Annotated in this window: 68 protein-coding genes and 1 riboswitch (2 of these 69 running past the window's edge); of the genes, 58 read left to right on the forward strand and 10 right to left on the reverse strand. The window is 67.5% G+C overall.

Annotation, left to right across the window (positions count from 1 at the left end; all coding sequences use genetic code 11):
- The 34 genes from rpoC to bfr all read left to right on the forward strand — a co-directional run.
- Positions 1-2,740, forward strand: the 3' portion of a protein-coding gene (gene rpoC, locus BLU22_RS06455) for a DNA-directed RNA polymerase subunit beta' (protein WP_090213016.1). It extends 1,463 nt beyond the left edge of the window; the window shows 2,740 of its 4,203 coding nt (coding positions 1,464-4,203); its start codon lies beyond the left edge, outside the window; the stop codon is at positions 2,738-2,740.
- A gap of 146 nt (positions 2,741-2,886) precedes the next feature.
- Positions 2,887-3,258, forward strand: a complete 372-nt coding sequence (gene rpsL / locus BLU22_RS06460) for a 30S ribosomal protein S12 (protein ID WP_090213017.1) — start codon at positions 2,887-2,889, stop codon at positions 3,256-3,258.
- A gap of 84 nt (positions 3,259-3,342) precedes the next feature.
- Complete coding sequence (gene rpsG / locus BLU22_RS06465; RefSeq protein ID WP_090213018.1) at positions 3,343-3,813, forward strand: 30S ribosomal protein S7; 471 nt, start codon at positions 3,343-3,345, stop codon at positions 3,811-3,813.
- A gap of 33 nt (positions 3,814-3,846) precedes the next feature.
- On the forward strand, positions 3,847-5,949 hold the full coding sequence (fusA, locus tag BLU22_RS06470; RefSeq protein ID WP_090213020.1) for an elongation factor G: 2,103 nt from the start codon (positions 3,847-3,849) through the stop codon (positions 5,947-5,949).
- A 31-nt stretch (positions 5,950-5,980) separates the two neighbouring features.
- Positions 5,981-7,180, forward strand: a complete 1,200-nt coding sequence (gene tuf / locus BLU22_RS06475) for an elongation factor Tu (RefSeq protein ID WP_090213021.1) — start codon at positions 5,981-5,983, stop codon at positions 7,178-7,180.
- Positions 7,181-7,339: 159 nt separating this feature from the next.
- On the forward strand, positions 7,340-7,651 hold the full coding sequence (rpsJ, locus tag BLU22_RS06480) for a 30S ribosomal protein S10 (RefSeq protein ID WP_003186070.1): 312 nt from the start codon (positions 7,340-7,342) through the stop codon (positions 7,649-7,651).
- 87 nt (positions 7,652-7,738) lie between these two features.
- Positions 7,739-8,368 (forward strand): 50S ribosomal protein L3, encoded by a 630-nt coding sequence (gene rplC, locus BLU22_RS06485; RefSeq protein ID WP_090213023.1) that lies wholly within the window; start codon positions 7,739-7,741, stop codon positions 8,366-8,368.
- Between the two features lie 14 nt (positions 8,369-8,382).
- The gene (gene rplD, locus BLU22_RS06490; RefSeq protein ID WP_090213025.1) at positions 8,383-8,985 is read left to right on the forward strand and encodes a 50S ribosomal protein L4; all 603 of its coding nucleotides are present in this window, start codon (positions 8,383-8,385) and stop codon (positions 8,983-8,985) included.
- Entirely contained in the window at positions 8,982-9,281 is a 300-nt protein-coding gene (gene rplW / locus BLU22_RS06495; RefSeq protein ID WP_090213027.1) for a 50S ribosomal protein L23, read from the forward strand. The genes rplD and rplW overlap by 4 nt, the downstream gene beginning before the upstream one ends.
- Positions 9,282-9,295: 14 nt before the next feature.
- Positions 9,296-10,120, forward strand: a complete 825-nt coding sequence (gene rplB, locus BLU22_RS06500) for a 50S ribosomal protein L2 (protein ID WP_090213028.1) — start codon at positions 9,296-9,298, stop codon at positions 10,118-10,120.
- Positions 10,121-10,136: 16 nt separating this feature from the next.
- Positions 10,137-10,412 carry a 30S ribosomal protein S19 gene (rpsS, locus tag BLU22_RS06505; RefSeq protein ID WP_090213031.1) on the forward strand — a complete coding sequence of 92 codons (276 nt, stop codon included), beginning with the start codon at positions 10,137-10,139 and terminating at the stop codon, positions 10,410-10,412.
- Positions 10,413-10,423: 11 nt separating this feature from the next.
- The gene (rplV, locus tag BLU22_RS06510; RefSeq protein ID WP_090213032.1) at positions 10,424-10,756 is read left to right on the forward strand and encodes a 50S ribosomal protein L22; all 333 of its coding nucleotides are present in this window, start codon (positions 10,424-10,426) and stop codon (positions 10,754-10,756) included.
- A 13-nt stretch (positions 10,757-10,769) separates the two neighbouring features.
- A complete protein-coding gene (gene rpsC, locus BLU22_RS06515) occupies positions 10,770-11,456 on the forward strand; it encodes a 30S ribosomal protein S3 (protein ID WP_090213034.1) in 687 nt (228 codons plus the stop codon).
- A gap of 14 nt (positions 11,457-11,470) precedes the next feature.
- Entirely contained in the window at positions 11,471-11,884 is a 414-nt protein-coding gene (gene rplP, locus BLU22_RS06520) for a 50S ribosomal protein L16 (protein WP_090213036.1), read from the forward strand.
- Positions 11,884-12,075 (forward strand): 50S ribosomal protein L29, encoded by a 192-nt coding sequence (gene rpmC / locus BLU22_RS06525; protein ID WP_003093720.1) that lies wholly within the window; start codon positions 11,884-11,886, stop codon positions 12,073-12,075. Before rplP ends, rpmC begins: the two co-directional genes overlap by 1 nt.
- Positions 12,076-12,077: 2 nt before the next feature.
- Positions 12,078-12,344 carry a 30S ribosomal protein S17 gene (gene rpsQ, locus BLU22_RS06530; protein ID WP_090213037.1) on the forward strand — a complete coding sequence of 89 codons (267 nt, stop codon included), beginning with the start codon at positions 12,078-12,080 and terminating at the stop codon, positions 12,342-12,344.
- Positions 12,345-12,367: 23 nt separating this feature from the next.
- Positions 12,368-12,736 (forward strand): 50S ribosomal protein L14, encoded by a 369-nt coding sequence (rplN, locus tag BLU22_RS06535; protein ID WP_090213039.1) that lies wholly within the window; start codon positions 12,368-12,370, stop codon positions 12,734-12,736.
- 12 nt (positions 12,737-12,748) lie between these two features.
- Positions 12,749-13,063 (forward strand): 50S ribosomal protein L24, encoded by a 315-nt coding sequence (rplX, locus tag BLU22_RS06540; RefSeq protein ID WP_090213040.1) that lies wholly within the window; start codon positions 12,749-12,751, stop codon positions 13,061-13,063.
- 19 nt (positions 13,064-13,082) lie between these two features.
- Positions 13,083-13,622 (forward strand): 50S ribosomal protein L5, encoded by a 540-nt coding sequence (rplE, locus tag BLU22_RS06545; RefSeq protein WP_090213042.1) that lies wholly within the window; start codon positions 13,083-13,085, stop codon positions 13,620-13,622.
- A gap of 13 nt (positions 13,623-13,635) precedes the next feature.
- On the forward strand, positions 13,636-13,941 hold the full coding sequence (rpsN, locus tag BLU22_RS06550) for a 30S ribosomal protein S14 (protein ID WP_090213043.1): 306 nt from the start codon (positions 13,636-13,638) through the stop codon (positions 13,939-13,941).
- A 178-nt stretch (positions 13,942-14,119) separates the two neighbouring features.
- On the forward strand, positions 14,120-14,512 hold the full coding sequence (rpsH, locus tag BLU22_RS06555) for a 30S ribosomal protein S8 (protein WP_090213045.1): 393 nt from the start codon (positions 14,120-14,122) through the stop codon (positions 14,510-14,512).
- Between the two features lie 12 nt (positions 14,513-14,524).
- Positions 14,525-15,058 carry a 50S ribosomal protein L6 gene (gene rplF / locus BLU22_RS06560; protein ID WP_090213046.1) on the forward strand — a complete coding sequence of 178 codons (534 nt, stop codon included), beginning with the start codon at positions 14,525-14,527 and terminating at the stop codon, positions 15,056-15,058.
- A 10-nt stretch (positions 15,059-15,068) separates the two neighbouring features.
- Positions 15,069-15,419: a 50S ribosomal protein L18 gene (gene rplR / locus BLU22_RS06565; protein ID WP_090213047.1), complete on the forward strand. Its 351-nt coding sequence runs from the start codon at positions 15,069-15,071 to the stop codon at positions 15,417-15,419.
- A 3-nt stretch (positions 15,420-15,422) separates the two neighbouring features.
- Positions 15,423-15,923 carry a 30S ribosomal protein S5 gene (gene rpsE, locus BLU22_RS06570; RefSeq protein WP_090213049.1) on the forward strand — a complete coding sequence of 167 codons (501 nt, stop codon included), beginning with the start codon at positions 15,423-15,425 and terminating at the stop codon, positions 15,921-15,923.
- Positions 15,924-15,925: 2 nt separating this feature from the next.
- The gene (gene rpmD / locus BLU22_RS06575; RefSeq protein WP_090213051.1) at positions 15,926-16,108 is read left to right on the forward strand and encodes a 50S ribosomal protein L30; all 183 of its coding nucleotides are present in this window, start codon (positions 15,926-15,928) and stop codon (positions 16,106-16,108) included.
- 3 nt (positions 16,109-16,111) lie between these two features.
- Positions 16,112-16,546: a 50S ribosomal protein L15 gene (gene rplO, locus BLU22_RS06580; protein WP_090213053.1), complete on the forward strand. Its 435-nt coding sequence runs from the start codon at positions 16,112-16,114 to the stop codon at positions 16,544-16,546.
- On the forward strand, positions 16,547-17,875 hold the full coding sequence (gene secY / locus BLU22_RS06585) for a preprotein translocase subunit SecY (protein ID WP_090213054.1): 1,329 nt from the start codon (positions 16,547-16,549) through the stop codon (positions 17,873-17,875).
- Positions 17,876-17,903: 28 nt separating this feature from the next.
- Positions 17,904-18,020, forward strand: coding sequence for a 50S ribosomal protein L36 (gene rpmJ / locus BLU22_RS06590; protein WP_003281814.1), 117 nt, complete (start codon positions 17,904-17,906; stop codon positions 18,018-18,020).
- A 128-nt stretch (positions 18,021-18,148) separates the two neighbouring features.
- Positions 18,149-18,505: a 30S ribosomal protein S13 gene (rpsM, locus tag BLU22_RS06595; RefSeq protein ID WP_090213056.1), complete on the forward strand. Its 357-nt coding sequence runs from the start codon at positions 18,149-18,151 to the stop codon at positions 18,503-18,505.
- 30 nt (positions 18,506-18,535) lie between these two features.
- Positions 18,536-18,925, forward strand: coding sequence for a 30S ribosomal protein S11 (rpsK, locus tag BLU22_RS06600; RefSeq protein ID WP_003093689.1), 390 nt, complete (start codon positions 18,536-18,538; stop codon positions 18,923-18,925).
- A gap of 16 nt (positions 18,926-18,941) precedes the next feature.
- Positions 18,942-19,562: a 30S ribosomal protein S4 gene (gene rpsD, locus BLU22_RS06605; RefSeq protein ID WP_090213057.1), complete on the forward strand. Its 621-nt coding sequence runs from the start codon at positions 18,942-18,944 to the stop codon at positions 19,560-19,562.
- A gap of 22 nt (positions 19,563-19,584) precedes the next feature.
- On the forward strand, positions 19,585-20,586 hold the full coding sequence (locus BLU22_RS06610) for a DNA-directed RNA polymerase subunit alpha (protein ID WP_090213059.1): 1,002 nt from the start codon (positions 19,585-19,587) through the stop codon (positions 20,584-20,586).
- A 45-nt stretch (positions 20,587-20,631) separates the two neighbouring features.
- Complete coding sequence (gene rplQ / locus BLU22_RS06615) at positions 20,632-21,021, forward strand: 50S ribosomal protein L17 (protein ID WP_090213061.1); 390 nt, start codon at positions 20,632-20,634, stop codon at positions 21,019-21,021.
- 129 nt (positions 21,022-21,150) lie between these two features.
- Positions 21,151-21,615, forward strand: a complete 465-nt coding sequence (gene bfr / locus BLU22_RS06620) for a bacterioferritin (protein ID WP_090213062.1) — start codon at positions 21,151-21,153, stop codon at positions 21,613-21,615.
- A 55-nt stretch (positions 21,616-21,670) separates the two neighbouring features.
- On the opposite strand, the gene uvrA is transcribed toward bfr, so the two are convergent.
- Entirely contained in the window at positions 21,671-24,505 is a 2,835-nt protein-coding gene (gene uvrA, locus BLU22_RS06625; protein WP_090213064.1) for an excinuclease ABC subunit UvrA, read from the reverse strand.
- 129 nt (positions 24,506-24,634) lie between these two features.
- Here uvrA and BLU22_RS06630 point away from each other — a divergent pair, with 129 nt between their 5' ends.
- From BLU22_RS06630 to BLU22_RS06645, 4 genes are read left to right on the forward strand one after another with little or no spacing between them, the layout of a single operon-like run.
- Positions 24,635-26,020 carry an MFS transporter gene (locus BLU22_RS06630; protein WP_090213066.1) on the forward strand — a complete coding sequence of 462 codons (1,386 nt, stop codon included), beginning with the start codon at positions 24,635-24,637 and terminating at the stop codon, positions 26,018-26,020.
- 17 nt (positions 26,021-26,037) lie between these two features.
- A complete protein-coding gene (locus BLU22_RS06635) occupies positions 26,038-26,538 on the forward strand; it encodes a single-stranded DNA-binding protein (RefSeq protein WP_090213068.1) in 501 nt (166 codons plus the stop codon).
- Between the two features lie 16 nt (positions 26,539-26,554).
- Positions 26,555-27,439 (forward strand): sugar nucleotide-binding protein, encoded by an 885-nt coding sequence (locus tag BLU22_RS06640; RefSeq protein WP_090213069.1) that lies wholly within the window; start codon positions 26,555-26,557, stop codon positions 27,437-27,439.
- On the forward strand, positions 27,432-28,361 hold the full coding sequence (locus BLU22_RS06645) for an NAD-dependent epimerase/dehydratase family protein (RefSeq protein ID WP_090213071.1): 930 nt from the start codon (positions 27,432-27,434) through the stop codon (positions 28,359-28,361). Before BLU22_RS06640 ends, BLU22_RS06645 begins: the two co-directional genes overlap by 8 nt.
- Before the next feature lie 7 nt (positions 28,362-28,368).
- Here BLU22_RS06645 and BLU22_RS06650 read toward each other — a convergent pair whose 3' ends face one another.
- Positions 28,369-28,725: a SirB2 family protein gene (locus tag BLU22_RS06650; RefSeq protein ID WP_090213073.1), complete on the reverse strand. Its 357-nt coding sequence runs from the start codon at positions 28,723-28,725 to the stop codon at positions 28,369-28,371.
- An 82-nt stretch (positions 28,726-28,807) separates the two neighbouring features.
- Complete coding sequence (locus BLU22_RS06655; RefSeq protein WP_090216309.1) at positions 28,808-29,488, reverse strand: OmpW/AlkL family protein; 681 nt, start codon at positions 29,486-29,488, stop codon at positions 28,808-28,810.
- Positions 29,489-29,671: 183 nt separating this feature from the next.
- Between BLU22_RS06655 and BLU22_RS06660 the strand changes: the two genes are divergently transcribed.
- The 6 genes from BLU22_RS06660 to BLU22_RS06685 are packed head-to-tail and all read left to right on the forward strand — an operon-like array spanning position 29,672 to position 34,523.
- Complete coding sequence (locus BLU22_RS06660) at positions 29,672-30,445, forward strand: DUF3450 domain-containing protein (RefSeq protein ID WP_090213074.1); 774 nt, start codon at positions 29,672-29,674, stop codon at positions 30,443-30,445.
- The gene (locus tag BLU22_RS06665) at positions 30,442-31,782 is read left to right on the forward strand and encodes a MotA/TolQ/ExbB proton channel family protein (RefSeq protein WP_090213076.1); all 1,341 of its coding nucleotides are present in this window, start codon (positions 30,442-30,444) and stop codon (positions 31,780-31,782) included. Before BLU22_RS06660 ends, BLU22_RS06665 begins: the two co-directional genes overlap by 4 nt.
- Positions 31,783-31,828: 46 nt before the next feature.
- Complete coding sequence (locus tag BLU22_RS06670; protein ID WP_090216311.1) at positions 31,829-32,311, forward strand: MotA/TolQ/ExbB proton channel family protein; 483 nt, start codon at positions 31,829-31,831, stop codon at positions 32,309-32,311.
- A gap of 13 nt (positions 32,312-32,324) precedes the next feature.
- Positions 32,325-32,735, forward strand: coding sequence for an ExbD/TolR family protein (locus tag BLU22_RS06675; protein WP_090213078.1), 411 nt, complete (start codon positions 32,325-32,327; stop codon positions 32,733-32,735).
- Positions 32,735-33,436, forward strand: coding sequence for an energy transducer TonB (locus tag BLU22_RS06680; RefSeq protein ID WP_090213080.1), 702 nt, complete (start codon positions 32,735-32,737; stop codon positions 33,434-33,436). The genes BLU22_RS06675 and BLU22_RS06680 overlap by 1 nt, the downstream gene beginning before the upstream one ends.
- A gap of 1 nt (position 33,437) precedes the next feature.
- Positions 33,438-34,523 (forward strand): tetratricopeptide repeat protein, encoded by a 1,086-nt coding sequence (locus BLU22_RS06685; protein WP_090213082.1) that lies wholly within the window; start codon positions 33,438-33,440, stop codon positions 34,521-34,523.
- A gap of 147 nt (positions 34,524-34,670) precedes the next feature.
- On the opposite strand, the gene BLU22_RS06690 is transcribed toward BLU22_RS06685, so the two are convergent.
- The 4 genes from BLU22_RS06690 to BLU22_RS06705 form a co-directional block, all read right to left on the reverse strand.
- Positions 34,671-35,195, reverse strand: a complete 525-nt coding sequence (locus BLU22_RS06690) for a DUF3299 domain-containing protein (RefSeq protein WP_090213083.1) — start codon at positions 35,193-35,195, stop codon at positions 34,671-34,673.
- A 17-nt stretch (positions 35,196-35,212) separates the two neighbouring features.
- Positions 35,213-36,475, reverse strand: a complete 1,263-nt coding sequence (locus BLU22_RS06695; RefSeq protein WP_090213085.1) for an ABC transporter permease — start codon at positions 36,473-36,475, stop codon at positions 35,213-35,215.
- Between the two features lie 2 nt (positions 36,476-36,477).
- A complete protein-coding gene (locus tag BLU22_RS06700) occupies positions 36,478-37,194 on the reverse strand; it encodes an ABC transporter ATP-binding protein (protein WP_090213087.1) in 717 nt (238 codons plus the stop codon).
- Between the two features lie 144 nt (positions 37,195-37,338).
- Positions 37,339-37,962, reverse strand: coding sequence for a DUF2796 domain-containing protein (locus BLU22_RS06705; protein WP_090213088.1), 624 nt, complete (start codon positions 37,960-37,962; stop codon positions 37,339-37,341).
- Positions 37,963-38,176: 214 nt separating this feature from the next.
- On the opposite strand from BLU22_RS06705, the gene BLU22_RS06710 reads away from it, so the two are divergent.
- A complete protein-coding gene (locus tag BLU22_RS06710) occupies positions 38,177-38,554 on the forward strand; it encodes a hypothetical protein (RefSeq protein WP_090213090.1) in 378 nt (125 codons plus the stop codon).
- Positions 38,555-38,570: 16 nt separating this feature from the next.
- Here the strand turns inward: BLU22_RS06710 and trxA are convergent, their stop codons facing one another.
- The 3 genes from trxA to BLU22_RS06725 all read right to left on the reverse strand — a co-directional run bounded on the left by trxA (position 38,571) and on the right by BLU22_RS06725 (position 40,820).
- Positions 38,571-39,440 carry a thioredoxin gene (gene trxA / locus BLU22_RS06715; RefSeq protein ID WP_090213092.1) on the reverse strand — a complete coding sequence of 290 codons (870 nt, stop codon included), beginning with the start codon at positions 39,438-39,440 and terminating at the stop codon, positions 38,571-38,573.
- 98 nt (positions 39,441-39,538) lie between these two features.
- Positions 39,539-40,090 (reverse strand): RNA 2',3'-cyclic phosphodiesterase, encoded by a 552-nt coding sequence (gene thpR, locus BLU22_RS06720; RefSeq protein WP_090213093.1) that lies wholly within the window; start codon positions 40,088-40,090, stop codon positions 39,539-39,541.
- A 70-nt stretch (positions 40,091-40,160) separates the two neighbouring features.
- The gene (locus BLU22_RS06725; RefSeq protein WP_090213095.1) at positions 40,161-40,820 is read right to left on the reverse strand and encodes a class I SAM-dependent methyltransferase; all 660 of its coding nucleotides are present in this window, start codon (positions 40,818-40,820) and stop codon (positions 40,161-40,163) included.
- A gap of 194 nt (positions 40,821-41,014) precedes the next feature.
- On the opposite strand from BLU22_RS06725, the gene nrdR reads away from it, so the two are divergent.
- The 13 genes from nrdR to ribA form a co-directional block, all read left to right on the forward strand.
- Positions 41,015-41,479: a transcriptional regulator NrdR gene (gene nrdR / locus BLU22_RS06730; protein ID WP_090213096.1), complete on the forward strand. Its 465-nt coding sequence runs from the start codon at positions 41,015-41,017 to the stop codon at positions 41,477-41,479.
- 4 nt (positions 41,480-41,483) lie between these two features.
- Complete coding sequence (gene ribD, locus BLU22_RS06735; RefSeq protein WP_090213098.1) at positions 41,484-42,608, forward strand: bifunctional diaminohydroxyphosphoribosylaminopyrimidine deaminase/5-amino-6-(5-phosphoribosylamino)uracil reductase RibD; 1,125 nt, start codon at positions 41,484-41,486, stop codon at positions 42,606-42,608.
- Positions 42,609-42,852: 244 nt separating this feature from the next.
- A riboswitch (FMN riboswitch) is annotated at positions 42,853-43,004 on the forward strand.
- A 122-nt stretch (positions 43,005-43,126) separates the two neighbouring features.
- On the forward strand, positions 43,127-43,789 hold the full coding sequence (locus BLU22_RS06740) for a riboflavin synthase (protein WP_090213099.1): 663 nt from the start codon (positions 43,127-43,129) through the stop codon (positions 43,787-43,789).
- A gap of 8 nt (positions 43,790-43,797) precedes the next feature.
- Positions 43,798-44,889 carry a bifunctional 3,4-dihydroxy-2-butanone-4-phosphate synthase/GTP cyclohydrolase II gene (gene ribBA, locus BLU22_RS06745; protein WP_090213101.1) on the forward strand — a complete coding sequence of 364 codons (1,092 nt, stop codon included), beginning with the start codon at positions 43,798-43,800 and terminating at the stop codon, positions 44,887-44,889.
- A 64-nt stretch (positions 44,890-44,953) separates the two neighbouring features.
- Positions 44,954-45,430, forward strand: a complete 477-nt coding sequence (ribH, locus tag BLU22_RS06750; RefSeq protein ID WP_090213103.1) for a 6,7-dimethyl-8-ribityllumazine synthase — start codon at positions 44,954-44,956, stop codon at positions 45,428-45,430.
- A gap of 50 nt (positions 45,431-45,480) precedes the next feature.
- Positions 45,481-45,903, forward strand: a complete 423-nt coding sequence (gene nusB / locus BLU22_RS06755; RefSeq protein WP_394327550.1) for a transcription antitermination factor NusB — start codon at positions 45,481-45,483, stop codon at positions 45,901-45,903.
- A 10-nt stretch (positions 45,904-45,913) separates the two neighbouring features.
- Entirely contained in the window at positions 45,914-46,894 is a 981-nt protein-coding gene (thiL, locus tag BLU22_RS06760) for a thiamine-phosphate kinase (RefSeq protein WP_090213106.1), read from the forward strand.
- A complete protein-coding gene (locus tag BLU22_RS06765) occupies positions 46,881-47,375 on the forward strand; it encodes a phosphatidylglycerophosphatase A family protein (RefSeq protein ID WP_090213108.1) in 495 nt (164 codons plus the stop codon). Before thiL ends, BLU22_RS06765 begins: the two co-directional genes overlap by 14 nt.
- A 93-nt stretch (positions 47,376-47,468) precedes the next feature.
- A complete protein-coding gene (locus BLU22_RS06770) occupies positions 47,469-47,663 on the forward strand; it encodes a putative motility protein (RefSeq protein WP_090213110.1) in 195 nt (64 codons plus the stop codon).
- Positions 47,664-47,803: 140 nt separating this feature from the next.
- Complete coding sequence (locus BLU22_RS06775) at positions 47,804-49,375, forward strand: thymidine phosphorylase family protein (RefSeq protein WP_090213112.1); 1,572 nt, start codon at positions 47,804-47,806, stop codon at positions 49,373-49,375.
- A 2-nt stretch (positions 49,376-49,377) separates the two neighbouring features.
- On the forward strand, positions 49,378-50,280 hold the full coding sequence (locus tag BLU22_RS06780) for a ribose-phosphate diphosphokinase (RefSeq protein ID WP_090213113.1): 903 nt from the start codon (positions 49,378-49,380) through the stop codon (positions 50,278-50,280).
- A gap of 295 nt (positions 50,281-50,575) precedes the next feature.
- Positions 50,576-51,919, forward strand: coding sequence for a DEAD/DEAH box helicase (locus BLU22_RS06785; RefSeq protein WP_090213114.1), 1,344 nt, complete (start codon positions 50,576-50,578; stop codon positions 51,917-51,919).
- 163 nt (positions 51,920-52,082) lie between these two features.
- Positions 52,083-52,588, forward strand: partial view of a GTP cyclohydrolase II gene (gene ribA / locus BLU22_RS06790; RefSeq protein ID WP_090213116.1) — the 5' portion only. 106 nt of this gene lie beyond the right edge of the window; the window shows 506 of its 612 coding nt (coding positions 1-506); its start codon is at positions 52,083-52,085; the stop codon falls past the right edge of the window.

Below are 52,588 nucleotides of genomic sequence, written 5' to 3' on the forward strand. Positions count from 1 at the left end.
CAACGTGCTGTCGCCCGCCAACGGCGAGCCGATCATCGTGCCGTCCCAGGACGTGGTTCTGGGTCTGTACTACATGACCCGCGAGGCGGTGAACGCCAAGGGCGAGGGTCGCGTGTTCGCCGACCTGCAGGAAGTCGACCGGGTGTTCCGCGCCGGCGAAGTGTCCCTGCACGCCCGCGTCAAGGTGCGTATCAACGAGGTGATCAAGGATCGCGACAGCGGCGAGATCACCCGCAACACCCGCATCGTCGACACCACCGTCGGCCGCGCGCTGCTGTTCCAGGTTGTTCCGGCCGGCCTGCCGTTCGACGTGGTCAACCAGTCGATGAAGAAGAAGGCGATCTCCAAGCTGATCAACCACGCCTATCGCGTGGTGGGTCTGAAGGACACCGTGATCTTCGCCGATCAGCTGATGTACACCGGTTTCGCCTATTCGACCATTTCCGGTGTGTCGATCGGCGTCAACGACTTCGTCATCCCCGACGAGAAGGCGCGCATCATCGATGCGGCCACTGCCGAGGTGAAGGAAATCGAAACCCAGTACGCCTCCGGCCTGGTGACCCAGGGCGAGAAGTACAACAAGGTCATCGACCTCTGGTCGAAGGCCAACGACGAAGTCTCCCGCGCGATGATGGCCAACCTCTCCAAGGAGCGGGTGGTCAACGCCAAGGGCGAGGAGGAGGAGCAGGACTCCTTCAACTCGATGTTCATGATGGCCGACTCCGGTGCGCGGGGCTCCGCGGCGCAGATCCGTCAGCTGGCCGGCATGCGCGGCCTGATGGCCAAGCCGGACGGCTCGATCATCGAAACGCCGATCACCGCGAACTTCCGTGAAGGCCTGAACGTACTGCAGTACTTCATCTCCACCCACGGTGCCCGTAAGGGTCTGGCGGATACCGCGCTGAAGACCGCGAACTCCGGTTACCTGACCCGTCGTCTGGTCGACGTGGCCCAGGATCTGGTGGTCACCGAGATCGACTGCGGCACCGAGCACGGTCTGCTGATGACCCCGCACATCGAAGGCGGCGACATCGTCGAGCCGCTCGGCGAGCGCGTGCTTGGCCGTGTGGTGGCCCGCGACGTGTGCAAGCCCGGTACCGAAGAGGTGATCGTTCCGACCGGCACCCTGATCGACGAGTCGTGGGTCGAGTTCCTCGAGCTGAACAGCGTCGACGAAGTGATCGTGCGTTCGCCGATCACCTGCGAGACTCGCTACGGCATCTGCGCCAAGTGCTATGGCCGCGATCTGGCCCGTGGCCACCGGGTCAACATCGGCGAAGCGGTCGGCGTCATCGCCGCCCAGTCGATCGGCGAGCCGGGTACCCAGCTGACCATGCGTACCTTCCACATCGGTGGTGCGGCGAGCCGGAGTGCGGCTCAGGACAGCATCCAGGTGAAGAACGGCGGTGCGATCCGTCTGCACAACCTGAAGCACGTCGAGCGTACCGACGGCGCGTTGGTGGCTGTGTCCCGCTCCGGCGAGCTGGCGGTAGCCGACGAGTTCGGGCGCGAGCGCGAGCGCTACAAGCTGCCCTACGGTGCGGTCATTTCCGTGAAGGAAGGCGACAAGGTCGAAGCTGGCGCCATCGTCGCCAAGTGGGATCCGCACACCCACCCGATCATCACCGAGATGGCCGGTACCGTGACCTTCGTCGGCATGGAGGAGGGCATCACCGTCCGCCGTCAGACCGACGAGCTGACCGGCCTGACCAACATCGAGGTGATGGACCCCAACGAGCGTCCGGCGGCCGGTCGCGAGATCCGTCCGGCGGTCAAGCTGGTCGACGCCAATGGCAAGGAGCTGCTGCTGCCGGGTACCGACGTGCCGGCCCAGTACTTCCTGCCGGCCAAGACCCTGGTCAACCTGTCCGACGGCGCCAAGGTGAGCGTGGGTGACGTGGTCGCACGTATCCCGCAGGAAACCTCGAAGACCCGCGACATCACCGGTGGTCTGCCGCGCGTCGCCGACCTGTTCGAGGCGCGCCGTCCGAAGGAGGCGTCGATCCTCGCCGAGATCAGCGGCACCATCAGCTTCGGCAAGGAAACCAAGGGCAAGCGTCGCCTGGTGATCACTCCCACCGACGGCAGCGAGCCCTACGAGGCGCTGATTCCGAAGTGGCGTCACCTCAACGTCTTCGAAGGCGAACAGGTGAACCGCGGCGAAGTGATCTCCGACGGTCCGAGCGATCCGCACGACATCCTGCGCCTGCTGGGCGTCAGTGCGCTGGCCAAGTACATCGTCAACGAGATCCAGGACGTGTACCGCCTGCAGGGTGTGAAGATCAACGACAAGCACATCGAAACCATCCTGCGCCAGATGCTGCGCAAGGTCGAGATTGCCGAGTCGGGCGACTCCAGCTTCATCAAGGGCGACCAGATGGAGCTGACCCAGGTGCTTGAAGAGAACGAGCGTCTGGCGGCGGACGACAAGTTCATCGCCAAGTACGAGCGCGTCCTGCTGGGCATCACCAAGGCCTCGCTGTCCACCGAGTCGTTCATCTCCGCGGCCTCCTTCCAGGAGACTACCCGCGTCCTCACCGAGGCGGCGGTCACCGGCAAGCGCGACTACCTGCGCGGCCTGAAGGAGAACGTGGTGGTGGGGCGTCTGATCCCGGCCGGTACCGGCCTGGCCTACCACAGCGAGCGCAAGCGCAAGCGCGAAGCCGACAAGCCGCAGCGCGTCAGCGCCAGCGAAGTCGAGGCCGCGCTGAGCGAAGCGCTGAACTTCGGCGAGAAGTGAGGGTTGCCCCGGGGCGTCCGACGGGTGCCCCGGGGGTTGCCTTGACTGTACCTGTCAAGGCCTTTAGACTCTTGTACCCCTTAATCTCGCGGGGCGTCTTGCTTCGCGAAATTTTTGTGTCGAAAGACGATCAGTGGAGCTAGTAGATGGCAACTATCAACCAGCTGGTGCGCCAGCCGCGCAAGCGCGTCACCGAAAAGAGTGACGTGCCGGCGCTGCAGAACTGCCCCCAGCGCCGCGGCGTTTGCACCCGTGTTTACACCACCACCCCGAAGAAGCCGAACTCGGCGCTGCGTAAGGTCTGCCGTGTGCGCCTGACCAACGGCTACGAAGTCGCTTCCTACATCGGCGGTGAAGGCCACAACCTGCAGGAACACAGCGTCGTGCTGATCCGCGGCGGCCGTGTAAAAGACCTTCCGGGTGTGCGTTATCACACCGTGCGCGGTTCGCTGGATACCTCCGGCGTGAAGGACCGTAAGCAGGGTCGTTCGAAGTACGGCGCCAAGCGTCCGAAGTAATCTTCCATCCATTTTTTGTCGAGTCGATAAGAGTAAGGTCGGGCAAGTCCCGGGCTAACCTGAAGACCGTTTGAGGGCTTATCAATGCCAAGACGTCGTGTAGCGGCCAAGCGTGAAATCCTGGCCGATCCGAAGTACGGAAGCCAGATTCTGGCCAAGTTCATGAACCACGTGATGGAAAGCGGCAAGAAGGCCGTGGCCGAGCGCATCGTTTACGGCGCGCTGGACACCGTCAAGCAGCGCAAGAACGTCGACCCCCTGGAAACCTTCGAGAAAGCACTCGACGCCATCGCTCCGCTGGTCGAAGTGAAGTCCCGTCGTGTCGGCGGTGCTACCTACCAGGTTCCGGTCGAAGTTCGTCCGTCCCGTCGCAACGCTCTGGCCATGCGCTGGCTGGTAGATTACGCGCGCAAGCGTGGTGAGAAGTCCATGGCCCTGCGCCTGGCTGGTGAGCTGATTGATGCCGCCGAGGGCAAGGGTGCTGCGGTGAAGAAGCGTGAAGACGTGCACCGTATGGCCGAAGCCAACAAGGCCTTCTCGCACTACCGTTTCTAAGACTTGCGCGTCTAACCCAGCGAGGACCCAACAGTGGCCCGTACGACTCCTATCAATCTCTACCGTAACATCGGTATCTGCGCCCACGTGGACGCAGGCAAGACCACCACCACCGAGCGGGTGCTGTTCTATACCGGTGTTAACCACAAAATGGGTGAAACCCACGACGGCGCCTCGACCACCGACTGGATGGTTCAGGAGCAGGAGCGTGGTATCACCATCACCTCCGCTGCGGTCACTGCCTTCTGGCAGGGTTCCCAGAAGCAGTTCAAGAACCACCGCGTCAACGTGATCGATACCCCCGGCCACGTGGACTTCACCATCGAAGTGGAGCGCTCCCTGCGCGTGCTCGACGGTGCTGTCGTGGTGTTCTGCGGCACCTCCGGCGTTGAGCCGCAGTCGGAAACCGTATGGCGTCAGGCCAACAAGTACGGCGTGCCGCGTATCGTCTACGTCAACAAGATGGACCGCCAGGGCGCCAACTTCCTGCGCGTGGTCGAGCAGATCAAGAAGCGCCTGGGTCACACCCCGGTACCGCTGCAGCTGCCGATCGGTGCCGAGGAAAACTTCGAGGGTCAGATCGACCTGATGAAGATGAAGGCGATCTACTGGAACGAAGAAGACAAGGGCACCACCTACCGCGAGGAAGAGATTCCCGCCGAGCTGGCTGACCTGGCCGCCGAATACCGCTCCAACATGGTCGAGGCGGCTGCCGAAGCCAACGAAGAGCTGATGAACAAGTATCTCGAAGAGGGCGACCTGTCCGTCGAAGAGATCAAGGCTGGTCTGCGTCAGCGCACCATCGCCTGCGAAATCGTTCCGGCCGTCTGCGGCTCGTCGTTCAAGAACAAGGGCGTGCCCCTGGTTCTCGACGCGGTGGTCGAATTCCTGCCGGCGCCGACCGACATCCCGGCCATCAAGGGTGTTCACCCGGATGACGAGGAGAAGGTCGACGAGCGTGTGGCTTCCGATGACGCCCCGTTCGCTGCCCTGGCGTTCAAGATCGCTACCGACCCGTTCGTTGGCACCCTGACCTTCACCCGCGTCTACTCGGGCTTCCTCAGCTCCGGCGACTCGGTGCTGAACTCGGTCAAGGGCAAGAAGGAACGCGTTGGCCGGATGGTGCAGATGCACGCCAACCAGCGCGACGAGATCAAGGAAGTGCGCGCCGGCGACATCGCCGCACTGATCGGCATGAAGGACGTCACCACCGGTGACACCCTGTGCTCGATCGAAAATCCGATCATCCTCGAGCGTATGGACTTCCCGGAGCCGGTGATCTCGGTTGCCGTCGAGCCGAAGACCAAGGCTGACCAGGAGAAGATGGGTATCGCTCTGGGTCGCCTTGCTCAGGAAGACCCCTCGTTCCGCGTCAAGACCGACGAAGAAACCGGCCAGACCATCATCTCCGGCATGGGTGAGCTGCACCTGGACATCCTTGTCGACCGTATGCGTCGCGAGTTCAACGTCGAGGCCAACATCGGCAAGCCGCAGGTGGCTTACCGTGAAGCGATCCGCAACAAGTGCGAGATCGAAGGCAAGTTCGTTCGTCAGTCCGGCGGTCGTGGCCAGTTCGGTCACTGCTGGATCCGCTTCGAGCCGTCCGACGAAGGTCAGGAAGGTCTCGAGTTCAAGAACGAAGTCGTGGGCGGTGTGGTTCCGAAGGAATACATCCCGGCGATCCAGAAGGGTATCGAAGAGCAGATGAAGAACGGCGTCGTCGCCGGCTATCCGCTCATCGGCCTGAAGGCAACCGTGTTCGACGGTTCCTACCATGACGTTGACTCCAACGAAATGGCGTTCAAGATCGCGGCCTCCATGGCGACCAAGCAGCTGGCCCAGAAGGGTGGTGCCGTCCTGCTCGAGCCGATCATGAAGGTCGAGGTGGTGACTCCGGAAGACTACATGGGCGACGTGATGGGCGACCTGAACCGTCGTCGCGGCCTGATCCAGGGTATGGACGACAGCGTCTCCGGCAAGGTGATCCGCGCCGAGGTGCCGCTGGGCGAGATGTTCGGTTACGCTACCGACGTCCGCTCGATGTCCCAGGGTCGTGCGAGCTACTCCATGGAGTTCTCGAAGTACTCCGAGGCTCCGGCGAACATCGCCGAAGCCATCGTCAAGAAACAAGGCTGATTCAGTCCTTTAAGCTAAGAGGTTCACTGTCGTGGCTAAAGAGAAATTCGAACGTAACAAACCGCACGTCAACGTCGGCACCATCGGTCACGTTGACCATGGCAAGACCACTCTGACCGCAGCCCTGACCCGCGTTTGCGCCGAAGTCTTCGGCTCGGGCGGCGTCTCCAAGGGTTACGACCAGATCGACAACGCGCCGGAAGAAAAGGCTCGTGGTATCACCATCAACACCTCCCACGTTGAGTACGATTCCCCGGTTCGCCACTACGCGCACGTCGACTGCCCGGGTCACGCCGACTACGTGAAGAACATGATCACCGGTGCCGCCCAGATGGACGGCGCTATCCTGGTCTGCTCCGCTGCTGACGGCCCCATGCCGCAGACCCGCGAGCACATCCTGCTGTCCCGTCAGGTTGGCGTTCCCTACATCGTCGTGTTCCTGAACAAGGCTGACATGGTCGACGACGCCGAGCTGCTGGAACTGGTCGAGATGGAAGTTCGCGACCTGCTGTCCACCTACGACTTCCCGGGCGACGACACCCCGATCATCGTCGGTTCCGCGCTGATGGCGCTGAACGGCGAAGACGACAACGGCATGGGCACCACCGCCGTCAAGACCCTGGTCGAGACCCTGGACTCCTACATTCCGGAGCCGGTGCGTGCCATCGACCAGCCGTTCCTGATGCCGATCGAAGACGTGTTCTCGATCTCCGGTCGCGGTACTGTGGTGACCGGTCGTGTCGAGCGCGGCATCGTCAAGGTTCAGGAAGAAGTCGAGATCGTCGGTATCCGTCCGACCACCAAGACTACCTGCACCGGCGTGGAAATGTTCCGCAAGCTGCTCGACGAAGGTCGTGCTGGCGAGAACGTCGGCGTGCTGCTGCGCGGCATCAAGCGTGAAGACGTCGAGCGTGGTCAGGTTCTGGCCAAGCCGGGCACCATCAAGCCGCACACCAAGTTCGAAGCCGAAGTGTACGTGCTGTCCAAGGAAGAAGGCGGTCGTCACACTCCGTTCTTCAAGGGCTACCGTCCGCAGTTCTACTTCCGTACCACCGACGTGACCGGTAACTGCGAACTGCCGGAAGGCGTCGAGATGGTCATGCCGGGCGACAACGTCAAGATGGTTGTCACCCTGATCGCTCCGATCGCCATGGAAGACGGCCTGCGCTTCGCGATCCGCGAAGGCGGTCGTACCGTTGGCGCCGGCGTGGTTGCCAAGGTCATCGAGTAATCGACGATCTGCTGTAAGTGGTAGAGAGGGCCCCCGCACCGCGGGGGTTTTCTCGTTTACTGCCCATTGGTTGACACCCTCCGGGGGCGTCCGTACAATTGCGCCTCCTTTTACCGGGCGCAGTCCGTCTGGTGGGAATAGCTAGAGTCTGAGGTCAAAATGCAAAACCAACAAATCCGTATTCGGTTGAAGGCTTTTGACCACCGCCTGATCGATCAATCCACCCAGGAAATCGTGGAAACCGCGAAACGTACTGGTGCTCAGGTCCGTGGTCCGATCCCCCTGCCGACCCGCAAGGAGCGGTTCACCGTGCTGGTTTCCCCGCACGTCAACAAGGATGCGCGTGATCAGTACGAAATTCGTACTCACAAGCGCGTACTCGACATCGTTCAGCCGACCGACAAGACCGTCGACGCGCTGATGAAGCTCGACCTTGCTGCCGGTGTCGAAGTGCAAATCAGCCTCGGCTGAGATCCGCCTGCGGATTTCGGTCGTGTAACGCTCTGAAATGGGCGGCCATAGCGGGTGAAAGCCCCGTACACTCAAGAGGTTAAAGACATGACTATTGGTGTAGTCGGTCGCAAGTGCGGCATGACCCGCATTTTCACCGAAGATGGTGTCTCTATTCCGGTTACGGTCATTGAAGTCGAGCCGAATCGCGTCACCCAGTTCAAGAACGAAGAAAGCGATGGCTATCGCGCCGTACAGGTGACTGTCGGCGAGCGTCGCGCCTCCCGTGTGACCAAGGCCCAGGCCGGTCACTTTGCCAAGGCCAGCGTTGCTGCAGGTCGCACCGTCATGGAGTTCCGTCTCGAAGACGGCGAGTTCCAGGCTGGCGATCAGCTCACCGTTGAGCAGTTCCAGGCGGGCCAGCTGGTCGACGTGACCGGTCAGTCCAAGGGTAAGGGTTTTGCCGGTACCATCAAGCGCTGGAACTTCCGCGGCCAAGATAATACCCACGGCAACTCCGTTTCCCACCGTGTCCCGGGTTCCATCGGCCAGTGCCAGACTCCTGGTCGAGTGTTCAAGGGCAAGAAGATGTCCGGCCACATGGGCGCCGAGCGCGTGACCGTGCAGTCCCTGGAAGTTGTTCGTGTCGATGCCGAGCGTAACCTGCTGCTGGTCAAGGGCGCTGTCCCGGGTGCCACTGGTGGTGACGTGATCGTGCGTCCGGCTGCCAAGGCTTAAGGGGGATTCGAAAGATGCAACTGAATGTGAACGGTGCGCAGGCGATCGAAGTCTCCGAGCGTACCTTTGGTGGCGAATTCAACGAGACCCTGGTTCACCAGGCCGTTGTTGCCTACATGGCTGGTGGCCGTCAGGGCACCCGTGCGCAGCTGACCCGCTCCGAAGTGCGTGGTGGTGGCAAGAAGCCGTGGCGTCAGAAGGGTTCGGGCCGCGCCCGTGCCGGCTCCATCCGCAGCCCCATCTGGCGCTCGGGTGGCGTGACCTTCGCCGCCAAGCCGCAGGACCACTCGCAGAAGCTCAACAAGAAGATGTACCGTGCCGCCCTGCGCTCGATCCTGAGCGAGCTGGTGCGTCAGGAGCGTCTGGTCGTGGTTGAAGATTTCGCCGTGGAAGCGCCGAAGACCAAGGCCCTGGTGAGCAAGCTGGGCGGTCTGGGTCTGAACGACGTGCTGATCGTGACCGACTCGCTGGACGAGAACCTGTACCTGGCAGCCCGCAATCTGCCGCACGTCGACGTGCGCGACGTACAGGGCTCCGACCCGGTCAGCCTGATCGCCTACGACAAGGTGCTGGTCACCGTGTCCGCCGTGAAGAAATTCGAGGAGCTGCTGGGATGAACCAGGAACGCGTATTCAAAGTGCTGCTTGGCCCGCACATCTCCGAGAAGGCCACCACCCTTGCCGATGGCAAGAGCCAGTTCGTTTTCAAGGTTGCCACCGATGCAACCAAGCTGGAAATCAAGAAGGCCGTCGAGTCCCTGTTCAGCGTCAAGGTGGAGCGCGTCAGCACCCTGAACGTCAAGGGCAAGACCAAGCGCACCGCCCGTGGTTTCGGCAAGCGCAGCGACTGGAAAAAAGCGTACATCGCTCTCCAGGCCGGTCAGGACCTCGATTTCGCCAGCAGCGCTGAGTAAGGTAGGAGTGCATCATGGCAATCGTTAAATGCAAGCCGACTTCCGCTGGCCGTCGTTTCGTGGTCAAGGTGGTCAATGCCGACCTGCACAAGGGCGCTCCGTACGCTCCGCTGGTCGAGAAGAAGAGCAAGACCGGTGGTCGTAACAACAACGGCCGCATCACCACCCGTCACATAGGTGGCGGTCACAAGCAGCACTATCGTCTGGTCGATTTCCGTCGCAACGACAAGGATGGCATCCCCGCCACCGTCGAGCGTATCGAATACGATCCGAACCGTACTGCGCACATCGCTCTGCTGAAGTACGCCGACGGCGAGCGTCGTTACATCATCGCCCCGAAGGGCGTGAGTGCCGGCGATCAGCTGGTGGCAGGTGCCCATGCGCCGATCAAGGCCGGCAACAGCCTGCCGCTGCGCAACATCCCGGTCGGTTCCACCGTTCACGGTATCGAGCTGAAGCCGGGTAAGGGCGCACAGATCGCCCGCTCCGCCGGTGCTTCCGTGCAGCTGGTGGCCCGCGAAGGCGCCTACGTGACCCTGCGTCTGCGCTCCGGCGAGATGCGCAAGGTCCTGGCCGAGTGCCGTGCGACCCTGGGCGAAGTCTCGAACTCCGAGCACAGCCTGCGTTCCCTGGGCAAAGCCGGTGCCAAGCGCTGGAAAGGTATCCGTCCGACCGTCCGTGGCGCCGCCATGAACCCGGTCGACCACCCGCATGGCGGTGGTGAAGGTCGTACCTCCGGTGGTCGTCATCCGGTGTCGCCGTGGGGCTTCCCGACCAAGGGCGCGAAGACCCGCACCAACAAGCGCACCGACAACATGATTGTCCGTCGTCGCAAGTAATTAGAGGGATACGACAGTGCCGCGTTCTCTGAAAAAAGGTCCGTTTATCGATCTTCACCTGATCAAGAAGATCGAAGTTGCGGTGGAAAAGAACGACCGTAAGCCGATCAAGACCTGGTCGCGTCGTTCGATGATTCTGCCGCAGATGGTCGGTCTGACCATCGCCGTGCATAACGGTCGCCAGCATGTCCCGGTTCTCGTGAACGAAGACATGGTCGGCCACAAACTGGGCGAGTTCGCCGCTACCCGCACCTATCGCGGGCACGTGGCCGACAAGAAAGCCAAGCGTTAAGGGGTGAGGAAATGGAAGTAGCCGCTAAGTTGTCGGGCGCTCGCATCTCCGCCCAGAAAGCCCGCTTGGTCGCCGACCAGATCCGCGGGAAGAAGGTGGGCGAGGCGCTCAACCTGCTGGCATTCAGCAGCAAGAAAGCCGCCGCAATCATCAAGAAAGTGCTGGAGTCGGCCGTGGCCAACGCCGAGCACAACGAAGGCGCAGACGTTGACGACCTGAAGGTCTCCACCGTCTTCGTCAACGAAGGGCGCTCGCTGAAGCGCATCATGCCGCGCGCCAAGGGCCGTGCTGATCGCATCGTCAAGCGGTCTTGCCATATCACTGTCAAGGTTGCGGACAAGTAACGGAGTCGATCAGATGGGTCAGAAAGTACATCCCACTGGCATTCGCCTGGGCATCGTCAAGGAGCACACCTCGGTCTGGTATGCAGATAAGCGCACTTACGCCGACTATCTGTTCACCGACCTGAAGGTTCGTGAATACCTCCAAGACAAACTAAAAAGCGCGTCCGTGAGCCGCATCGACATCGCTCGTCCGGCTCAGACTGCACGCATCACCATCCACACCGCTCGTCCCGGCATCGTGATCGGCAAGAAGGGTGAGGATGTTGAGAAGCTGCGTCAGGAACTGACCAAGCAAATGGGTGTGCCCGTGCACATCAACATCGAAGAGATCCGCAAGCCGGAACTCGACGCCATGTTGGTTGCACAAAGTGTTGCTCAGCAGCTGGAGCGTCGCGTGATGTTCCGTCGCGCCATGAAGCGCGCCGTACAGAACGCCATGCGCATTGGTGCCAAGGGCATCAAGATCCAGGTGAGTGGTCGTCTGGGTGGCGCCGAAATCGCCCGTACCGAATGGTACCGCGAAGGTCGCGTCCCGCTGCACACCCTGCGTGCAGACATCGACTACAACACCTACGAAGCGCACACCACCTACGGTGTGATCGGTGTGAAGGTTTGGATCTTCAAGGGCGAGGTCATCGGTGGCCAGCACGAAGAGCTCAAGCCGGCAGCACCCGCTCCGCGTAAAAAAGCTGCTAAGTAAGAGGAGTACGCAACATGCTGCAACCTAAGCGTACGAAATTCCGCAAGCAGATGACCGGCCACAACCGTGGCCTGGCTCAGCGCGGCAGCAAGGTCAGCTTCGGCGAGTTCGCCCTGAAAGCTGTCAGCCGCGGTCGTCTGACTGCACGTCAAATCGAAGCCGCACGTCGTGCCCTGACTCGTCACGTCAAGCGTGGTGGCAAGATCTGGATCCGCGTGTTCCCCGACAAGCCCGTTACCAAGAAGCCCCTGGAAGTGCGTATGGGTAAAGGTAAGGGTGGGGTCGAGTACTGGGTAGCCCTGATTCAGCCGGGCAAGGTTCTGTACGAGATCGAGGGTGTTTCCGAAGAGCTGGCTCGCGAGGCGTTCGCGCTGGCCGCTGCAAAGCTGCCGCTCGAGACCACCTTTGTTAAGCGGACGGTGATGTGATGAAAGCGAACGAACTTCGTGAAAAATCCGTTGAGCAGCTGAACGAGCAACTGCTCGGCCTGCTGCGCGACCAGTTCAATCTGCGCATGCAGAAAGCAACTGGCCAGTTGGGGCAGTCTCACCTGCTCTCGCAAGTGAAGCGCGATATCGCTCGCGTGAAAACTGTGCTCAACCAGCAAGCAGGTAAGTAATCATGGCTGAAGCTCAGAACACCGTCCGTACGCTGACCGGCAAAGTCGTCAGCAACAAAATGGACAAGACCATCACCGTTCTGATCGAGCGTCGCGTCAAGCACCCGATCTACGGTAAATACGTGAAGCGTTCGACCAAGCTGCACGCTCACGACGAGACCAACCAGTGCCGCATGGGTGACCTGGTCACCATTCGCGAGACTCGTCCGCTTGCCAAGACCAAGGCCTGGACCCTGGTTGAGATTGTTGAGCACGCGGTGGAAGTCTAAGAGACTAAGGGTCGGAGAAAGTTATGATTCAGACTCAATCCATGCTTGACGTCGCCGACAACAGCGGTGCACGTCGCGTCATGTGCATCAAGGTGCTCGGCGGCTCGCACCGTCGCTACGCCGGCATCGGTGACATCATCAAGGTAACCGTGAAGGAAGCGATTCCGCGCGGCAAGGTGAAAAAAGGCCAGGTGATGAGCGCTGTGGTAGTGCGTACTCGTCACGGCGTGCGTCGTCCGGATGGTTCGATCATCCGTTTCGACGGTAACGCTGCGGTCCTGCTGAACAACAAGCAGGAGCCCATCGGCACCCGTATCTTTGGCCCGGTGACTCGTGAACTTCGCGGTGATAAGTTCATGAAGATTGTCTCCCTGGCCCCCGAAGTGCTCTAAGGAGTAGCCGTCATGCAAAAGATTCGTCGTGACGACGAAGTCATCGTCATCGCCGGCAAGGACAAGGGCAAGCGTGGCAAGGTGCTGAAGGTGCTGGCCGACGACCGTCTGGTCGTGGGTGGCATTAACCTGATCAAGCGCCACACCAAGCCGAACCCCATGCTGGGCGTTCAAGGCGGTATCGTCGAGAAAGAAGCGCCGCTGCACGTTTCCAACGTTGCGATCTTCAACGGCGAAACCAACAAGGCTGACCGCGTTGGTTTCAAGGTCGAAGACGGCAAGAAAATTCGTGTCTTCAAGTCCACCCAGAAGCCGGTTGGCGCTTGAGAATCATAGGTAAATCACCATGGCACGATTGAAAGACATTTATCGGAACGAAATCGCTCCCAAGCTGAAAGAAGAGCTTCAGCTGGGCAACGTGATGGAAACTCCGCGCATCACCAAAATCACCCTGAACATGGGTCTCGGCGAAGCGATCGGTGACAAGAAGATCATCGAAAACGCTCTCGGCGACATGGAAAAGATCGCCGGCCAAAAGCCGGTGGTCACCTATGCCCGCAAGTCGATCGCTGGCTTCAAGGTTCGCGAAGGCTGGCCGATCGGCATCAAGGTGACCCTGCGTGGCGATCGCATGTACGAGTTCCTGGATCGCCTGCTCTCCATCTCCCTGCCGCGCGTGCGTGACTTCCGCGGCCTGAGTGCCAAGTCCTTCGACGGCCGTGGCAACTACAGCATGGGCGTGAAAGAGCAGATCATCTTCCCGGAAATCGATTACGACAAGATCGACGCGCTGCGTGGGATGGACATCACCCTGACCACCACCGCCCGCAACGATGATGAAGGTCGTGCGCTGCTGCGCGCCTTCAAATTCCCGTTCCGTAACTGAGTGGAGTAGGAACATGGCCAAAACTAGCATGAAGAACCGTGAGCTGAAGCGTCAGCTGACGGTTGCGAAGTACGCCAAGAAGCGTGCTGAGCTGAAAGCTGTCATTGCCAGCCCCAACTCCACTCCGGAGCAGCGCTGGGAAGCCCTGGTAGCCCTGCAGAAGCAGCCGCGTAACGCGTCGGCCAGCCGTCTGCGCAACCGCTGCCGTATCACCGGTCGTCCGCACGGCTACTACCGCAAGTTCGGCCTCAGCCGTATCAAGCTGCGCGAAGCTGCCATGCGCGGTGATGTGCCGGGTCTGGTCAAGGCCAGCTGGTAAGAAGTCCTTGGGCGCGGTGTCCTCCGCGTCTTGGGCAAAACGAATCAAGCCCCTCATGGGGCTTGATTCGTTTTTGATCAATCTCTAGAATGTCTGGCTCGCCTGAGTCTGGCTTTCTTGCCCGGCTGCGGGCACACATGGCCGCAAGGCTTTTTTTTGTTTCAGGAGCATCAAGCCCATGAGTATGCAGGACCCGTTAGCGGACATGCTAACTCGTATCCGTAATGCCCAGATGGCTGAGAAGACCGTGGTAAGCATGCCGTCTTCCAAGCTGAAGGCAGCTGTCGCCAAGGTTCTGAAGGACGAAGGCTACATCGCGGATTTCCAGGTCAGCGGCGACGTCAAGCAGCAGCTGTCCATCGAACTCAAGTACTTCGAAGGCAAGCCGGTCATCGAAGAGCTGAAGCGCGTGAGCCGTCCGGGCCTGCGCCACTACAAAGGTGTCGAGCAGCTGCCGAAAGTTCGCGGCGGTCTCGGCGTTTCCATCGTCTCCACCAACAAGGGTGTGATGACGGATCGTGCTGCTCGCGCTGCCGGTGTCGGCGGCGAAGTGCTCTGCACCGTATTCTAAGGGGGGATCGGCATGTCTCGCGTTGCTAAGAACCCCGTCAAGCTGCCTGCCGGCGTTGAAGTCAAGCTGGCCGGCCAGCAGCTTTCGGTGAAGGGTGCCAAGGGCGCTCTGGAGCTGAAGGTGCATCCTTCGGTGGAAGTGATTCAGGAAGAAGGCGAGCTGCGCTTCGCTGCCCGTAACGGCGATCAGCAGACTCGCGCCATGGCCGGTACCACCCGCGCCCTGGTGAACAACATGGTGGTGGGTGTCAGCCAAGGCTTCGAGCGCAAGCTGCAGCTGGTTGGCGTCGGCTACCGTGCCCAGGCCAAAGGCAGCGTGCTGTCGCTGGCCCTCGGCTTCTCGCATCCGGTCGAGTACGAGCTGCCGGAAGGCGTTACCGCCGAAACTCCGAGCCAGACCGATATCCTGATCAAGGGTATCGACAAGCAGGTGGTCGGTCAGGTGGCTGCTGAGATCCGCGATTTCCGCCGTCCGGAGCCTTACAAAGGCAAGGGCGTCCGTTACGCTGACGAAGTGGTCCGTCGTAAAGAAGCCAAGAAGAAGTAGGGCATAGCAAATGAGCGACAAGAAAGTAATCCGTCTGCGTCGCGCTCGCCAGGCACGCCTGAAGATGCGCGAGCTGGAGGCCGTACGCCTTTGCGTGTACCGCTCTTCCCAGCACATGTACGCCCAGGTCATCTCGGCCGACGGCGGCAAGGTCCTGGCCAGTGCATCGACTCTGGACAAAGAGCTGCGTGGCGAAGCCACCGGCAACGTCGAAGCAGCCAAGAAGGTCGGCCTGCTGGTAGCCGAGCGTGCGAAAGCCGCTGGCGTGACCAAGGTGGCTTTCGACCGTTCTGGCTTCAAGTACCACGGTCGTGTCAAGGCACTGGCCGATGCTGCTCGTGAAGGCGGGCTGGAGTTCTAAGTTATGGCGAACAACGAGCAGAAGCGCGACGAAGGCTACATCGAGAAGCTGGTTCAGGTTAACCGCGTTGCCAAGACCGTGAAGGGCGGCCGTATCTTCACCTTCACCGCGCTGACCGTGGTCGGTGACGGCAAAGGTCGCGTCGGTTTCGGTCGCGGCAAGTCCCGCGAAGTGCCGGCCGCCATCCAGAAGGCGATGGAAGCTGCGCGTCGCAACATGATCCAGGTGGATCTGAACGGCACTACCCTGCAGTACCCGATCAAGTCCGCCCATGGCGCCTCCAAGGTGTACATGCAGCCGGCTTCGGAAGGTACCGGTGTCATCGCCGGCGGCGCCATGCGTGCCGTGCTGGAAGTGGCAGGTGTCCACAACGTTCTGGCCAAGTGCTACGGTTCGACCAACCCGGTGAACGTGGTGTACGCCACCTTCAAGGGTCTGAAGAACATGCAGTCTCCGGACTCCGTGGCGGCCAAGCGTGGCAAGAGCGTCGAGGAGATTCTCTGATCATGTCGAATGCCAAGATCAAGGTCACGCTGATCAAGAGCGTGAACGGCCGTCTGGCCAACCACAAGGCGTGCGTCAAGGGTCTCGGCCTGCGTCGCATCAACCACACCGTAGAAGTCCTGGACACCCCCGAAAATCGCGGGATGATCAACAAGGCCTACTACCTGCTGCGTGTGGAGGGTTAATCCATGCAACTGAACGATCTGCGTTCCGCACCGGGCGCCCGTCGCGAAAAGCTGCGTCCGGGCCGTGGTATCGGTAGCGGTCTGGGCAAGACCGGCGGCCGTGGCCACAAGGGTCAGACTTCCCGCTCCGGCGGCAAGATTGCTCCGGGCTTCGAAGGCGGCCAGCAGCCGCTGCACCGTCGTCTGCCGAAGTTCGGCTTCACCTCGCTGAAGGCCATGGATCGTGCGGAAGTTCGCACCTCCGAGCTGGCCAAGGTCGAAGGTGATGTCGTGACCCTGCAGGCGCTGAAGGATGCCAACGTGATCAACCAGAACGTGCAGCGTGTGAAAGTCATGCTGTCCGGCGAGGTTGTTCGTGCGGTCACCCTGAAAGGCATCGCCGTCACCAAGGGTGCGCGCGCGGCCATCGAAGCAGCTGGCGGCAAAATCGAGGACTAAATGGCTAAGCAAGGTGCTCTCTCCGCGCTCAGCAATGGCGGGCTGTCCGAGCTCTGGGCTCGTTTGCGTTTCCTGTTCATGGCGATCATCGTCTATCGGATCGGCGCGCACATTCCGGTGCCTGGAATCAATCCGGACCGTCTCGCCGAGCTGTTCCGACAGAACGAGGGGACCATTCTTAGCCTGTTCAACATGTTTTCCGGCGGTGCGCTGGAGCGCATGAGCATCTTTGCGCTGGGGATCATGCCGTACATTTCGGCATCGATCATCATGCAGCTCATGACCGCGGTCAGCCCGCAGCTGGAGCAGTTGAAGAAGGAAGGTGAGGCTGGCCGTCGCAAGATCAGCCAGTACACCCGCTACGGTACTGTAGTCCTGGCGCTGGTCCAGGCCATCGGCATGTCCGTTGGTCTGGCCGGTCAGGGCGTGGCCTTCAGCGCCGACTTCGGCTTCCACTTCATGGCGGTCACCACCTTCGTGGCGGGCGCGATGTTCATGATGTGGCTGGGCGAGCAGATCACCGAGCGCGGCATCGGCAACGGCATTTCGATGCTGATCTTCGCCGGTATCGTCGCAGGTCTGCCGTCGGCGATCGGGCAGTCCTTCGAGTCCGCGCGCCAGGGCGATATCAACATCTTCGCCCTGATCGCCATCGGCTTGCTGGCGGTAGCGATCATCGGTTTCGTGGTGTTCATCGAGCGCGGCCAGCGTCGCATCGCGGTGCATTACGCCAAGCGTCAGCAGGGCCGCAAGGTCTTTGCGGCGCAGACCAGTCACCTGCCGCTGAAGGTGAACATGGCTGGCGTGATCCCGGCGATCTTCGCCAGTAGCATCCTGCTGTTCCCGGCGTCCCTGGGCGCCTGGTTCGGTCAGGGCGAAGGCATGGGCTGGATGCAGGACATCGCGCAGGCCATCGCGCCCGGTCAGCCGTTGAACATTCTGCTGTTTAGTGCAGGGATCATCTTCTTCTGCTTCTTCTACACGGCGCTGATGTTCAACCCCAAGGACGTGGCGGAAAACCTGAAGAAATCCGGTGCCTTCATTCCGGGTATCCGTCCCGGCGAGCAGTCCGCGCGCTACATCGATGGTGTGCTGACCCGCTTGACCATGTTCGGTGCTCTGTACATGACGGCCGTGTGCCTGCTGCCCCAGTTCCTGGTGGTGGCGGCCAACGTGCCGTTCTATCTTGGCGGGACCTCGTTGCTGATCGTCGTAGTGGTTGTGATGGACTTCATGTCCCAAGTACAATCCCACCTCGTTTCGCACCAGTACGATTCCCTGATGAAGAAAGCCAACCTGAAGGGCTATGGCAGCGGCATGCTCCGCTAATCCACCCGTAAGGTTCGAGGAGTTGGTGATGAAAGTTCGTGCATCGGTCAAGAAGCTGTGCCGCAACTGCAAGATCATCCGTCGCGACGGCGTCGTGCGCGTGATCTGCAGCGCGGAGCCGCGCCACAAGCAGCGCCAAGGCTGAGTGTGATCTGCGAACCAACCCGGCAGCTAGTGCGCTGCCGGGTTGATTATTTGTTTCTACAGCGCTAACATCCTGCGCCTTTTCTTGGCTTCCGGGGCGCGGATAGCTGTCACTTGGAGTTTTTCTGAATGGCCCGTATTGCAGGCGTCAACATTCCGGATAACAAACACACTGTTATCTCGCTGACCTACATCTATGGTGTCGGTCGCACTACCGCACAGAGCATCTGTGCCGCTACCGGTGTCAACCCGGCGGCGAAGATCAAGGATCTCTCCGACGAGCAGATCGAGCAGCTGCGTGGCGAAGTCGCCAAGCTCACCACCGAAGGTGACCTGCGCCGCGAAATCAACATGAACATCAAGCGTCTGATGGATCTGGGCTGCTACCGCGGTCTGCGTCATCGTCGCGGTCTGCCGGTTCATGGTCAGCGCACCAAGACCAACGCCCGTACCCGCAAGGGTCCGCGCAAGCCGATCCGCAAGTAATCGCATCCGCGAATCGACAGGAATCTAGTCATGGCAAAACCTGCTGCTCGTCCTCGTAAAAAAGTCAAAAAGACAGTGGTTGATGGCATCGCCCACATCCACGCGTCGTTCAACAACACCATCGTGACCATCACCGACCGTCAGGGCAACGCTCTGTCCTGGGCGACCTCGGGTGGTTCCGGCTTCCGTGGCTCGCGCAAGAGCACTCCGTTCGCTGCCCAGGTGGCTGCCGAGCGCGCCGGCCAGGCCGCTCTGGAGTACGGTCTGAAGAACCTCGACGTCAACGTCAAGGGTCCCGGTCCGGGTCGCGAATCCGCTGTGCGTGCTCTGAACGCCTGCGGCTACAAGATTGCCAGCATCACCGACGTGACGCCGATCCCGCACAACGGGTGCCGTCCGCCGAAGAAGCGTCGCGTGTAATAGGAGACAGTGAAGAATGGCTCGTTACATTGGTCCCAAATGCAAACTGTCCCGTCGCGAAGGCACTGACCTGTTCCTGAAGAGCGGCGCCCGCGCTCTGGAATCCAAGTGCAACATCGAAGCGGCTCCCGGTATCCACGGCCAGCGTCGTGGTCGCCTGTCCGAGTACGGCACCCAGCTGCGTGAAAAGCAGAAAGTCCGTCGTATCTACGGCGTGCTGGAGCGTCAGTTCAGCGGTTACTACAAGGAAGCTACCCGTCGCAAGGGTTCGACCGGCGAGAACCTGCTGCAGCTGCTCGAGTGCCGTCTGGACAACGTGGTCTACCGCATGGGCTACGGTGCTACCCGCGCCGAATCCCGTCAGCTGGTTTCCCACAAGGCCATCACCGTCAACGGTCAGACCGTGAACATCCCCTCCTTCCAGGTCAAGGCTGGCGATGTGGTTGCCGTTCGCGAGAAAGCCAAGAATCAGCTGCGTATCGCCCAGGCTCTCGAGCTGTGCGCCCAGCGCGGCCGCGTTGAGTGGGTGGAAGTCGATGCCGAGAAGAAGTCCGGTGTGTTCAAGAGCGTACCGGCTCGCAGCGACCTGTCCGCTGACATCAACGAAAACCTGATTGTCGAGCTCTACTCGAAGTAAGAGCTAGAAAATAGGTGCATCCATGCAGAGTTCGGTAAATGAGTTTCTGACCCCGCGTCATATCGACGTTCAGGTGGTCAGCCCGACCCGCGCCAAGATCACGCTCGAGCCTCTCGAGCGCGGTTTTGGTCACACACTGGGCAACGCGCTGCGTCGCATCCTGTTGTCCTCCATGCCTGGCTGCGCAGTGGTTGAGGCTGAAATCGATGGCGTACTCCACGAGTACAGCGCCATCGAGGGTGTGCAGGAAGATGTCATCGAGATCCTGCTCAACCTGAAAGGCCTGGCCATCAAGCTGCACGGTCGTGATGAAGTGACGCTGACCCTGGCGAAGAAGGGCCCGGGTGCGGTGACCGCTGCCGATATTCAGCTGGATCATGATGTCGAGATCGTCAACCCCGATCACGTGATCGCCCATCTGGCGGACAATGGCGCACTGAACATGCGCCTGAAGGTCGCTCGTGGCCGTGGCTACGAGCCGGCCGACGCCCGCCAGAGCGACGAGGACGAAAGCCGTTCGATCGGCCGTCTGCAGCTCGATGCCTCGTTCAGTCCGGTTCGCCGCCTGGCCTACGTGGTGGAAAGCGCCCGTGTCGAGCAGCGCACCAACCTGGACAAGCTGGTCCTCGACCTGGAGACCAACGGCACCCTCGATCCCGAAGAGGCGATTCGTCGTGCCGCGACCATCCTGCAGCAGCAGCTGGCCGCGTTCGTCGACCTCAAGGGTGACAGTGCCCCGGTGGTGGAAGAGCAGGAAGACGAGATCGATCCGATCCTGCTGCGTCCCGTCGACGATCTGGAACTGACCGTGCGTTCGGCCAACTGCCTGAAGGCGGAGAACATCTACTACATCGGTGACCTGATCCAGCGCACCGAAGTGGAGCTGCTCAAGACGCCGAACCTGGGCAAGAAGTCCCTGACCGAGATCAAGGACGTTCTGGCCTCCCGCGGTCTTTCCCTCGGCATGCGCCTCGACAACTGGCCGCCGGCAAGTCTGAAAAAGGATGACAAGGCGACTGCCTGATCGTCCCTGATAACCGAACTCTAGGTTTGGTAAGGAATTTCAATCATGCGTCATCGTAAAAGTGGCCGTCACCTGAGCCGCACCAGTGCGCACCGCAAAGCCATGTTCCAGAACATGGCGGTGTCGCTGTTCGAACACGAGCTGATCAAGACCACCCTGCCCAAGGCGAAAGAGCTGCGTCGCGTTGCCGAGCCGCTGATCACCCTGGCCAAGGAAGACAGCGTCGCCAACCGTCGTCTGGCTTTCGACCGCACCCGCTCCAAGGCTGCAGTCGGCAAGCTGTTCAACGAGCTGGGCAAGCGCTACGCCAACCGTCCGGGCGGCTACCTGCGCATCCTCAAGTGCGGTTTCCGCGCTGGCGACAACGCGCCCATGGCGTATGTCGAGCTGGTCGACCGTCCGGTCGGCGGTGCTGTGGAAGCAGCTGCCGAGTAAGATCGGGTGATATGCAGAAAACCGGGCCTCGTGCCCGGTTTTTTGTGCCCGGCGAAAAGCGCTGGCTTGACCGCGGCGCCGGTCGGGTCGAGCATAGATTGGCTATCGATTCATTCAGGAAGCGCGACCATGAAAGGCCATGCCGACGTCATCGACTATCTGAAGACCCTGCTCAAGGGCGAACTGGCCGCGCGCGACCAGTACTTCATCCACTCGCGGATGTACCAGGACTGGGGACTGACCCGCCTCTACGAGCGCCTCAACCACGAGATGGAGGAGGAGACCCAGCACGCCGACGCGCTGCTGCAGCGCATCTTGTTCCTCGAAGGCGCCCCGGACATGACTCCCGACGCCCTGCGGGTCGGCAGCACGGTGCCGGAGATGCTGCGCATCGACCTGGAACTGGAGTATCAGGTGCGCGCCGCGCTGGCCAAGGGCATCGCCCTCTGCGAGCAGCATCAGGACTACGGCAGCCGCGACATCCTGCTGGCCCAGCTCAAGGATACCGAGGAAGACCACGCCTACTGGCTGGAGACTCAGCTCGGCCTGATCGAGCGCATCGGCCTGCAGAACTACCTGCAGGCGCAGATGTAGTCCGGCAGGCGCAGTACCCGACGCCCCGCATTGCGGGGCGTCGTCGTTTTCGGTCTCAGCCGCGGCAGCGCTCCAGCAGCGGGGCGAGGAAGCGTCCGGTGTGCGAGTGCGCCATGCTGGCGACCTGCTCGGGCGTACCCGTGGCGATGATCTGTCCGCCGCGCGAGCCGCCCTCGGGGCCGAGGTCGACCAGCCAGTCGGCGGTCTTGATCACGTCGAGGTTGTGCTCGATCACCACCACGGTGTTGCCGTGGTCGCGCAGACGGTGCAGCACGTCGAGCAGCTGCTGGATGTCGGCGAAGTGCAGGCCGGTGGTCGGCTCGTCGAGGATGTACAGGGTCTTGCCGGTGTCGCGCTTGGACAGCTCGCGGCTCAGCTTGACCCGCTGCGCCTCGCCGCCGGACAGGGTGGTGGCGCTCTGGCCGAGCTTGATGTAGGCGAGCCCCACGTCGATCAGGGTCTGCAGCTTGCGCGCCACCGCCGGCACCGCGTCGAAGAATTCGCGGGCCTCCTCGATGGTCATCTCCAGCACCTCGTGGATGCTCTTGCCCTTGTACTTCACCTCCAGGGTCTCGCGGTTGTAGCGCTTGCCCTTGCACACGTCGCACGGCACGTAGACGTCCGGCAGGAAGTGCATTTCCACCTTGATCACCCCGTCGCCCTGGCAGGCCTCGCAGCGTCCGCCCTTGACGTTGAAGGAGAAGCGCCCCGGGCCGTAGCCGCGCGAGCGCGACTCCGGCACCCCGGCGAACAGTTCGCGGATCGGGGTGAACAGCCCGGTGTAGGTGGCCGGGTTGGAGCGCGGCGTGCGGCCGATCGGGCTCTGGTCGATGTCCACCACCTTGTCGAGGTGCTCGAGCCCTTCGAGGCGCTCGTGGGGTGCCGCCTCCAGCGACTCGGCGCCGTTCAGCGCGGTCGCCGCCAGCGGGTACAGGGTGTTGTTGATCAGCGTCGACTTGCCCGAGCCGGACACCCCGGTGACGCAGGTGAGCAGGCCGACGGGCAGCTCCAGATCGACGCTCTGCAGGTTGTTGCCGCGCGCGCCCTTGAGCCGCAGCAGCTTCTGGGGGGCGACCGGCGTGCGCCGGGCGGGGTAGCGGATCTGCGTCCGCCCGGACAGGTACTGGCCGGTCAGCGAGTCGGGATGGGCCATCACCTCGGCGGGGGTGCCCTGGGCGACGATGCGCCCGCCGTGCACGCCGGCGCCGGGGCCGATGTCGATCACGTGGTCGGCCAGGCGGATGGCGTCCTCGTCGTGCTCGACCACGATCACCGTGTTGCCCAGGTCGCGCAGGTGGGTGAGGGTGGCCAGCAGGCGTTCGTTGTCGCGCTGATGCAGGCCGATGCTCGGCTCGTCGAGGATGTACATCACCCCGACCAGGCCGGCGCCGATCTGGCTGGCCAGGCGGATGCGCTGCGCCTCGCCGCCGGACAGGGTATCGGCGCTACGCTCCAGGGTCAGGTAGTCGAGGCCGACGTTGACCAGAAACTGCAGGCGCTCGCGGATCTCCTTGAGGATCTTCGCGGCGATCTCGCCGCGCCGGCCGCTCAGGCTCAGCTCGGCGAAATAGGCGCAGGCCTCGCCCACCGGCAGGGCGCTGACCTGCGGCAGGGTCTTGTCGCCGACCCACACGTGCCGCGCTTCGCGGCGCAGGCGCGCGCCGCGGCAGTCCGGGCAGGCGTGGGTGCTGAGCAGCTTGCCCAGCTCCTCGCGCACGCTGTTCGATTCGGTCTCGCGGTAGCGGCGTTCCAGGTTGGGCAGGATACCCTCGAACGGGTGCGAGCGGCGGACGATGTCGCCGCGGTCGTTGAGGTAGCGGAACTCCAGCGCTTCGCGGCCGCTGCCGTGCAGCAGCACCTTCTGCGCCGCCGCCGGCAACTGCTCGAAGGGCGCTTCCAGATCGAAACCGTAGTGTGCGGCCAGTGCGGCGAGCATCTGGAAGTAGTAGACGTTGCGCCGGTCCCAGCCGCGGATCGCGCCCTCGGCCAAGCTCAGCTTGCCGTTGACCAGCCGGCGCGGATCGAAGAACTGCTTCACCCCCAGACCGTCGCAACTCGGGCAGGCGCCGGCCGGGTTGTTGAAGGAGAACAGCTTGGGCTCCAGCTCGCCGATCGCGTGGCCGCAGTGCGGGCAGGCGAAGCGCGCCGAGAAGACGATCTCCTCGCCGTCGTCGCCCTCCATGGGCGCGACCCAGGCGATGCCGTCGGCCAGCTTGAGGGCGGTCTCGAAGGACTCGGCGAGGCGCTGCTGCAGGTCGCCGCGGACCTTGAAGCGGTCGACCACCACCTCGATGCTGTGCTTCTTCTGCTTGTCGAGCCTGGGCAGCTCGTCCAGCTCAAAGAGCGTGCCGTCGACCCGCGCGCGGACGAAGCCCTGGGCGCGCAGCTCCTCGAACAGTGCCAGGTGCTCGCCCTTGCGCTCGCGCACCACCGGGGCGAGCAGCATCAGCCGGCGGCCCTCGGGCAGGGCCAGCACCTGATCGACCATCTGGCTGACGGTCTGCGCCTCCAGCGGCACGTCGTGCTCGGGGCAGCGCGGGGTGCCGACGCGGGCGTAGAGCAGGCGCAGGTAGTCGTGGATCTCGGTGATGGTGCCCACCGTCGAGCGCGGGTTGTGCGAGGTGGACTTCTGCTCGATGGAGATCGCCGGCGACAGGCCCTCGATGGTGTCGACGTCGGGTTTCTCCATCATCGACAGGAACTGCCGGGCGTAGGCCGACAGCGACTCCACGTAGCGGCGCTGGCCCTCGGCGTACAGGGTGTCGAAGGCCAGCGACGACTTGCCCGAGCCGGACAGCCCGGTGATCACGATCAGCTTGTCGCGCGGCAGGGTGAGGTCGATGTTCTTCAGGTTGTGGGTGCGCGCCCCACGAATCAGGATCTGGTCCACTACAGCCTCGCATGGCGGGCGGAAAAGCCCGGAGTATACGGCTGCCTCCGGGCGGGCGGCAAAGCGCCGCGCCTGTGCCGGGAGCTGCGGTGCTGCTAGAATTGCGCCCCCGTTTTTCGAGGTGACGTCATGCACGATCCGCACTCCGAGCGCATGAGTTCGACCGAGCAGCGCGCCGCTGCCGGCCTGGCGGCGGTGTTCGCCTTCCGCATGCTCGGCATGTTCATGGTCCTGCCGGTACTGGCCACCTACGGCCAGGACCTGGCCGGCGCCACGCCGCTGTTGATCGGCCTGGCCATCGGTGCCTACGGCCTGACCCAGGCGGCGCTGCAGATCCCCTTCGGCATGCTCTCCGACCGCATCGGCCGCCTGCCGGTGATCTACTTCGGCCTGCTGGTGTTCGCCTTCGGCGCGGGCCTGGCGGCCTGCGCCGACTCCATCTGGGGGGTGATCGCCGGACGGGTCCTGCAGGGCGCCGGGGCGATCTCGGCGGCGGTGATGGCGCTGCTCTCCGACCTGACCCGCGAGCAGCACCGAACCAAGGCGATGGCGACGATCGGCATGAGCATCGGCCTGTCGTTCGCCGTGGCCATGGTGGTCGGCCCGCTGCTGACCCGCGCCTTCGGCCTCGCCGGGCTGTTCTGGGCCACCGCCGCCATGGCGCTGCTGGGCATCCTGATCGTCGCCGTGCTGGTGCCGCGCCCGCCGCGCGCGCTGGCCACTCGCGAGGCCGGCGTGGCGCCGCAGGCGCTCGGGCCGACCCTGCGCCATCCCGACCTGCTGCGCCTGGACTTCGGCATCGCCGCGCTGCATGCGATCCTGATGGCGAGCTTCGTCGCCCTGCCGCTGGCGCTGGTGGAGCAGGGCGGGCTGCCCAAGGAAGAGCACTGGTGGGTATACCTGTCGGCCCTGCTGGTCGGCTTCTTCGCGATGATCCCGTTCATCATCTACGGCGAGAAGAAGCGCCAGATGAAGCGCATGCTGCTCGGCGCGGTGAGCGTGCTGCTGCTCTGCGAGCTGTTCTTCTGGCAGTTCGGCGGCAGTCTGCGCGCCCTGGTGATCGGCAACGTGGTGTTCTTCGCCGCCTTCAACCTGCTGGAAGCCTCGCTGCCCTCGCTGATCAGCAAGGTGGCGCCGGCCGGCGGCAAGGGCACGGCGATGGGCGTGTACTCCACCAGCCAGTTCCTCGGCGCCGCGCTCGGCGGCCTGCTCGGCGGCTGGCTGTTCCAGCAGGGCGGCGTCGATGCGGTGTTCCTCGGCTGTGCGCTGCTGGCTGCCCTGTGGCTGGCCTTTGCTGCTACTATGCGCGAACCGCCGTATGTGACCAGCCTGCGCCTTGCGCTGTCTCCTGCTGCCCTGCAGGAGCCGGGGCTGGTCGAGCGCCTCAAGGCCGTGCCCGGCGTGGCCGATGCTGTCGTGGTGGCCGAGGAGGCCGCCGTCTATGTCAAGGTGGATAAACTGCAAGTGGATCGCACGACCCTCGAGCGCCTGGTCGAACCGGCGCCGGCGTGCTGATCCCGGGAGAGAACGTCATGGCCCGTGGGGTTAACAAAGTCATTCTGATCGGCAACGTCGGCGGCGACCCGGAAACCCGCTACCTGCCCAGCGGCAACGCCGTCACCAACATTACCCTGGCCACCTCCGAGTCCTGGAAGGACAAGCAGACCGGCCAGCAGCAGGAACGTACCGAGTGGCATCGCGTGGTGTTCTTCGGCAAGCTCGCGGAGATCGCCGGCGAATACCTGCGCAAGGGCTCGCAGGTCTACGTCGAGGGCAGCCTGCGCACCCGCAAGTGGCAGGACCAGTCCGGCCAGGACCGCTACACCACCGAGATCGTGGTGGACATGAACGGCCAGATGCAGCTGCTCGGCAGCCGCGGTGGCAATGCCGAGGGTGGCGACTATGCTCCGCGCGCGCCGCGTCCGCAGCAGTCGGCCCCGCGCGAGCCGCGCCCGGCAGCGCAGCCGGCTCCGCAGCCGAGCGCCCAGCCGGCGCCGGACTACGACAGCTTCGACGACGACATCCCGTTCTGATCCGGAGCGACACAGCATGCGCATGCGCCTGATGCTGCTGGGCGGCGGCAATGCCCTGGGTCAGGCGCTGCTGCGCCTGGGGGCGGAAGAAAACATCGAGTTTCTCGCCCCCATGCCCCCCGCCCAGGGCTGGGAGCCGGGCAGCCTCACCGCGCTGCTCGACGAGCACCGCCCCGACGCGCTGGTCAACCTGGCCTACTACCACGACTGGTTCCAGGCCGAGCGCGTCGAGGCCGAACGACTGTTCGCCCAGGAGCGCGCCATCGACCGCCTGGCCGAGCTGTGCCTGCACCACGAGATCGTCCTGTTGCAGCCGTCCAGCTACAAGGTGTTCGACGGCACCCGCGCCACCGCCTACAGCGAGAAGGACGACGTGCGCCCGCTGAGCCTGCGCGCCCAGGCGCTGTGGCGTTTCGAGCAGCAGGTGCGCACCATCTGCCCGCGTCATGTGCTGCTGCGCTTCGGCTGGCTGCTCGACGAGAGTCCGGACGGCCGCATGGGCCGCCTGCTCAAACGGGCGGAGAGCGGCGAGCCGCTGTTCCTCGCCGACGACCGTCGCGGCAACCCGACCCCGGTGGACGACGCCGCACGGGTGATCCTCTCGGTGCTCAAGCAGCTCGACTGCAGCGCGCCGTTGTGGGGCACCTATCACTATGGCGGCATCGAAGCGACCACCAGCCTGTCCATGGGCCAGGCCACCCTGGTCGAGGCGCGTCGCCACCGTCCGGACATTCCCCAGGACTTCACCCCGCAGGCGCACCTCGAGCGCCCGGACGCGCCGGACGAGCCGCAGCATGCGGTGCTCGCCTGCAAGAAGATCCTCAACACCTTCGGCATCAAGCCGCGTGCCTGGCGCGCGGGGCTGCCGGTCCTGCTGGAGCGCTACTACCGCCATGTCTGACGGTCGCATCCTGGTCACCGGCGGCGCCGGGTTCATCGGCTCGCATCTGGTCGATGCCCTGCTGGCGCGCGGTCATGCCGTGCGGGTGCTGGACAACCTGTCCAGCGGCAAACGTGCCAACCTGGCGCTCGGCGATCCGCGTCTGGAACTGCAGGTCGGCGATGTCGCCGATTCGGCTGCGGTGGAGACCGCGATGAGCGGCTGCGCGGCGGTGGTCCATCTTGCGGCAGTGGCCTCGGTGCAGGCCTCGGTGGACGATCCGGTGGCTACCCATCAGAGCAACTTCGTCGGCACCCTGAACGTCTGCGAAGCGATGCGCCGGCACGGCGTGCGCCGCGTGCTGTTCGCTTCCAGCGCAGCGGTCTACGGGCAGAACGGCGAGGGTGCAGCCATCGGCGAGGACACCCCCAAGGCGCCGCTGACCCCCTATGCCGCCGACAAGCTGGCCAGTGAGCACTACCTCGATTTCTACCGCCGCCAGCATGGGCTGGAGCCGGCGATCTTCCGTTTCTTCAACATCTTCGGCCCGCGCCAGGATCCGTCCTCGCCGTATTCCGGGGTGATCAGCATCTTCGTCGAGCGCGCCCGCGCCGGCCGGCCGATCACCCTGTTCGGCGACGGCGAGCAGACCCGCGACTTCGTCTACGTCGCCGATCTGGTCGAGCTGCTGCTGCAGGCACTGGCGGCACCGCAGGTGGAGGCCGGTGCGGTGAACGTCGGCCTTGGCCGGGCGACTAGCCTCAACCAGTTGCTGGCGCTGCTGGGCGAGCGGCTCGGCGGTCTGCCGGCGGTCGAGCATGCCGCGCCGCGCTCCGGCGACATTCGCCACTCGCGGGCCGACAACACCCGCCTGCTGCAGCGTTATCGCCTCGACACCCCTACTTCGATGGCCGACGGGCTGGCTCGCCTGCTGGCCGGCTGAGGTCGAATCACCACCAGGGTTTGTCGAGCGCCAGGACAAGTACCGCGCCCAGCAGGGCGGCTGCCAGCAGAGTGGTCGGCCCTCGTGCGCCGGTGCCGGCCCGTAATGCCCAGTGGCTGGCGAGGATATAGCCGAGCAAACAGGCGATCTTGAGCTGCAGCCAGAGCGGCAGCGGCCAGGGCATGCCGAGCTGGATCAGCAGCAGAGCGCTGAGCAGCAGCAGGCTGTCGAGCAGATGGACTCCCGCGCGTGCCGCGCCGCGCAGCCCCGGCAGCCCTTGCCGCGCACGCCACAGCCGCCAGCCCAGCAGGCCGACGCTGCTGCAGGCGAGCAGGATATGCAGGCCTTTCAGCCAGAGATACATGGCGGGTTCCGCTACGTGACCGATGGAAACGCAAAAGGCACCCGAAGGTGCCTTTTGTATATGTGGCGAGCGCGGGCTGTGATCAGAACTTGTAGCCCAGGCCGACCATGTAGACCAGCGGGTCGACGTCGACGTCGACCTTGACCTTGTCGCCGTTCAGGTAAGTAGTGCCTTGGGTGTCGATGTCGATCCAGCGCAGCTGGGCGTTGAGCATGATGTTGTCGGTCAGCATGAAGTCGGCGCCGACCTGGGCGGCGAGACCCCAGGAGTCCTTCATGTCCAGGCCGCGGAAGCCCTTGCCTTCTGCTTCGCTGCTCAGGTTGGTGTCGAAGAACCAAGTGTAGTTGACGCCCAAGCCGACATAGGGCTGTACGGTCGACTTGCTGTCCAGCGGGTAGTAGATGACGCTCAGGGTCGGCGGCAGGTGCTTGATGTCGCCGAGGTTGCCGTTCAGGCCAGAATAAATTCCCGGCATGCCCTTGACCCCTACGCTGTGGCTGAACGGAGTCGCTGCCAGCAGCTCGACACCCACCTTGTCGGTAACCATGTAGGCGAAGTTCAGGCCCAGCTGGGTATCGGTATCCAGAGTCGCTTTTGAGCCGGCAACGTCACCAAGCGTGGCGTGGTTGATGTCGCCGCTCTTTTCCTGCGGATCAACGGTAATGGCACCCGCACGCACGATGATGTCGCCAGCCTCGTAAGCCTGGGCAAAGGGGGCGGCGACGGCCAGGGCCAGCAGGGAAGCGCTGAGGGTCTTGCGGATCATAGGAGAACTCCATCCAGATGTTCTGTATCGACTGCCGGCGATGCTAGAGGCCGCGCGCTGGGGATGCGTTGACGCAGCTCAAAGGATGGCGGGCGCGCGTTGAGATGTTGCAAAATTCTCATTCGGAGATGATAATTCTTCTCCTTTGAGAAGGCCCCCTATCGTCGAGGACGCCCCCGCATGACCCCCACACCGCTCCGCCTGCTGGCGGCCGCGCTGGCGCTGACCAGCCTGCCGCTGGCTGCGGCCCCGCTGGACGCCGCGCTGGACGAGAGCCAGCGCCTGGCCGTCGAGGCCAAGGCCTCCCAGGCGCGCGTCGCCGCGCTGGACGATGCCAGCCAGAAGATGCTCAACGACTACCGCGCCGCCCTGCAGCAGGCCGAAGCGCTCAAGGGCTACAACACCCAGTTGCGCGAGCTGGTCGCGGCGCAGCGCGAGGAGCTTGTCGGCTACCAGCACCAGCTCGACGGCATCGAGCGCACCCAGGAAGCGGTCGCCCCGCAGATGCGCCAGATGGTCGAGGTGCTCGGCGAGTTCATCGCCGCCGACCTGCCGTTCCTCCCCGAGGAGCGCCGCGATCGCCTCGAGCAGCTGCAGGAACTGCTGCCGCGTGCCGACGTCAGCCTGGCCGACAAGTACCGGCGCATCCTCGAGGCCTACCAGATCGAGAGCGACTACGGCCGCAGCCTGGAAGCCTGGCGCGGCGAGCTGGTCCAGGACGGCGCTGCGCCGCGCAGCGTCGACTTCCTGCGTCTGGGACGCAGCATGCTCTATTACCAGAGCCTCGACGGTCACGAGAGCGGCTGGTGGAACCCGCAGGCGCGCGCCTGGCAGGCACTCGACGGCGAGCACCGCCGCCCGCTGCGCCAGGCCATCGCCATTGCCCGCCAGCAGCAGTCGCCGCAATGGCTGGAACTGCCGGTGAAGACCCTGGCCGAGGAGCGCGCCCGATGAACCGTCTGTTGTCCCTGATCCTGCTCGCCGCGCTGCCGCTGTTCGCCCGCGCCGAGCTGCTCAACCCCGACCAGTTGCTCGAACGCATCCGCAGCGAGCGGGTCAGCGAGCAGCAGGCCATGCAGCAGCGCGAGCAGCAGTTCCTCGCCGAGCGTGCCGAACAGGCCCGTCTGCTCGCCGAGGCGCGCGCCGCGCTGGCCGTGCAGGAGGCCGAGGCCGCGCGGCTGAAGGCCGAGTTCGAGCGCCAGGAGCGCGAGCTGGCCGCACAGGAGCAGCTGCTCGCCCAGCGCGTCGGTCATCTCGGCGAGCTGTTCGGGGTGATCCGCCAGAGCGCCGGGGATGTCGCCGGCCACTGGCAGGACAGCCTGCTCAACGCTCAGTACCCCGAGCGTCTCGCCACCCTGCGCCGTCTGGCCGAAAGCCGCAGCCTGCCGGGCGCCGATGACCTGCAGAACTACTGGATGCTGCTGCTCGAAGACCTCGCCGCCAGCGGCCGCATCGAGCGCCTGAGCCTGCCGGTGGTGGCCGCCGACGGCACCCGCAGCGAGCGCCAGGTGCTGCGCGTCGGCGCCTTCTCGGCCTATGCCGACGGCCAGTTCCTGCGCTACGACGCCGATGCCGGCCAGCTGCTGGCGCCGCCGCGCCAGCCGTCCGGCCGGGGTCTGGTCGAAGATTTCGCCGCCAGCGGCGAGGCGCTCGCGGTGCTGCCGGTCGACCCGACCCGCGGCACCCTGCTGGAGCAGCTGCAGCGCGCGCCGAGCCTCTGGGACCGCGTCCAGCAGGGCGGGCTGGTCGGCGGGGTGATCCTCGTCCTCGGTGCGCTCGGCCTGCTGCTGGCGCTCTGGCGGATGGTCTGGCTGGCCGGCGTCAACCGCCGGGTGCAGGCGCAGATGCGCGACCTGGCCACCCCGCGCGCCGACAACCCGCTGGGCCGGGTGATCGGCGTGCTCGGCGACAAGCCGCAGCTGGCCGACCTGGACACCCTCGAACTCAAGCTCGACGAGGCGATCCTCCAGGAAACCCCGCCGCTGGAGAAGGGCCAGGGCCTGCTCAAACTGCTCGCCGCGGTGGCGCCGCTGCTCGGTCTGCTCGGCACCGTGACCGGGATGATCGTCACCTTCCAGGCCATCACCCAGTCCGGTAGCGGCGATTCGCGGCTGATGGCCGACGGCATCTCCCAGGCGCTGGTGACCACCGTGGAGGGCCTGGTGGTGGCCATTCCGCTGCTGTTCCTCCACGCCCTGCTGGCCAGTCGCAGCAAGGGCCTGATCCAGATCCTCGAACAGCAGAGCGCCGGGCTGATCGCCCTGCACCTGTCGGGTTCGCGCCGTGACTGAGCTGCTGATCGGCGCCCAGGACCACCTGCACGCGCTGCTCGACTTCATGGGCGCCGGCGGCGCGGTGATGTGGGCGCTGGCCGCGCTGTGCGTGGCGTTCTGGACCCTGGTGTTCGAGCGCCTGCACTACATGCGCCGGGTCTTCCCGCAGTGGGCCGGCGAACGCCGCCGTGCCTGGTTCGAGCTGGAGCGCGAGCCGGGCCGCTGGCAGCACGCGGTGCGCGCCGCCTGGCTGGCCCAGGCCCGCCAGCACCTGCTCGGCCCGTTGCGCCTGCCGCGGGTGCTGGTCGCCCTCTACCCGCTGCTCGGCCTGCTCGGCACGGTCAGCGGCATGGTCGCGGTGTTCGACGTGCTGGCCCTGAGCGGCACCGGCAATCCGCGCGGCATGGCCGCCGGCGTCTGGCAGGCGACCCTGCCGACCATGGCCGGCATGGTCCTGGCCATTTCCGGACTGTTCAGCCTGGCGCGTCTCGAACGCAACGCGCGCCGGGCCCTGGAGCAGCTGGCCGACCAGCTGCGTCACGACTGATTCGAGGTTTCCGATGCGCATGCGCCGCCACCACCAGCAGGACGAGGACACCGGCATCGACCTGACGCCGATGCTCGACGTGGTCTTCATCATGCTGATCTTCTTCATCGTCACCAGCTCCTTCATCAAGGAGTCCGGCGTCGAGGTCCAGCGCCCGCAGGCCGGCAGCGCCACGGCCCAGGACAAGGGCAACATCCTCATCGCGGTGACCGCCGACGGCCAGGTCTGGCTCGACAAGCAGCCGGTCGACGTGCGCAGCGTGCGCGCCCATGTCGAGCGCATGCGCGTCGACCGGCCGGAAGGCTCGGTGGTGGTGCAGGCCGACCGCGACGCGCGCACCGGATTGGTGGTGCAGGTGATGGACCAGGCGCGCCTGGCCGGGGTGCGCGACGTCGCCCTGGCGGCCAGCGCGGAGGGCCGCTGATGCTACGCTGGGGGCTGTCCTTCGCCGCCGCCTGCGCCGTGGCGCTGGCGCTGTTCGTGCTGATGCTCGGCATGGTCACGCCCAAGCAGGCCAGCGAGCCGGAAGCGCCGCTACGCATCGCCGACTACGTGCCTTTCGCCGACAGCCGCGACACGCCGAGCCGCTCGCGCCAGCCGGCGCCGGAGCGCCCGCAGCCGCCGACGCCGCAACCGCCGACCCCGGCGCCGCCGCAGCAGGCGCTCGCCGCGCCGAGCCTGCCGACCCTGGAAGTCAGCCTGCCGACGCTGGACAGCAATATCAGTCTGGCCAGCGCTCCGGCGCCGAGCCTGGCCGGCCTGAGCGCCGCGCCGGCCGCCCCCGCCGCGGCGCCGGCAGCAGCGGCCGGTGGCGAGGCCGGTCCCAGCGGCCCGCCGGCCCAGGACAGCGAGGTGGTGCCGCTCAACCAGGTGATCCCCGAGTACCCACGCCACGCCCTGCAGCGCGGCATCGAGGGTCACGTCAGGCTGCTCTTCACCATCACCCGCGATGGCCGGGTGGAGAACATCCGCATCGCCGAGGCCAAGCCGCGCAACGTCTTCGAGCGCGAGGCGCGCCGCGCCGCCGCGCGCTGGCGCTTCGCCCCGCGCACCGAGAACGGTCTGGCGGTGGAGCGCGAAGCGGTGAAGACCCTGTATTTCCGTCTGCAGCAAGGAGGTCGTTGAAATGCGTCGTCTGCTGTTCGTCGCCCTGTTGACCCTGAGCGCGCCCCTGTGGGCCGCGCAGACCCTGGAACCCGGCGTGCTGCGCGCCCTCGGCGAGGCCCAGCAGGCCCAGCAGCGCGGCGACCTGCAGGCCGCGCGCCGCGCGCTGGACGGCGTCAAGGCCGCGCCCGGTTCGCTGGAGCAGGCCCTGCTGTGGCGCAGCCGCGGCTATCTGGCCTGGACCGAGGGCAACCGCCGCGGCGCCATCGAGGCGCTGGAGCAGGCGCTGGCCAGCGGCAAGCTGGAACCGGCGCAGGCCGGACAGGAGCGCGACAACCTGGCCCGGCTCAACTACGCCGAAGGCCGCCACGCCAAGGTGGTCGAGCTGCTTGCGGCGCGCGCCGCCGGCCTCGACGACGACGGCCTGCAGATGCTGATCCAGTCCTACCAGGCCCTCAAGCAGCCGGCCAAGGCGTTGCCGCTGGCCGAGCGCTACCTGGCCCGCCAGCCGCAGGCCGGCGACGTCTGGCTGCAGTTCATGGTCGCCGCCAATGCCCAGCTCAAGCGCGACGCCGAGGCCGAACGCTGGCAGCGCCGCCTGCTGGCGCGGCATCCCGACGATCTGCAGGCCTGGCAGCAGCTGGCCGCCCTGCAGCAGCGCGCCGGCGCCCCGGACAAGGCGCTGGCCACCCTGCGCACCGCGCAGCGCCGCGGCCTGCGCTTCGCCGCGGCCGAGCTGGACAACCTGACCCTGCTGGCCGGCGCCGCCGGCCAGCCCTGGCAGGGCGCCCGGCTGCTCGCCGGGCTGCTCGACAGCGGCCTGCTGAACCGCACCGCCGAGCGCGAGGAGCGTCTGGCGCTGTTCTGGTGGCAGGCCCGCGAGCGCGCCCAGGCCGCCGCCGCCTACCGCCAGCTGGCCGAACGCAGCGGCGCCGGCCGGCACTGGCTGCGCGTCGCGCAACTGGAGCTGGAGCGCGAGCGCTGGCAGGCCGCGCTGGAAGCCCTCAACCACGCCGAACGCGGCGGCGCCGACCGCCGCCAGGTGCGCCAGTGGCGCGGCTGGGCGCAGCAGCAGCTGGAAGGCGCGGCGCTGCTCAGCAGTCGCTGAACGCGCGCCACCCCCAGCACTCGGGCCGCAGCGGCCTTGGCGTTGGCGGCGACGGAGCCAGGGCGGCCGCGCCCGGGAGCCCCGCCGGCCGGCCGCCTGTCCGCCGCGCGCCCTCGGGTGGCGCTGTCGCCTGCCCGGGCCGCACGCTCAGAACTCGTAGGGCACGATCTTTTCGGCACGCATCCGGTAGCCGGCCTCGGCCAGCGCGGTGGCGCTGTGCTCGACGCGCAGTTCGCCCTCGATCCAGAACGGCTGCCACAGCGCGTCGATGGCCACGCCCTCGGCGCTCTCGACGTGGACGATCTGGTTGGAGGGCGGCGGCGGCACATGGATGCAGGCGCCGTAGTAGGGCACCAGCAGGAACTCGCGGACCTGCCCGGCGCGATTCAGGCCGAGCGGCACCACATAGCCCGGCAGGCGCACCGCCTGCCCGTGCAGCGCCTCCACCACCGGCTCCGCTGGCGCCTGCTGGGTCGCCGGCGGGCCGCTTTCCGCCGCCAGCACGTCGGCCAGTTGCGCCAGATCGTGCAGGGCCACCGGCGGTGGCGGCGGTGGCGCGCCCTCGGGCACCAGTTCCTCCCAGCTCAGGGTGCGCGGCTCGGCGGCCGGCGCGGGGCTGGCCAGCAGGACCAGCGGCAGCAGGGCGACGGACAACAGCAGACGGGCCGGCATCGGCATTCTCCACAGGTTCACAGGCGCACGCTCAGGCCGTCGGCCAGCGACTGGCGGTAGGCGCGCGCCGCCGGCAGCAGGCCGAGCAGCAGCGCGGCGCCGAGGGTGGCGACCAGCAGCGTCCATTCGTGGCCGCTCGGCGCGCTCAGCGGCAGGTGCAGGCCGTAGCGCGCCTGCACCCAGTCGCCGCCGAGGGCCAGGCCCAGATAGAGCAGTGCCAGGCCCAGGGCCAGCCCGGCGAGGGTCAGCGCCAGCGCCTCGGCCAGCAGCAGCGCGGCGACCTGCAGCGGCCGCGCGCCCACCGAGCGGAGGATGGCCATTTCCCGGCGCCGCTCGCCGAGGCTGGCCAGCAGCGCGGTGAGCATGCCGACCAGGCCGACCAGCACCACGCAGGCCGACACCAGCAGCAGTGCCTGCTCGGCGGTGCCCAAGAGGCTCCACAGCTCCTGCAGCGCCACCCCCGGCAGCACCGCCAGCAGCGGCTCGCCGCGATAGTCGTTGATCGCCCGCTGCACGGCGAAGGTGGCGATGCGGCTGTCCAGGCCGAGCAGCACGGCGGTGATCGCCGTGGGCGTCAGGTCCATCCGCCGCGCCGCCTCGGCGTCGATGCGCGCCGCGCCGCGCGCCGGCATGCCGCGCTGCCAGTCGATGTGCAGTGCCTCCATGCCGGCCAGCGAGATGTGCAGGGTGCGGTCCACCGGGGTGCCGGTGGCGGCGAGGATACCGACCACCCGGAACGGCTTGTCGTCGTGACGGGTCAGGCTGACCCTGGCCACGCCGTGGGCGAGGACGATCTCCTCGCCCAGGCCGTAGCCGAGGGCGCGCGCCACCTCGGCGCCGAGCACCACCTCGAAGGGATCGGCGAACGCGCGGCCGGCGCGCAGGTGCAGCGCGCGCCGCTCGCCGTAGCGGTAGTGTACGAAGTAGTCGGCGCTGGTGCCGAGCACCCGGTAGCCGCGGTGCGAGTCGCCCAGCGACAGCGGGATGGCCCACTTCACCTGCGGCAGCGCGGCGATCTCCCGGTAGCTGTCCCAGCGGATGTTGTTGGTGGCGTTGCCGATGCGGAACACCGAATAGAGCAGCAGGTTGACCGCCCCGGAGCGCGCGCCGACCACCAGGTCGGTGCCGCTGATGGTGCTGGCGAAGCTGGCGCGGGTTTCCGTGCGCACCCGCTCGACGGTCAGCAGCAGGCAGCTGGACAGGGCGATGGCCAGCACGGTGAGCAGCGCGGTGGCGCGGCGGTTGAGCAGGCTGGCCAGGGCCAGACGCAACAGGTACATGGTCAGGCTCCGGCGGGCGGCTGGGCGCGGTTGATCTCGGCCAGGTCGAGGGCGCGGTCGAACAGCGGCGCCAGGCTGCGGTCGTGGCTGACGAACAGCAGGCTGGCGCCGGCGGCGCGGCATTCGGCGAACAGCAGGTCGAGGAACGCGGCGCGGCTGTCGGCGTCGAGCGCCGAGGTCGGCTCGTCGGCGATCACCAGCTCGGGCTGGCCGATCAGCGCGCGGGCGGCGGCGACCCGCTGCTGCTGGCCGATCGACAGCTGGTCGGCGCGCCGGCCGTGCAGCGCGCGGCCCAGGCCGAGGCGTTCGAGCAGCTCGCTGGCGGCGGCGGCGACGCTGCCGTGGCGTGCCGTGGCCCGTGCTGCGCGGCGTGCCGAGAAGCGGCAGGGCAGCTCGACGTTGTCGCGCACGGCGAGGAACGGCAGCAGGTTGAACTGCTGGAAGATGTAGCCGCTGTGCTCGACGCGCAGGCGGTCGCGGGCGCCGGCGGAGAGCCGGCCCAGATCGTGGCCGAGCAGGCTGACCCGGCCGCGCTGCGCCACCTGCACGCCGCCGAGCAGGCCGAGCAGGGTGGTCTTGCCGCTGCCGCTCGGGCCCTTGAGGAACAGCCGCTCGCCGGCTTCGAGGCGAAAGTGCGTAATGTCCAGCAGCTCGGCCTGCCCGGGCCAGGCGAAGCCCAGGGCGTCGATCTCGATCAGGGCGCTCGCTGAGGTGTTCATCGGCAGGCTCCGCGGGTGCTGCTGGCCGGTGCGCTGCCGGCGCCGGCGGGCGGGCGCGGCGCTGCTGGCGCAGTCGCCAGGTCGTCGCGGTGCGCGGCGGAGACGACGGATGCGTCTGGGTACAGGATGTTCATGCCCGGCGGCTCAGAAGGCCAGTCGGCTGGCGGCGGCGCTCAGCTCGGCGCCGCGCTGGCCGGAAGGGCCGATCAGCTGCACCCGCAGCGTCTCGGTGGCGGGGAAGCGGGCGAACAGCCCGGCCAGCTCCAGGGCGTCGAGGCGTTCGGGCTGCGCGCAGACGAAGCGGTAGGCGGCCTTGACGTCGCTGTGCGCCGCGCCAGCCTGGTCGTGGTCGTGGTCGTGGTCGTGGTCGTGGTCGTGGTCGTGGTCGTGGTCGTGGTCGTGGTCGTGGTCGTGGTCGTGGTCGTGGGACTTCTCCGCGGCGGCGAGCAATGCGCCGTCCAGGTGCGTTTCGGCCAGGCTGCAGGCGGCGGCAGCCGGCAGGCCGAACAGGCGCTCGCCCTCGCCCAGCGCGGCGCGCACCGCGTTCACCCGCTGGCGCTGCGCGGCGCTGCGCGGGGTGTGCTCGAAGCCCAGCAGGTTGGCCGCCGGGCTGCGCCACTCCAGCAGCAGGTCCCGGCCGTCGACGGCCACGTCCAGTTCGGCGGCGCCGTGCTGGTGGCTGGCGAGGCTGGCATGGGCATGGCGGGTGTCGGCCTGGACGGCCAGCGGCGCGAGGGCGAGGGGCAGGGCGAGCAGCAGGGAACGCATGGGGACTCCGCGGACAGGATGATTTCGTTACCTTGTAACAAACAACCGCCGTCGCTGGCCAGTCCCGCCCGCCGCCTTGAGCGCCCGCAGCGGCCATGGGAGCATCGCCGGCCGATACGCGGTGTTCGCCGGATGCGCCGCGATTGTGCGCGGCGCAGGGCGTACCCTTGCCGCCGGCAGGCGAGCGCTGCGGGGCCTGACGAGGAGGACGACAATGCGAATTCATGGGCGGATCGGCGACTGGCCGGTGGACCTGACCCTGGAGCTGGACACGGGCGAGCTGGCGAGTCTGGCGGCCGCGATGCGCGGGGCGGCGGAGGTGGCGCCGGAAGCCGCGCCGCCGTTCGTCGAGGCGCCGCCGGCTCCGCGTGCGGACGCCGCACAGCGCCTCTGGGAGCTGGCCTGCGCGCTGCTGGCCGGCGCCGGGGCGATGGACGGGCCACAGCTGCTCGGCGAGCTGAGTGCGCTGGCCGGCGACGTGCAGGCCGGCAAGCGCCTGCTGGTGCGCCTGCGCCACAGCCCGCAGGTGCGGGTCGAAGCGGGGGCGCAGGCGCCGTGCTATCGCTGGATCGGCGCCGCGCCCGGGCCCTGAGCGGCCGGACGGAAACTCAGTAGAGCGCCTGGTACAGCTTGCGGCGGTAGGCGATCACCAGCGGGTGCTCGTTGCCGAGCAGGTCGAAGACCTGCACCAGGGTCTTGCGCGGCAGGTCGTCGCCGTAGGCGCGGTTGCGCATGAACAGGCGCAGCAGGCCGTCCAGCGCCGCCTCGTACTGCTGGCGGGCGAGCTGCTGGACGGCCAGCTGGTAGGCCGCCTCGTCGTCGCCGGCGTCCTGGGCCAGGCGGCTCTTCAGCTCGGCGGCTTCCGGCAGGTCGGCGGCCTGGCGCAGGAAGGTCAGCTGCGCGCGGGCGCCGGCCAGCGCCGACTTGTGTTCGTCGCCCTGCACCGCGTCGAGCACCAGCTGGGCCTCGCCCAGCTCGCCGCGCTCGGCCAGGCAGCGGGCGTAGAGGATCAGCGCAGCGCCGTTCTGGTTGTCCTCGGCGAGCAGTTGCTGGAGCAGCGCCTCGGCGGCGCCGGCCTGGCCGGCGGCGTACTGGGCGCGGGCCTCTTCGAGCAGGTCGGCCTGCGGCGCCGGCGGCTCGGCGACGTGGGGCTGGAGCAGGGCGCGGATTGCCGATTCGGGCTGCGCGCCGGCGAAGCCGTCGACCGGCTGGCCGTCCTTGAACAGCACCACGGTGGGCAGGCTGCGGATGCCGAAGCGCATCACGGTGTCCTGCTCGACGTCGCAGTTGACCTTGGCCAGCAGCAGCTCGCCCTGGTAGTCCTCGGCGATCTTCGCCAGCAGCGGCATCAGCGCCTTGCACGGCGCGCACCACTCGGCCCAGAAATCGACCAGCACCGGCTTGTGGAAGGAGTTCTCGATCACCAGCTGGTCGAAGCTGGCGTCGGTGACGTCGAAGATGTACGGGGTCGCGCTCATCGGATCTCTCGCAGCGGGCGCCGCCCAGGCGGCGCGGAACGGTAGGCGTGCATGGTATGTGGGGACGGCCGCGGCGGGAAGCAAGAGCGGCGCCGGCGTCACGGCGGCGCGGCGTGCCGCGGCGGCTGCAGGCTGGCGCGCAGCGGCCAGCGGCCCAGTTCGCGGTAGCGCACGCCGCGCGGCGTCGGCAGCGAGGCGTAGAGGGCGAAGGCCTCGACCGGCCAGGCGAAGTCCGGGTGGGCCTCGGCCGGGCGGGCGGCGGCATGGCGCAGCAGGCTCAGGTGCGGGTGCAGCGGCCGGCCGTCGCAGTCGACGCCGGCGGCCTGCAGGCGCTCGCGCAGCTGCGCGGCCAGCCGCTCCAGGGCCGCCGGCGGCGCGCTCGGCGCCAGCCAGAGCAGACCGTGACGCCCGGCGTCGAGGCGGTCGAGGTGCAGCACGAAGGGCGCCGCCTCGATCCCGGCGGCCAGGCGGCGCAGCTCGTCCAGCCGCGCGCGCGGCTGCTGGCCGAGGAAGACCAGGGTCAGGTGCAGGTGCTCCGCCGCCAGCGCCCGCCCGCCCAGGGCCAGGGCGTCGCGCCAGGCGCAGATCGCCGCGGCCGACTCGGGCGGACAGGGCAGGGCGAAGAACAGGCGCAGGGTGTCGTCGCGCATGGCGGGCTCGCAGCGGCGGGGCGTTCCTTCGAGTATCGACCCCGGATGTCCGGCGTGCCCGTCCGGCGGCTCAGGCGCGCCGGGCGTGGTACAGGCTGACCCGGCGGAACTCGTCGGGTTCGGCCAGATCCGGCCAGGTGCAGGCGTCCAGCACGGCCAGGCGGCGGTAGCGCGGATGCCGGAAGTCGCGCACCCGCGAGTCGGCGACCAGCGCCTCGCGCCCGCGCGACAGGAAAGCGTCGAGCAGCGGCAGGTTGGCGCGGTCGTAGAGCACGTCGGCGGCCAGGATCAGGTCGAAGCGCTCCGCTTCGGCGAAGAAGTCCGCCGAGTAGCCCAGCTCGACGCCGTTCAGCGCCGCGTTGGCGCGGCAGGCGGCCAGCGCCTGCGGGTCGAGGTCGCAGGCCACCACCTCGGCGGCGCCGGCCTGGGCGGCGGCGATGCCGGCCACGCCGCTGCCGGCGCCGAAGTCCAGCACCCGCTGGGCGCGCACCCGCTCGGGACGCTCGGCCAGCCAGCGCGCCAGGGCCAGGCCGCTGGCCCAGCAGAAGCACCAGTAGGGCGGCGCGTCGAGGATGCGCCGGGTTTCCTCGGCGTCGAAGGCGCGGTCCATGTTCTCGGCATCCAGCAGCCACAGGCGCAGGTCGGTCTGCGGCAGGCGGGTGGCGGCGAGGCGCGCATCGCCGAGCAGGGCGCGCAACGGGTCGAGCAGTTCGGCGGGCGGGGCGGGCATCGCGGACTCCGGGTGGGCAACGGGCGGGGGCAGTTAGGCGCATGGCGCGGAGTGGCCGGAAGGACGCCCGGATGCCGCCGCCGCGGGCCGCTCCCGGCGTGCCGACCCGGTCCGGCAGCCGCGCGGCGGCTTGCCTTGAAGGCACCATGGGTTACCATGCGCGGCCATTCTATCCCTCTGCCGGCCGAGCCATCATGCACTGTCCCTTCTGCGGCGCCCACGACACCAAGGTCATCGACTCGCGACTGGTCGCCGAGGGCCAGCAGGTGCGCCGGCGCCGCGAGTGCCTGGCCTGCCAGGAGCGCTTCACCACCTTCGAGACCGCCGAGCTGGTGATGCCGCGGCTGATCAAGTCCGACGGCGTGCGCCAGCCGTTCGACGAGGACAAGCTGCGCGCCGGCATGCAGCGCGCGCTGGAGAAACGCCCGGTGAGCGTCGAGCGCCTGGAGGAGGCCATCGCCCACATCAAGCACAAGCTGCGCGCCACCGGCGAGCGCGAGGTGCGCTCGCGGGTGGTCGGCGAGCTGGTGATGGACGAGCTGCGCCGCCTCGACGAGGTGGCCTACATCCGCTTCGCCTCGGTGTACCGGCATTTCCAGGACCTCGACCAGTTCCGCGAGGAAATCGAGCGCCTGTCCCGCGATCCCGCCAAGGGCTGATGCCATGCACGATTCCCTGCCGGCCTGCGACCAGGCCCACATGGCGCGCGCGCTGCGTTTGGCGCGGCGCGGCCTGTTCTCCACCCATCCCAACCCGCGCGTCGGCTGCGTGATCGTGGCGGCGGACGGCGAGATCGTCGGCGAAGGCTGGCATGTGCGCGCCGGCGAGCCGCACGCCGAGGTCCACGCGCTGCGCCAGGCCGGCGCGCGGGCGCGCGGCGCCACCGCCTACGTCACCCTCGAACCCTGCAGCCACCACGGCCGCACCCCGCCGTGCGCCGAGGCGCTGGTCGAGGCCGGGGTGGCGCGGGTGGTGGCCGCCATGCAGGACCCCAACCCGCAGGTCGCCGGGCGCGGCCTGCAGCGTCTGCGCGCGGCGGGCATCGCGGTGACCTGCGGGGTGCTGGAGGCCGAGGCCCGCGCGCTCAACGTCGGCTTCGTCAAGCGCATGGAGCAGGGCCTGCCCTATGTGCGGGTCAAGCTGGCGATGAGCCTGGACGGCCGCACCGCGATGGCCAGCGGCGAGAGCCAGTGGATCACCGGCCCGCAGGCCCGCGCCGCGGTGCAGCGCCTGCGCGCGCGTTCCAGCGTGGTGATCAGCGGTGCCGACACCGTGCTGTGCGACAACGCCCGGCTCACCGTGCGCCCCGACGAACTGGAGGTCGACGCCGAGCAGGCGGCGCTGGCCGCCGCGCGCCCGCCGCTGCGCGTGCTGGTCGACGGCCAGCTGCGCGTACCGCTGACGGCGGCGTTCTTCCGTGCCGGCCCGGCCATGGTGGCCTGCTGCGAGGACGACGGGCGCGGCGCCGACTACCAGGCGGGCGGCCATGTGCTGCTGCCCCTGCCGCGCGGCGACGGCCACGTCGACCTGCGCCTGCTGCTCGCCGAACTGGCCGCCGCCGGCGCCAACGAGGTGCTGGTCGAGGCCGGCCCGCGACTGGCCGGCGCCTTCGCCCGCGAAGGGCTGGTCGACGAGTACCGCATCTTCATGGCCCCGCAGCTGCTCGGCTCGACGGCCCGGCCGCTGCTCGACTGGCCGCTGGCGCAGATGAGCGAGGCGCCGCAGCTGGACATCCGCGAGATCCGCGCGGTGGGCCGCGACTGGCAGATCGTCGCCCGGCCGGTCTGAGCGTCGATCGCGGCCGGGATAATCCCGCGGATCTGGCAGTGCGTAGGGCGGGAAGACTCGCGCAGCGATCTTCCGCCACGGCGGCGATTTGGCAGGTGATCGCTGCGCGAGTTACCGGCCCCGCGTGCTCCGCGCGCCGCCCGGCCCTGTAGCCAGAGCCTTGGGCGATTGCCCCGATCCCCCATCCGGACGTGCTCCGGTGCGCGCAAAATGTGGTACAAAGTCCCGCGCGGCCGTCCGGCCGCGACGTTCTCAGGGCGGGGTGCAATTCCCCACCGGCGGTGATGGCGCGCAGCGCCCAGCCCGCGAGCGCCTGTCGCCTCCCCGGCGGCAGGGTCAGCAGATCCGGTGCGATTCCGGAGCCGACGGTCATAGTCCGGATGAGAGAGAGCGGGATGCATGCCACGGGGCGGCCCTACCGCGCCCGCGCTATCCCTATCTGTCCAGCGCCCTGTTTTTGACCAAAACAGGAGTTCGACCATGCGTCTTGTATTTATCCGTTGCGGAGGCCTTGCCTGATGTTCACCGGCATCATCGAAGCCATCGGCAGCATTCGCGCGATGACTCCCAAGGGGGGCGACGTGCGCGTCCACGTCGCCACCGGCAAGCTCGACCTGGCCGACGTCAAGCTCGGCGACAGCATCGCGGTCAACGGCATCTGCCTGACCGCGGTGGAGCTGCCCGGCGACGGCTTCTGGGCCGACGTCAGCCGCGAGACCCTGACCCGCACCGCCTTCGTCGACCTCAGGGTCGGCACCCGGGTCAACCTGGAGAAGGCCCTGACCCCGACCAGCCGCCTCGGCGGCCACCTGGTCAGCGGCCACGTCGACGGCGTCGGCGAGATCGTCGCGCGCGCCGATAACGCCCGCGCCATCCAGTTCCGCGTGCGCGCGCCGGCCGAGCTGGCCAAGTACATCGCCTTCAAGGGCTCGATCACCGTCGACGGCACCAGCCTCACCGTCAACGCGGTGGACGGCGCCGAGTTCGAGCTGACCATCGTCCCGCACACCCTGCAGGAAACCATCATGGCCGACTACCAGGCCGGGCGCCGGGTCAACCTCGAAGTCGACCTGCTGGCCCGCTACTTGGAGCGCCTGCTGCTCGGCGACAAGGCCGCCGAGCCGGCCGCCTCCGGGATCACCGCAAGCTTCCTCGCCGAACACGGCTACCTGAACAAGTGAGAACGCCCATGGCACTGAACACAATCGCCGAACTGGTCGAAGACATCCGCCAGGGCAAGATGGTCATCCTGATGGACGACGAGGACCGCGAGAACGAGGGCGACCTGATCATGGCCGCCGAATGCGTGCGCGCCGAGGACATCAACTTCATGGCCAAGCACGCCCGCGGGCTGATCTGCATGCCGATGGACCGCGCGCGCTGCGAGCGCCTCGGCCTGCCGTTGATGGTGCAGCGCAACGGCTCGGGCTTCGGCACCAAGTTCACCGTCTCCATCGAGGCCGCGGAAGGCGTCACCACCGGCATCTCCGCCGCCGACCGCGCGCGCACCGTGCAGGCCGCCGCCGCCCGTGAAGCCGTTGCCGCGGATATCGTCAGCCCCGGCCACATCTTCCCGCTGATGGCCCAGCCCGGCGGCGTGCTGGCGCGCGCCGGCCACACCGAGGCAGCCTGCGACCTGGCGCGGATGGCCGGCTTCCAGCCCAGCGGGGTGATCTGCGAGATCATGAACGACGACGGCAGCATGGCCCGTCGCCCGGAACTGGAGAAGTTCGCTGCCGAGCACGGCATCAAGATCGGCACCATCGCCGACCTGATCCACTACCGCCTGGTCCACGAACACACCGTCGAGCGCCTCTCCGAGCGCGCGCTGGACAGCGAGCTGGGCCAGTTCAAGCTGATCACCTACCGCGATCAGGTCGAGGGCCAGGTGCACCTGGCGCTGGTCAAGGGCGAGATCCACGCCGACGAGCCGACCCTGGTACGGGTGCACAACATGGACCCGCTGCGCGACCTCTTGTGCGTCAAGCGTCCGGGGCGCTGGAGCCTGCGCGCGGCGATGCAGACCGTCGCCGAGCAGGGCAGCGGCGTGGTGCTGCTGCTCAACCACGCGATCAGCGGCAACGAGCTGCTCGAGCTGGTCGAGCAGCAGCTCGGCGAGGCCAAGCCGGCCGAGCCGACCACCTACAGCACGGTCGGCGCCGGTTCGCAGATCCTCCGCGACCTGGGCGTGCGCAAGATGCGCCTGCTCAGCTCGCCGGTGAAGTTCAACGCGATATCCGGCTTCGATCTGGAAGTTGTAGAATACGTCACCTGCGAATAACCCCTTCCGCGAACCCGATCTCGGGACGCTGCGGCGTCCCCTGGCTCTTTATCTGGAATCCGTCATGACCCTGAAGACCATCGAAGGTACCTTCATCGCCCCCAAAGGCCGTTACGCCCTGGTGGTCGGCCGCTTCAACAGCTTCGTCGTCGAGAGCCTGGTACAGGGCGCCATCGACGCCCTGGTCCGTCACGGCGTCAGCGAGAGCGACCTGACCATCGTCCGCGCCCCGGGCGCCTTCGAGATCCCGCTGGTGGCGCAGAAGGTCGCCCAGCGCGGCGAGTTCGACGCCATCATCGCCCTCGGCGCGGTGATCCGCGGCGGCACTCCGCACTTCGAGTACGTCGCCGGCGAGTGCACCAAGGGCCTGGCCCAGGTGTCCCTGCAGTTCGGCGTGCCGGTCGCCTTCGGCGTGCTGACCGTCGACTCCATCGAGCAGGCCATCGAGCGCTCCGGCACCAAGGCCGGCAACAAGGGCGCCGAAGCCGCGCTGTCCGCCCTGGAAATGGTCAGCCTGCTGTCCCAGCTGGAGGCCAAGTGAGCGATCACGACAAGCCGGCAGCCAAGCCCGCCAAGCCGAACAAGATCGCCATGCGCCGCCAGGCCCGCAGCCTGGCCGTGCAGGCCCTGTACTCCTGGCACATGGCCGGGCAGGCGCTCAACGAGATCGAAGCGCAGTTCCGCACCGACAACGACTTCAGCGTCGTCGACGGTGCCTACTTCCACGAGATCCTGCACGGCGTGCCGCGCCTGAAGGCCGAGCTGGACGAGGCGGTGCAGCCCTGCCTGGACCGCCCGCTGGAGGAAGTCGATCCGGTCGAGCTGGCGATCCTGCGCCTGTCCGCCTACGAGCTGCGCAACCGCGTCGACGTGCCCTACCGGGTGGTGATCAACGAGGGCATCGAGCTGGCCAAGGTCTACGGCGCCACCGACGGCCACAAGTTCGTCAACGGCGTGCTGGACAAGCTGGCTCCGCGCCTGCGCGGCGCCGAAGTGCGCGCCCCGCGCAGCTGACCCCCGCGCCATGGCCGCGCTCGGCGAGTTCGCGCTGATCCGTCAGTACTTCGCCGCCGCGGCCTGCGCCGCGCCGCGCCCCGGCGTGGCGCTGGGCATCGGCGACGACTGCGCGCTGCTGCACCTGCCCCCCGGCGAGCGCCTGGCGGTGTCCACCGACACCCAGGTCGCCGGGGTGCATTTCCCCCACGATCCCGACCCCTTCCTGCTCGCCCAGCGCAGCCTGGCCGCCGCGGCCAGCGACCTCGCTGCGATGGGCGCCGCGCCGCTGGGTTTCACCCTGGCGCTGACCCTGCCGGCCGCCGAGCCGGCCTGGCTGGAGGCCTTCGCCCGCGGCCTCGACGTGATGGCGCGCGCCTGCCGGCTGTCGCTGATCGGCGGCGACACCACCCGTGGCCCGCTGAACATCAACGTCACTGTATTCGGCTCCCTGCCGGCCGGGCAGGCGCTGCTGCGCTCGGGCGCCCGGCCGGGCGACCTGCTGTGCATCGGCGGGCCGACCGGCGAGGCGGCCGCCGCGCTGCCGCTGGTGCTCGGCGCGCGCGCGGCGGTGGGTGCGGGCGACGCGCAGCTGCTGGCGCGCTACTGGACGCCGCAACCGCAGCTGGCTCTCGGCCAGGCGCTGCGCGGGCTGGCCAGCGCGGCGCTGGACGTCTCCGACGGCCTGCTCGCCGACTGCGGGCACATCGCCGCGGCCTCGGGCGTGCGCCTGGTCGTCGAGGCGCCGCGCCTGCCGCTGAGCGCCGCGCTGCGCGCGGCGGCCGGCGACCAGGCGCTGACGCTGGCGCTGAGCGGCGGCGACGACTACGTGCTGGCCTTCACCTTGGCGCCGCACGCGGTCAGCGCGCTGCAGGTCGCCGGCGTGCCCTTCCACATCGTCGGCCGGGTCGAGACGGGCAGCGGCGTGGCGCTGCACGACGGCGCCGGCCGCGACATCACCCCGGCCAGCAGCGGCTACCAGCACTTCGGAGGCGCCGATGGGCAAGCCTGAACGGCCGGACATCGCCCCGCCTTCGGTATGGCGCAACCCCTGGCACTTCGTCGCCTTCGGCTTCGGCAGCGGCGCGATCCGCCCGGCGCCGGGCACCTGGGGCACCCTGGCGGGACTGGCCTTCGTGCCGCTGCTGCAGGCGCTGCCGGCCTGGGGCTATCTGGCGGCGATCGTCCTCGGCGCGCTGTTCGGCTGCTGGCTGTGCGGCAAGGTGTCCCGCGATCTGGGCGTGCACGACCACGGCGGCATCGTCTGGGACGAGATCGTCGGCATCTGGATCGCCTGCTGGCTGGCGCCGCCCGGCTGGCCCTGGCTGCTGGCCGGCTTCGTGCTGTTCCGCGTGCTGGACATCCTCAAGCCCTGGCCGATCCGCTGGGTCGACCGCCACGTGCACGGCGGCACCGGGATCATGCTCGACGACCTGCTGGCCGGCGTCGGCGCCTGGGCGCTGTTGCAGCTCGGCGCGCGCTGGCTGGGCTGATCGCCGGCTTTCCGGCGATCCCTGCACGGTGCGCCGCGGGCTGTTAAGCTGGCCGCCTGCCCGATGTGGGCGAGACACAGTGAGGAAGTCGTCATGGACGTATCAGTAGACAACATGGTCGCCGTCTCCGTGGCCCTGGGCAATGCCCAGGTCAACGAGGAAAAGCAGGCCACCCTGCTGAAGAAGGCGCTGGACAATCAGGCCCAGCACGTTACCCAGCTGATCGACTCGGTGCCCAAGCTGGCCACCAGCGGCTCGGTCGGTACCCAGCTGCACGTGACCGCCTGATCCGCCGCGCCCGCGGGCGCGCGAGGATCGCCACGACGGCGCAGGGGGCAGCCCCTGCGCCGTCGTGCGTTGGGGCCGCGGTTGCGCGCCTTCGCCCGCCGGGCGCATAGTCGAAAGCCTGTCAGCGAACAGGATTGCCCATGACCGACGCCAGCCCCTCCTGCCCCCTCGACGGCGAACATCTGGCCCTGCGCCGGGTCGCCATCGACACCTACCGCGAGAACGTCGCCTACCTGCACCGCGACTGCCCGACCTACCGCGCCGAAGGCTTCCAGGCGCTGTCCAAGGTCGAGGTGCGCGCCAACGGCCGACGCATCCTCGCCAGCCTCAACGTAGTGGACGATCCGGGCATCGTCGCCTGCGGCGAGCTGGGCCTGTCCGAGGACGCCTTCGCCCAGCTCGGCGTCGCCAACGGCCACCCGGCGACCATTTCCCAGGCCGAACCGCCCTCGTCGATCCCCGCCCTGCACCGCAAGATCGCCGGCGAGCGGCTGGGCCGCGAGGACTTCCGCGCCATCGTCCGCGACATCGCCGAGCACCGCTACTCGAAGATCGAGCTGACCGCCTTCGTGGTCGCCACCAACCAGGGCGAGCTGGACCGCGAGGAGGTGTACTTCCTCACCGACGCCATGGTCGAGGTGGGCCGGCGCCTCGACTGGCGCGAGCAGCCGGTGGTCGACAAGCACTGCATCGGCGGCATTCCCGGCAACCGCACCTCGATGCTGGTGGTGCCGATCGTCGCCGCCCACGGCATGCTCTGCCCGAAGACCAGCTCGCGGGCGATCACCTCGCCGGCCGGCACCGCCGACACCATGGAGGTGCTGGCCAACGTCGAGCTGCCGTTCGAGCGCCTGGAGGAGATCGTCCGCGAGCACCGCGGCTGCCTGGCCTGGGGCGGCAGCAGCGAGCTGTCGCCGGCCGACGACGTGCTGATCGCCGTGGAGCGGCCGCTGTCGATCGATTCGCCCGGGCAGATGGTCGCCTCGATCCTGTCGAAGAAGGTCGCTGCCGGCTCCACCCACCTGGTGCTGGACATCCCGGTCGGGCCGACCGCCAAGGTGCGCTCGATGCCCGAGGCGCAGCGCCTGCGCAAGCTGTTCGAGTTCGTCGCCCGGCGCATCGGCCTGACCCTCGACGTGGTGATCACCGACGGCCGCCAGCCGGTGGGCGGCGGCATCGGCCCGGTGCTGGAGGCGCGCGACGTGATGCGCGTGCTGGAGAACGACCCGCGCGCGCCCAACGACCTGCGCCAGAAGGCCCTGCGCCTGGCCGGGCGGATGCTCGAATTCGACCCCGACGTGCGCGGCGGCGACGGCTACGCCATCGCCCGCGACATCCTCGACTCGGGCCGCGCGCTGGCCAAGATGCAGGCGCTGATCGCCGCCCAGGGCGGCAAGCCGTTCGACCCCAACGCCGCGGCGCTGGCGCCGCTGTCCTTCGAGGTCTGCGCCGAGCGGGGCGGCGTGGTGGTGGAGATCGACAACCTGCAGCTGGCGCGCATCGCCCGTCTGGCCGGCGCGCCCAAGGTGCAGGGCGCCGGGGTCGACCTGCTGCACAAGCTCGGCGAGCCGGTGGCGGCCGGCGCGGTGCTGTACCGCGTCCACGCCGCCTACCCGGCCGATCTGGAGTTCGCCCGCCAGGCCTGCGCGCGCAGCAGCGGCTTCGCCCTCGGCGACGCCGGGGAGCTGTCCCACCTGTTCGTGGAGTTCTGAACATGGCCGCGCAACTGCTGTATTTCGCCGACGAACGCGGCGCCGCGCTGCGCCTGGCCGCCGAGCTGGGGCTGCCGGCCGCGCCGGTCGAGCGCCACCGCTTCCCCGACGAGGAGCTGCGCCTGCGCCTGCCACTGGGCGAGGACGGGGCGCTGGCCGACACCCTGCTGCTGTACCGCAGCCTCGACCGTCCCAACGAGAAGCTGGTCGAGCTGCTGCTGGTGGCCGGCGAGGCGCGCCGCCTCGGCGCGCGGCGCCTGCTGCTGGTCGCGCCCTATCTGGCCTACATGCGCCAGGACATGGCCTTCCAGCCCGGCGAGGTGGTCAGCCAGAAAGTGGTCGGCAGCTTCCTCGCCGGGCTGTTCGACGGCGTGACCACCGTCGATCCGCACCTGCACCGCATCGCCACGCTGGACGAGGCGATCCCCCGTGGCGCGGCGATCAGCCTGTCCGGCGCGCCGCTGCTCGCCGGGCTGATCGCCGCGCGGATCGACAAGCCGCTGCTGGTCGGCCCGGACGCCGAGTCGCGGCAGTGGATCGAGGCAGCCGCCGCCGTCCACGGCTTCGACTACGGCGTGTGCCGCAAGGTGCGCCACGGCGACCGCGAGGTGGAAATCGCCCTGCCCGAACTCGACGTGCGCGGCCGCGCGGTGGTGCTGCTCGACGACGTGGCCAGCTCCGGGCGCACCCTGGCGCGCGCCGCCGAACTGCTGCTGGCCGCCGGCGCGGCCTCGGTGGATGTGGCGGTGACCCACGCGCTGTTCGCCCCCGGCGCCCTGGAGGCGATCCGCACCGCCGGGGTGGGCGAGGTCTGGAGCAGCGACTGCATCGCCCACCCGAGCAACGCCGTGGCGGTGGCGCCGCTGCTGGCCGCGGCGCTGCGCCCGCTGCTGCGCGAGGACTGAGGCCGCCGCGTCTTGCAGCCGCGCCGCAGGCCCGTGGGATGCGCAGGTTCTGGCGCCCCCGCCCGGCGCTCGGCGCATGCAGGGCGGGCCGCTCGCGCCGCGCCTGCCCGCCAGCGCGCGCCCGCGCTGGCGGAGCGCCGCACGAGTCTTCCGCCCTGTGCCTGCCCGGCAGCTCATGGCGCCTCCCGCCGGATGCGGGCGCGGGTCCGGGTCGGCAGGCAGGCCGGCGGGCGCCGGCCGGGGCGCGGCAGCTGTTAAACTGCGCGCCTTCCTTTCTTCCTGCCGGTTGTCCGCCATGACCTTCGCCTCCCTCGGCCTGATCGAGCCGCTGCTGCGCGCCCTCGACGCCCTCGACCACCAGACGCCCACGCCGATCCAGCAGCAGGCGATCCCCGCCGTGCTCAAGGGCCGCGATTTGCTGGCGGCGGCGCAGACCGGCACCGGCAAGACCGCCGGCTTCGCCCTGCCGCTGCTGCAGCGGCTGGTCAGCGAAGGCCCGCCGGTGGCGCCGAACTCGGTGCGCGCGCTGATCCTGGTGCCGACCCGCGAGCTGGCCGAGCAGGTCCACGCCAGCCTGCGCGCTTACGGCCAGTTCCTGCCGCTGCAGACCCTGGCGGCCTACGGCGGGGTGAGCATCAACCCGCAGATGATGAAGCTGCGCCGCGGCGTCGACGTGCTGGTGGCCACCCCCGGCCGGCTGCTCGACCTGTATCGGCAGAACGCGGTGAAGTTTTCCCAGCTGCAGACCCTGGTGCTCGACGAAGCCGATCGCATGCTCGACCTGGGCTTCGCCCGCGAACTCAACGAGCTGTTCGTGATCCTCCCGCAGCGCCGGCAGACCCTGCTGTTCTCGGCGACCTTCTCCGAGACCATCCGCGAGCTGGCCCGGGTGCTGCTGCGCGACCCGCTGTCGATCGAGGTGGCGCCGCGCAACAGCGCCGCGCAGACGGTCCGGCAGTGGCTGATTCCGGTGGACAAGAAGCGCAAGGGCGAGCTGTTCCTGCACCTGCTGGAGAGCCGCCGCTGGAGCCAGGTGCTGGTGTTCGCCAAGACCCGCAAGGGGGTCGAGCAACTGGTCGGCGAGCTGGCCGCGCGCGGCGTCAGTGCCGATGCGATCCACGGCGACAAGCCGCAGCCGGCGCGGCTGCGCGCCCTGGAGCGGTTCAAGGCCGGCGAGGTGCGCGTGCTGGTGGCCACCGACGTGGCGGCGCGCGGGCTGGACATCCACGACCTGCCGCAGGTGGTCAACTTCGACCTGCCGATCGTCGCCGAGGACTACGTGCACCGCATCGGCCGCACCGGCCGCGCCGGCGCCTCGGGCGAGGCGGTGTCGCTGGTCTGCGCCGACGAGGTGGAGCTGCTGGCGGCCATCGAGCAGCTGCTGCACAAGCTGCTGCCGCGCCACGACGAGCCGGACTTCGTCCCCGACCACCGGGTGCCGCAGACCACCATCGACGGTCAGGTGCTGAAGAAGCCGAAGAAACCCAAGAAGCCCAAGCCGGGCGGCGAGGCGCCGGGCAAGGCGCTGGGCCGCTGGGTGGACAGCAGCGCGCCGAAGGTCAAGGCGGTGCGCCAGGTGCCGAAGTTCTCCGCCGGCGCGGCGGGCAAGGGCGGCAAGCCGGCCGGGCGCGGCCGCTGAGGGTCCGCCGCGGGCGAGCGCCGCTGCGCCGGCGGCGCCCTGACCAGCCGCAGGGCACGGCCCGGCGCCTCGCGCGATTGCCCGGGCGGGCCGAATCCCCGCGCCAATCCGCCGGGCGCTGCTGCTACAATCGCCCGCCTTACCGATCCGCAGGAGTGTCCCGGTGTCCGTCGTCTTCGTCGCCGCCTCTAAGCTGCCCACCCCCTTTGGCGTGTTCACCATGCACGGCTTCCTCGACGAGGAAACCGGCAAGGAGCACGTGGCCCTGACCCTGGGCGATGTCGCCGACGGCGCGCCGGTACTCGGCCGTCTGCACTCCGAATGCCTGACCGGCGATGCGCTGTTCAGCCTGCGCTGCGACTGCGGCGCCCAGCTGGAAGCGGCGCTGGCGGCCATCGCCGCCGAGGGCCGCGGCGTGCTGCTCTACCTGCGCCAGGAGGGTCGCGGCATCGGCCTGCTCAACAAGATCCGCGCCTACGAGCTGCAGGACGCCGGCGCCGACACCGTGGAAGCCAACGAGCGCCTGGGCTTTTCCGCCGACCAGCGCGACTACGCGATGTGCCGGCCGATGCTCGACCATCTGGGCATCCGCGAGCTCAGGCTGATGACCAACAACCCGCGCAAGCTCAAGGCGCTGGAGGTCTACGGCATCCATCTGGCCGAGCGCGT

It is taken from the genome of Pseudomonas guangdongensis, from assembly GCF_900105885.1.
GTDB lineage: Bacteria > Pseudomonadota > Gammaproteobacteria > Pseudomonadales > Pseudomonadaceae > Geopseudomonas > Geopseudomonas guangdongensis.

Coding starts and splice junctions, on each gene's coding strand:
- rpsL (WP_090213017.1), top strand. CDS start 2,887: ATGGCAACTATCAACCAGCTGGTGCGCCAGCCGCGCAAGCGCGTCACC.
- rpsG (WP_090213018.1), top strand. CDS start 3,343: ATGCCAAGACGTCGTGTAGCGGCCAAGCGTGAAATCCTGGCCGATCCG.
- rpsJ (WP_003186070.1), top strand. CDS start 7,340: ATGCAAAACCAACAAATCCGTATTCGGTTGAAGGCTTTTGACCACCGC.
- rplC (WP_090213023.1), top strand. CDS start 7,739: ATGACTATTGGTGTAGTCGGTCGCAAGTGCGGCATGACCCGCATTTTC.
- rplD (WP_090213025.1), top strand. CDS start 8,383: ATGCAACTGAATGTGAACGGTGCGCAGGCGATCGAAGTCTCCGAGCGT.
- rplW (WP_090213027.1), top strand. CDS start 8,982: ATGAACCAGGAACGCGTATTCAAAGTGCTGCTTGGCCCGCACATCTCC.
- rplB (WP_090213028.1), top strand. CDS start 9,296: ATGGCAATCGTTAAATGCAAGCCGACTTCCGCTGGCCGTCGTTTCGTG.
- rplV (WP_090213032.1), top strand. CDS start 10,424: ATGGAAGTAGCCGCTAAGTTGTCGGGCGCTCGCATCTCCGCCCAGAAA.
- rpsC (WP_090213034.1), top strand. CDS start 10,770: ATGGGTCAGAAAGTACATCCCACTGGCATTCGCCTGGGCATCGTCAAG.
- rplP (WP_090213036.1), top strand. CDS start 11,471: ATGCTGCAACCTAAGCGTACGAAATTCCGCAAGCAGATGACCGGCCAC.
- rpmC (WP_003093720.1), top strand. CDS start 11,884: ATGAAAGCGAACGAACTTCGTGAAAAATCCGTTGAGCAGCTGAACGAG.
- rpsQ (WP_090213037.1), top strand. CDS start 12,078: ATGGCTGAAGCTCAGAACACCGTCCGTACGCTGACCGGCAAAGTCGTC.
- rplN (WP_090213039.1), top strand. CDS start 12,368: ATGATTCAGACTCAATCCATGCTTGACGTCGCCGACAACAGCGGTGCA.
- rplX (WP_090213040.1), top strand. CDS start 12,749: ATGCAAAAGATTCGTCGTGACGACGAAGTCATCGTCATCGCCGGCAAG.
- rplE (WP_090213042.1), top strand. CDS start 13,083: ATGGCACGATTGAAAGACATTTATCGGAACGAAATCGCTCCCAAGCTG.
- rpsN (WP_090213043.1), top strand. CDS start 13,636: ATGGCCAAAACTAGCATGAAGAACCGTGAGCTGAAGCGTCAGCTGACG.
- rpsH (WP_090213045.1), top strand. CDS start 14,120: ATGAGTATGCAGGACCCGTTAGCGGACATGCTAACTCGTATCCGTAAT.
- rplF (WP_090213046.1), top strand. CDS start 14,525: ATGTCTCGCGTTGCTAAGAACCCCGTCAAGCTGCCTGCCGGCGTTGAA.
- rplR (WP_090213047.1), top strand. CDS start 15,069: ATGAGCGACAAGAAAGTAATCCGTCTGCGTCGCGCTCGCCAGGCACGC.
- rpsE (WP_090213049.1), top strand. CDS start 15,423: ATGGCGAACAACGAGCAGAAGCGCGACGAAGGCTACATCGAGAAGCTG.
- rpmD (WP_090213051.1), top strand. CDS start 15,926: ATGTCGAATGCCAAGATCAAGGTCACGCTGATCAAGAGCGTGAACGGC.
- rplO (WP_090213053.1), top strand. CDS start 16,112: ATGCAACTGAACGATCTGCGTTCCGCACCGGGCGCCCGTCGCGAAAAG.
- secY (WP_090213054.1), top strand. CDS start 16,547: ATGGCTAAGCAAGGTGCTCTCTCCGCGCTCAGCAATGGCGGGCTGTCC.
- rpmJ (WP_003281814.1), top strand. CDS start 17,904: ATGAAAGTTCGTGCATCGGTCAAGAAGCTGTGCCGCAACTGCAAGATC.
- rpsM (WP_090213056.1), top strand. CDS start 18,149: ATGGCCCGTATTGCAGGCGTCAACATTCCGGATAACAAACACACTGTT.
- rpsK (WP_003093689.1), top strand. CDS start 18,536: ATGGCAAAACCTGCTGCTCGTCCTCGTAAAAAAGTCAAAAAGACAGTG.
- rpsD (WP_090213057.1), top strand. CDS start 18,942: ATGGCTCGTTACATTGGTCCCAAATGCAAACTGTCCCGTCGCGAAGGC.
- BLU22_RS06610 (WP_090213059.1), top strand. CDS start 19,585: ATGCAGAGTTCGGTAAATGAGTTTCTGACCCCGCGTCATATCGACGTT.
- rplQ (WP_090213061.1), top strand. CDS start 20,632: ATGCGTCATCGTAAAAGTGGCCGTCACCTGAGCCGCACCAGTGCGCAC.
- bfr (WP_090213062.1), top strand. CDS start 21,151: ATGAAAGGCCATGCCGACGTCATCGACTATCTGAAGACCCTGCTCAAG.
- BLU22_RS06630 (WP_090213066.1), top strand. CDS start 24,635: ATGCACGATCCGCACTCCGAGCGCATGAGTTCGACCGAGCAGCGCGCC.
- BLU22_RS06635 (WP_090213068.1), top strand. CDS start 26,038: ATGGCCCGTGGGGTTAACAAAGTCATTCTGATCGGCAACGTCGGCGGC.
- BLU22_RS06640 (WP_090213069.1), top strand. CDS start 26,555: ATGCGCATGCGCCTGATGCTGCTGGGCGGCGGCAATGCCCTGGGTCAG.
- BLU22_RS06645 (WP_090213071.1), top strand. CDS start 27,432: ATGTCTGACGGTCGCATCCTGGTCACCGGCGGCGCCGGGTTCATCGGC.
- BLU22_RS06650 (WP_090213073.1), bottom strand. CDS start 28,725: ATGTATCTCTGGCTGAAAGGCCTGCATATCCTGCTCGCCTGCAGCAGC.
- BLU22_RS06660 (WP_090213074.1), top strand. CDS start 29,672: ATGACCCCCACACCGCTCCGCCTGCTGGCGGCCGCGCTGGCGCTGACC.
- BLU22_RS06665 (WP_090213076.1), top strand. CDS start 30,442: ATGAACCGTCTGTTGTCCCTGATCCTGCTCGCCGCGCTGCCGCTGTTC.
- BLU22_RS06670 (WP_090216311.1), top strand. CDS start 31,829: ATGGGCGCCGGCGGCGCGGTGATGTGGGCGCTGGCCGCGCTGTGCGTG.
- BLU22_RS06675 (WP_090213078.1), top strand. CDS start 32,325: ATGCGCATGCGCCGCCACCACCAGCAGGACGAGGACACCGGCATCGAC.
- BLU22_RS06680 (WP_090213080.1), top strand. CDS start 32,735: ATGCTACGCTGGGGGCTGTCCTTCGCCGCCGCCTGCGCCGTGGCGCTG.
- BLU22_RS06685 (WP_090213082.1), top strand. CDS start 33,438: ATGCGTCGTCTGCTGTTCGTCGCCCTGTTGACCCTGAGCGCGCCCCTG.
- BLU22_RS06690 (WP_090213083.1), bottom strand. CDS start 35,195: ATGCCGGCCCGTCTGCTGTTGTCCGTCGCCCTGCTGCCGCTGGTCCTG.
- BLU22_RS06695 (WP_090213085.1), bottom strand. CDS start 36,475: ATGTACCTGTTGCGTCTGGCCCTGGCCAGCCTGCTCAACCGCCGCGCC.
- BLU22_RS06700 (WP_090213087.1), bottom strand. CDS start 37,194: ATGAACACCTCAGCGAGCGCCCTGATCGAGATCGACGCCCTGGGCTTC.
- BLU22_RS06705 (WP_090213088.1), bottom strand. CDS start 37,962: ATGCGTTCCCTGCTGCTCGCCCTGCCCCTCGCCCTCGCGCCGCTGGCC.
- BLU22_RS06710 (WP_090213090.1), top strand. CDS start 38,177: ATGCGAATTCATGGGCGGATCGGCGACTGGCCGGTGGACCTGACCCTG.
- trxA (WP_090213092.1), bottom strand. CDS start 39,440: ATGAGCGCGACCCCGTACATCTTCGACGTCACCGACGCCAGCTTCGAC.
- thpR (WP_090213093.1), bottom strand. CDS start 40,090: ATGCGCGACGACACCCTGCGCCTGTTCTTCGCCCTGCCCTGTCCGCCC.
- BLU22_RS06725 (WP_090213095.1), bottom strand. CDS start 40,820: ATGCCCGCCCCGCCCGCCGAACTGCTCGACCCGTTGCGCGCCCTGCTC.
- nrdR (WP_090213096.1), top strand. CDS start 41,015: ATGCACTGTCCCTTCTGCGGCGCCCACGACACCAAGGTCATCGACTCG.
- ribD (WP_090213098.1), top strand. CDS start 41,484: ATGCACGATTCCCTGCCGGCCTGCGACCAGGCCCACATGGCGCGCGCG.
- BLU22_RS06740 (WP_090213099.1), top strand. CDS start 43,127: ATGTTCACCGGCATCATCGAAGCCATCGGCAGCATTCGCGCGATGACT.
- ribBA (WP_090213101.1), top strand. CDS start 43,798: ATGGCACTGAACACAATCGCCGAACTGGTCGAAGACATCCGCCAGGGC.
- ribH (WP_090213103.1), top strand. CDS start 44,954: ATGACCCTGAAGACCATCGAAGGTACCTTCATCGCCCCCAAAGGCCGT.
- nusB (WP_394327550.1), top strand. CDS start 45,481: ATGCGCCGCCAGGCCCGCAGCCTGGCCGTGCAGGCCCTGTACTCCTGG.
- thiL (WP_090213106.1), top strand. CDS start 45,914: ATGGCCGCGCTCGGCGAGTTCGCGCTGATCCGTCAGTACTTCGCCGCC.
- BLU22_RS06765 (WP_090213108.1), top strand. CDS start 46,881: ATGGGCAAGCCTGAACGGCCGGACATCGCCCCGCCTTCGGTATGGCGC.
- BLU22_RS06770 (WP_090213110.1), top strand. CDS start 47,469: ATGGACGTATCAGTAGACAACATGGTCGCCGTCTCCGTGGCCCTGGGC.
- BLU22_RS06775 (WP_090213112.1), top strand. CDS start 47,804: ATGACCGACGCCAGCCCCTCCTGCCCCCTCGACGGCGAACATCTGGCC.
- BLU22_RS06780 (WP_090213113.1), top strand. CDS start 49,378: ATGGCCGCGCAACTGCTGTATTTCGCCGACGAACGCGGCGCCGCGCTG.
- BLU22_RS06785 (WP_090213114.1), top strand. CDS start 50,576: ATGACCTTCGCCTCCCTCGGCCTGATCGAGCCGCTGCTGCGCGCCCTC.